At 65.0% G+C, this 57,671-nt stretch carries 39 protein-coding genes and 5 pseudogenes (1 of these 44 only partly in view); 17 read left to right on the top strand and 27 right to left on the bottom strand.

Annotated features, from left to right (window positions below; genetic code table 11):
- Positions 1 to 1,285 carry the 3' portion of a carboxylesterase/lipase family protein gene (locus WT24_RS16035; protein WP_179949358.1) on the top strand. The gene continues 425 nt to the left of window position 1, outside the view, so the window shows 1,285 of its 1,710 coding nt (coding positions 426-1,710); its start codon lies off the left edge, out of view; the stop codon is at positions 1,283 to 1,285.
- A 20-nt stretch (positions 1,286 to 1,305) separates the two neighbouring features.
- A pseudogene (locus WT24_RS35340) lies at positions 1,306 to 1,520 on the top strand (hypothetical protein); the annotation flags it as partial.
- Positions 1,521 to 1,701: 181 nt separating this feature from the next.
- Here WT24_RS35340 and WT24_RS16030 read toward each other — a convergent pair.
- The gene (locus WT24_RS16030) at positions 1,702 to 4,425 is read right to left on the bottom strand and encodes a LuxR C-terminal-related transcriptional regulator (RefSeq protein ID WP_257127497.1); all 2,724 of its coding nucleotides are present in this window, start codon (positions 4,423 to 4,425) and stop codon (positions 1,702 to 1,704) included.
- A 461-nt stretch (positions 4,426 to 4,886) separates the two neighbouring features.
- Here WT24_RS16030 and WT24_RS16025 point away from each other — a divergent pair, with 461 nt between their 5' ends.
- The 3 genes from WT24_RS16025 to WT24_RS16015 all read left to right on the top strand — a co-directional run bounded on the left by WT24_RS16025 (position 4,887) and on the right by WT24_RS16015 (position 8,301).
- Positions 4,887 to 6,533 (top strand): fatty acid--CoA ligase, encoded by a 1,647-nt coding sequence (locus WT24_RS16025; RefSeq protein WP_060034725.1) that lies wholly within the window; start codon positions 4,887 to 4,889, stop codon positions 6,531 to 6,533.
- A gap of 64 nt (positions 6,534 to 6,597) precedes the next feature.
- Positions 6,598 to 6,840: a hypothetical protein gene (locus WT24_RS35800; RefSeq protein WP_060034722.1), complete on the top strand. Its 243-nt coding sequence runs from the start codon at positions 6,598 to 6,600 to the stop codon at positions 6,838 to 6,840.
- Positions 6,841 to 7,215: 375 nt separating this feature from the next.
- The gene (locus WT24_RS16015) at positions 7,216 to 8,301 is read left to right on the top strand and encodes a porin (protein WP_060034719.1); all 1,086 of its coding nucleotides are present in this window, start codon (positions 7,216 to 7,218) and stop codon (positions 8,299 to 8,301) included.
- Between the two features lie 147 nt (positions 8,302 to 8,448).
- Here the strand turns inward: WT24_RS16015 and WT24_RS35335 are convergent.
- From WT24_RS35335 to WT24_RS32920, 5 genes and pseudogenes are all read right to left on the bottom strand, one after another.
- Positions 8,449 to 8,628: pseudogene (locus WT24_RS35335) on the bottom strand (divalent metal cation transporter); the annotation flags it as partial.
- Between the two features lie 592 nt (positions 8,629 to 9,220).
- Positions 9,221 to 9,526, bottom strand: a complete 306-nt coding sequence (locus WT24_RS16010) for an H-NS family nucleoid-associated regulatory protein (RefSeq protein ID WP_060034716.1) — start codon at positions 9,524 to 9,526, stop codon at positions 9,221 to 9,223.
- Positions 9,527 to 10,004: 478 nt separating this feature from the next.
- Positions 10,005 to 10,732, bottom strand: a pseudogene (locus WT24_RS16005) (SulP family inorganic anion transporter); the annotation flags it as partial.
- Between the two features lie 543 nt (positions 10,733 to 11,275).
- The gene (locus tag WT24_RS35795) at positions 11,276 to 11,608 is read right to left on the bottom strand and encodes a transposase (RefSeq protein WP_082742194.1); all 333 of its coding nucleotides are present in this window, start codon (positions 11,606 to 11,608) and stop codon (positions 11,276 to 11,278) included.
- Between the two features lie 60 nt (positions 11,609 to 11,668).
- Positions 11,669 to 12,448 (bottom strand): MipA/OmpV family protein, encoded by a 780-nt coding sequence (locus WT24_RS32920; protein WP_082742193.1) that lies wholly within the window; start codon positions 12,446 to 12,448, stop codon positions 11,669 to 11,671.
- A gap of 1,869 nt (positions 12,449 to 14,317) precedes the next feature.
- Here WT24_RS32920 and WT24_RS34395 point away from each other — a divergent pair.
- From WT24_RS34395 to WT24_RS35330, 3 genes and pseudogenes are all read left to right on the top strand, one after another.
- A complete protein-coding gene (locus tag WT24_RS34395) occupies positions 14,318 to 14,905 on the top strand; it encodes a hypothetical protein (protein WP_156441813.1) in 588 nt (195 codons plus the stop codon).
- 332 nt (positions 14,906 to 15,237) lie between these two features.
- Positions 15,238 to 15,801 (top strand): cysteine hydrolase family protein, encoded by a 564-nt coding sequence (locus tag WT24_RS16000; RefSeq protein ID WP_060034713.1) that lies wholly within the window; start codon positions 15,238 to 15,240, stop codon positions 15,799 to 15,801.
- Positions 15,802 to 15,821: 20 nt separating this feature from the next.
- Positions 15,822 to 16,132 (top strand): annotated as a pseudogene (locus tag WT24_RS35330) (transposase); the annotation flags it as partial.
- Between the two features lie 1,692 nt (positions 16,133 to 17,824).
- Here WT24_RS35330 and WT24_RS15995 read toward each other — a convergent pair.
- Positions 17,825 to 17,989 (bottom strand): annotated as a pseudogene (locus tag WT24_RS15995) (peptidylprolyl isomerase); the annotation flags it as partial.
- 235 nt (positions 17,990 to 18,224) lie between these two features.
- Here WT24_RS15995 and WT24_RS15990 point away from each other — a divergent pair.
- The gene (locus WT24_RS15990; protein ID WP_060034709.1) at positions 18,225 to 19,778 is read left to right on the top strand and encodes a methyl-accepting chemotaxis protein; all 1,554 of its coding nucleotides are present in this window, start codon (positions 18,225 to 18,227) and stop codon (positions 19,776 to 19,778) included.
- A gap of 18 nt (positions 19,779 to 19,796) precedes the next feature.
- Here the strand turns inward: WT24_RS15990 and WT24_RS15985 are convergent, their stop codons facing one another.
- A complete protein-coding gene (locus tag WT24_RS15985; RefSeq protein WP_059502805.1) occupies positions 19,797 to 20,474 on the bottom strand; it encodes a response regulator transcription factor in 678 nt (225 codons plus the stop codon).
- Between the two features lie 376 nt (positions 20,475 to 20,850).
- Between WT24_RS15985 and WT24_RS15980 the strand changes: the two genes are divergently transcribed.
- Positions 20,851 to 21,342, top strand: coding sequence for a hypothetical protein (locus WT24_RS15980; RefSeq protein WP_027781097.1), 492 nt, complete (start codon positions 20,851 to 20,853; stop codon positions 21,340 to 21,342).
- 8 nt (positions 21,343 to 21,350) lie between these two features.
- On the opposite strand, the gene WT24_RS15975 is transcribed toward WT24_RS15980, so the two are convergent.
- The 9 genes from WT24_RS15975 to WT24_RS15940 form a co-directional block, all read right to left on the bottom strand.
- Complete coding sequence (locus WT24_RS15975; RefSeq protein WP_059502641.1) at positions 21,351 to 21,857, bottom strand: hypothetical protein; 507 nt, start codon at positions 21,855 to 21,857, stop codon at positions 21,351 to 21,353.
- A gap of 129 nt (positions 21,858 to 21,986) precedes the next feature.
- Positions 21,987 to 23,408 carry a sigma-54 dependent transcriptional regulator gene (locus tag WT24_RS15970; protein WP_060034706.1) on the bottom strand — a complete coding sequence of 474 codons (1,422 nt, stop codon included), beginning with the start codon at positions 23,406 to 23,408 and terminating at the stop codon, positions 21,987 to 21,989.
- A 106-nt stretch (positions 23,409 to 23,514) separates the two neighbouring features.
- Positions 23,515 to 24,099: a hypothetical protein gene (locus WT24_RS15965; RefSeq protein ID WP_060034703.1), complete on the bottom strand. Its 585-nt coding sequence runs from the start codon at positions 24,097 to 24,099 to the stop codon at positions 23,515 to 23,517.
- Positions 24,100 to 24,254: 155 nt separating this feature from the next.
- Positions 24,255 to 25,889 carry a hypothetical protein gene (locus tag WT24_RS15960; RefSeq protein WP_060034700.1) on the bottom strand — a complete coding sequence of 545 codons (1,635 nt, stop codon included), beginning with the start codon at positions 25,887 to 25,889 and terminating at the stop codon, positions 24,255 to 24,257.
- Between the two features lie 44 nt (positions 25,890 to 25,933).
- Positions 25,934 to 26,215 carry a hypothetical protein gene (locus tag WT24_RS15955; RefSeq protein WP_060034697.1) on the bottom strand — a complete coding sequence of 94 codons (282 nt, stop codon included), beginning with the start codon at positions 26,213 to 26,215 and terminating at the stop codon, positions 25,934 to 25,936.
- Between the two features lie 72 nt (positions 26,216 to 26,287).
- Positions 26,288 to 26,878, bottom strand: a complete 591-nt coding sequence (locus tag WT24_RS15950) for a hypothetical protein (protein ID WP_059502631.1) — start codon at positions 26,876 to 26,878, stop codon at positions 26,288 to 26,290.
- A gap of 111 nt (positions 26,879 to 26,989) precedes the next feature.
- Positions 26,990 to 27,313: a hypothetical protein gene (locus tag WT24_RS15945; RefSeq protein ID WP_059793470.1), complete on the bottom strand. Its 324-nt coding sequence runs from the start codon at positions 27,311 to 27,313 to the stop codon at positions 26,990 to 26,992.
- A gap of 1,216 nt (positions 27,314 to 28,529) precedes the next feature.
- Positions 28,530 to 28,811, bottom strand: a complete 282-nt coding sequence (locus WT24_RS32905) for a hypothetical protein (protein ID WP_156441812.1) — start codon at positions 28,809 to 28,811, stop codon at positions 28,530 to 28,532.
- Between the two features lie 350 nt (positions 28,812 to 29,161).
- Positions 29,162 to 30,085 (bottom strand): AraC family transcriptional regulator, encoded by a 924-nt coding sequence (locus WT24_RS15940; RefSeq protein WP_059502629.1) that lies wholly within the window; start codon positions 30,083 to 30,085, stop codon positions 29,162 to 29,164.
- Positions 30,086 to 30,265: 180 nt separating this feature from the next.
- On the opposite strand from WT24_RS15940, the gene WT24_RS15935 reads away from it, so the two are divergent.
- Together WT24_RS15935 and WT24_RS15930 are read left to right on the top strand one after the other, a co-directional pair.
- The gene (locus WT24_RS15935; RefSeq protein ID WP_060034693.1) at positions 30,266 to 30,727 is read left to right on the top strand and encodes a (2Fe-2S)-binding protein; all 462 of its coding nucleotides are present in this window, start codon (positions 30,266 to 30,268) and stop codon (positions 30,725 to 30,727) included.
- A 2-nt stretch (positions 30,728 to 30,729) separates the two neighbouring features.
- Positions 30,730 to 32,940, top strand: coding sequence for a xanthine dehydrogenase family protein molybdopterin-binding subunit (locus WT24_RS15930; RefSeq protein WP_060034690.1), 2,211 nt, complete (start codon positions 30,730 to 30,732; stop codon positions 32,938 to 32,940).
- A gap of 137 nt (positions 32,941 to 33,077) precedes the next feature.
- Here the strand turns inward: WT24_RS15930 and WT24_RS15925 are convergent, their stop codons facing one another.
- Positions 33,078 to 33,263, bottom strand: coding sequence for a hypothetical protein (locus WT24_RS15925; RefSeq protein ID WP_060034687.1), 186 nt, complete (start codon positions 33,261 to 33,263; stop codon positions 33,078 to 33,080).
- Between the two features lie 413 nt (positions 33,264 to 33,676).
- Between WT24_RS15925 and WT24_RS15920 the strand changes: the two genes are divergently transcribed.
- From WT24_RS15920 to WT24_RS34905, 5 genes are all read left to right on the top strand, one after another.
- A complete protein-coding gene (locus WT24_RS15920) occupies positions 33,677 to 34,075 on the top strand; it encodes a winged helix-turn-helix domain-containing protein (RefSeq protein ID WP_059502623.1) in 399 nt (132 codons plus the stop codon).
- A 403-nt stretch (positions 34,076 to 34,478) separates the two neighbouring features.
- Positions 34,479 to 35,630 carry a type III secretion system cytoplasmic ring protein SctQ gene (gene sctQ, locus WT24_RS15915; protein WP_059793354.1) on the top strand — a complete coding sequence of 384 codons (1,152 nt, stop codon included), beginning with the start codon at positions 34,479 to 34,481 and terminating at the stop codon, positions 35,628 to 35,630.
- A 3-nt stretch (positions 35,631 to 35,633) separates the two neighbouring features.
- Positions 35,634 to 36,308 (top strand): type III secretion system export apparatus subunit SctR, encoded by a 675-nt coding sequence (gene sctR, locus WT24_RS15910; RefSeq protein ID WP_059502619.1) that lies wholly within the window; start codon positions 35,634 to 35,636, stop codon positions 36,306 to 36,308.
- Entirely contained in the window at positions 36,305 to 37,093 is a 789-nt protein-coding gene (locus tag WT24_RS15905; protein ID WP_060034684.1) for a lytic transglycosylase domain-containing protein, read from the top strand. The genes sctR and WT24_RS15905 overlap by 4 nt, the downstream gene beginning before the upstream one ends.
- A 195-nt stretch (positions 37,094 to 37,288) precedes the next feature.
- A complete protein-coding gene (locus tag WT24_RS34905) occupies positions 37,289 to 48,682 on the top strand; it encodes an LWXIA domain-containing protein (protein WP_060034681.1) in 11,394 nt (3,797 codons plus the stop codon).
- Between the two features lie 45 nt (positions 48,683 to 48,727).
- Here the strand turns inward: WT24_RS34905 and asnB are convergent, their stop codons facing one another.
- From asnB to WT24_RS15855, 9 genes are all read right to left on the bottom strand, one after another.
- Positions 48,728 to 50,698, bottom strand: a complete 1,971-nt coding sequence (gene asnB / locus WT24_RS15895; RefSeq protein ID WP_060034678.1) for an asparagine synthase (glutamine-hydrolyzing) — start codon at positions 50,696 to 50,698, stop codon at positions 48,728 to 48,730.
- A 264-nt stretch (positions 50,699 to 50,962) separates the two neighbouring features.
- Entirely contained in the window at positions 50,963 to 51,994 is a 1,032-nt protein-coding gene (locus WT24_RS15890; protein WP_059502611.1) for an EscU/YscU/HrcU family type III secretion system export apparatus switch protein, read from the bottom strand.
- Positions 51,995 to 52,010: 16 nt separating this feature from the next.
- Positions 52,011 to 52,820 carry a type III secretion system export apparatus subunit SctT gene (gene sctT, locus WT24_RS15885; protein WP_060034675.1) on the bottom strand — a complete coding sequence of 270 codons (810 nt, stop codon included), beginning with the start codon at positions 52,818 to 52,820 and terminating at the stop codon, positions 52,011 to 52,013.
- On the bottom strand, positions 52,814 to 53,482 hold the full coding sequence (locus WT24_RS15880; RefSeq protein ID WP_060034672.1) for a hypothetical protein: 669 nt from the start codon (positions 53,480 to 53,482) through the stop codon (positions 52,814 to 52,816). The genes sctT and WT24_RS15880 overlap by 7 nt, the downstream gene beginning before the upstream one ends.
- Positions 53,475 to 54,857, bottom strand: coding sequence for a type III secretion system ATPase SctN (gene sctN / locus WT24_RS15875; protein ID WP_060034669.1), 1,383 nt, complete (start codon positions 54,855 to 54,857; stop codon positions 53,475 to 53,477). Before sctN ends, WT24_RS15880 begins: the two co-directional genes overlap by 8 nt.
- A complete protein-coding gene (sctL, locus tag WT24_RS15870) occupies positions 54,854 to 55,483 on the bottom strand; it encodes a type III secretion system stator protein SctL (protein WP_059502604.1) in 630 nt (209 codons plus the stop codon). The genes sctN and sctL overlap by 4 nt, the downstream gene beginning before the upstream one ends.
- On the bottom strand, positions 55,465 to 56,205 hold the full coding sequence (locus tag WT24_RS15865; RefSeq protein WP_059502601.1) for a SctK family type III secretion system sorting platform protein: 741 nt from the start codon (positions 56,203 to 56,205) through the stop codon (positions 55,465 to 55,467). The genes sctL and WT24_RS15865 overlap by 19 nt, the downstream gene beginning before the upstream one ends.
- A complete protein-coding gene (gene sctJ, locus WT24_RS15860) occupies positions 56,202 to 57,089 on the bottom strand; it encodes a type III secretion system inner membrane ring lipoprotein SctJ (protein WP_060034666.1) in 888 nt (295 codons plus the stop codon). Before sctJ ends, WT24_RS15865 begins: the two co-directional genes overlap by 4 nt.
- 50 nt (positions 57,090 to 57,139) lie before the next feature.
- On the bottom strand, positions 57,140 to 57,616 hold the full coding sequence (locus tag WT24_RS15855; protein WP_060034663.1) for a hypothetical protein: 477 nt from the start codon (positions 57,614 to 57,616) through the stop codon (positions 57,140 to 57,142).
- Positions 57,617 to 57,671: the final 55 nt, after the last annotated feature.

Below are 57,671 nucleotides of genomic sequence, written 5' to 3'. Positions count from 1 at the left end.
CGCGCAAGGCACGCTTCCGGTGATCTTCTTCATACACGGTGGCAGCAACGTCTCGGGATATTCAGCTGATCCGATCTACGACGGACAAGCACTCGCGAAGAAGGCCAATGCAGTGGTCGTCACGATCAACTACCGCTTGGGTGTCCTAGGCTGGCTGGATTTGCCACAACTCAAGACCGGCAACGCACTCGTGGATTCCGGAAATTTCGCATTGCTCGATCAGCAGCAGGCACTGAAGTTCGTGAAGAACAATATCGCAGCGTTCGGCGGCGATCCAGGTAACATCACGGTGATGGGACAATCCGCCGGCGCGGTCAATGTATGGGCCCTCCTCGTTTCACCGTTGTCTGCCGGATTGTTCCAGAAGGCAGTACCGTTGAGCGGCGGCATCTTGAACACCTCTCGGGAGAAGGCGCAAAACTACTCCCAGGCATTGCTAACGGCGATCGTCATAGCCGACGGCAGGGCAAGCGATGGCACGTCCGCGCGGGCCTGGCTCGCATCGCAGTCAAGCGCGCAGGTAGCAGCGTACCTGCGCAGTATCCCGGCCGAAAAATTGCTCTCGGTGACGATTTCGAACCCGCAACTCGGCAATGCGCCCGCGCCAATCGCAGACGGCACCGTTCTTCCAGAAAATGCGATCGCAGCCCTAAAGGCGGGGCGATACCAGAAGGTGCCGGTGCTCGCCGGTAATACAAACGACGAGGGCACGTCGTTCGCACGCCTGTTCGGAACGCTCTCGCGTACTGGCATTTCTGGATTCAGGCCCAATGACTACGATCGTTTCAGCATGCAGTTCAATTTCGATCCGAATGCACCGGCCACGCTGCACGAGGCGGACTTGATCAGCGCGGCGTACCTGCCGGCGGCGGCGTTGCCGTTCGGATGGAATGCCATGGCCGCGCGTGTCACGAAGGCCACGTTCCTTGCCGGGGCAACGTCATCACTCGATTCGCTAGCCTCGCAGCAACCAGACAAGGTCTGGTACTACCGCTTCGACTGGAATCAAGAACCGGCACCGTTCAACACGGTATACGGTGCAACACATTCACTGGATCTGCCCTTCATCTTTGCCAACTTCGGCAAGAACCTGTTCTCGTTCGCATACAGCGACGCAAATAAAGCCGGGCGCGAAGCATTGTCGAACGCGATGATCGCAAGCCTTGCGGCCTTCGCGAGGACCGGTAATCCGAACACGCCATCGCTTGGTGCTACATGGGAAAATTATCCGCGAAAAATGGTCCTGGATGCATCGCCAACGCAACTGCATACGAGCGCGCAGTAGACATCTACGGAGATGACATCATGGCATGGTTGACGGACCCGACAATCCGGACCCGTCCGATTGCACCGATTGTTCTCGAAATCGTATTGGGCATCGACGATTATTGACCTTCATCGCGATTCTCGCAGGCAAGTTACCGCCTGGGCAGCGTGACAAGGGACACATCGTCGGTCTCTTGCTCGCGTTGCCAATACGCCTCGGGTTGCTGTTCGCCATGTCATGGATTATCCGTCTGCGACGAGCAACTCGACAAAGTCATCGGAGAGGTCGGAATAGACAAAATTCAGCGGAGTTGGCTTTCTAGTAGAAGACGAACATCAAAATGCCATCTACGAAAGAACAAATCGCCGTCCTCCGAAAAAGTCCGCAGCAGATGAGCAGACCAAGTGTGTCGTCGAAGTGGCAAGCTAAACCGCCTATCGCGATCTTTTCAGCCCTAGTCCGCTCTGCACGGCCTCAATTCTAGAACTCACGTTGAGCTTTTCGAAGATGTTCTTCAAATGCCACTTCACCGTTTCCGGCGCCACACGCAGTGCTCTACCGATCTCCTTGTTCGATAATCCGCGTGCAATATGATCGAGTATTTCGATCTCACGGGGGCTGAGTCGATCAGAGGGAGCGCTCGACACCTCTGGTACAGTTGCGCCAACACGGCTAATTCGTTCGTCGAACGCAGCAGCCAGGCGTTCGACGAACGTCACGTCGAATGAAGCCGCTTTAGAGGCGGTGCGCCGCCAGCGGTCCATCACGATACGAAGCGCCTCCCCTTCATCGGCGAAGCTGTTAATCATGCCGGTGGATTGCGCAATAGCTAGTGCTCGTTCAAGCGACACCAGTGCACGGTCCGCATCTCCGTGCTGCTCAAGCGCCAGCGCAAGCAGTATCGAAACCTGAGCGCTGAGGTACCACCTACCAGCTGCGCCCACCTCATCGCGCAATTCCTCTAGCATCGCCACAGCTTGGCCCGCGTGACCGTCGGCGATCAGAACCCGCGAACGCATCATGCAATAGTCCGCCCATGTCTCTAGAAAGGTGCCGCTTCCGGGCTTGCGCCGCTCAGGTAGAGCGACGCGCAGCGCTTCGGCAGTCCGACGAGCGTCGGCAATCCGCCTTTCTCTCAAATACAACCGCACGGCCTCGGAGTCACACCCTACCCGCAGGCGCAACCACCGCCGCGCAGCAGCCACTTGACGCGCGTCCTCGATCACGGCGAGCGCGGATCCGATGTCGCCATCACGTGCATGGAGTCTGGCTACCGAACGCGTATAGCGCAGCAACGCGCCAAGAGGACACGTTTCCATTGCAATCGCGGCGCGACCGGCCACGATTTCTCGCACACGCGCGAGATTGTCGCGTTCATAATAAATTGATGCCAGATACCCGGCAGGTAGCGTCGCGGCAGCCGAGTTTCGGTCGAGCACACTTTCGGCGTAGCCGAGCGCAGCCTCGAGAGTTCGCATCGCTTCGTGCAAGTCACCCTCCACAAGCGCCGCGAGTCCGAACATGCATTCTCGGTAGACGTCCGCATACACCGGGGTCTGAGTTGAGCCAAAGTGAGTCGTAGCGAGCCTGCGGACGCGCCTCACCTGATCAAAGTCACCCTCGTATAGCAATCCGAAAATTTGCGCCGTTTCCGCAAAGTGGTTGACCCTGGGCATCGCAGGCAACACGGATGCCGATGCGATCGCCGCACGCCCGAGCGCGAGCGCATGCTGACCGTCGTCGTCGAAGCCTGCGATGATCGCGCTTACTGCATTGATTTCAGCGGGCAGAGCTTCGTCGAAAGGCACTTTGTCGCTACCGGATCGTGCGACTTCCGCCGCGATGGATTCAACCTCCTTGGCAGCCTCCGTGGTCTGTAGTGACAGTGCCAGCGCCCATGCCTTCGCGAGGCGCAAGCGCAATCGCCCATGGACAAGATCTGGCGGGAGTTTCGCAATCCAGCCGAGTAACGTGCGCACATCGCTGCGATCGACCATCGCCATCGCACAGTTTTCTACCCATTGTCCCGCTTGCGATGTGTCGCCGGCCGAGAGCGCGTGCTTCACGGCCTCGGGCCACAGACTCTGGCTCGCAAACCATTGACTCGCGCGACGATGCAAGGCCTTCAACTCCCCCCTGCATTGTCTGGCGAGACGCTGCCGCAACGCGTCCGAAAGCAACGCGTGGTAGCGGAACCATTGCCGTTCGGCGTCGAGCGGCTGGATGAAAATGTTATGTCGCTCGAGCCAGTCGAGCTTTTCCCAACTGCGCGCCCCATCGCCCATCAGGGCGTCGCATACGTCAACGCTCAGCCGGTCGAGAATGGACGTGCGCAGCAGAAATTTCAGCATCGGTGCCGGCAGGTTGGCGAGCACAGTATCGTCAAGATAGCTGTCGATGCCTAAGCGCGCTCCCGAAAGACCTCGTGCCACCTCGCTGGCGTCTCCCGCTTCCTGAAGTGCAATCGACGCGAGTTGCAAACCGGCAACCCATCCCTCGGTTGCCTCGTTCAGCAGTGCAACACTGGAAGCGTCCAGCGGTACCCCGCGCACCTGTCGAAAGAATTCGTGTGCATCGTCATTCGAAAAACGGAGATCTGCAGCAGCGATCCGCAACAGCCTTCCGTCGGCACGGAATTGCCCCAACGCAAGGGCCGGTTCGCTACGCCCGCCGAGCAACACGTGGAAATTGTCCGGCGCGTATCGCAGCAAGCGCGAGACCAACGCACGAATGGCCGTGGACGTCAGGCGATCGAAGTCATCAAGTACAAGAAAAACCTGACGGTCGCAAGTGGCAATCTCGTTGAGCAGCACAGAGACGATGGTGCGCACGGGCGTCAGCAGATCGTCACGTAGAAGCTGCTGCGCTTGCTGCGCCAATTCGCCCGATGCCTGGGACAACGCAGCCACTAGATAGGCACCGAACTGCTGCGGATCGTCATCCTGCTCATCGAGGCTCAACCACGCAACCAAGTGCTTCCTCGCCCGCAACACGCTGCTCCATTCGGCAAGCAGGGTCGTCTTGCCGAAACCTGCGGGCGCGGTCACAACAGTCAAGCAGCGATCGCCTTTCGATCCGAGGCGTTCCAACAGCGCGTTCCGGCGCACAATGCCCGCCGGTAAGCGGGGTGGTGCCAACTTGGTCTGGATCAGCGACACGTCCCATGTGCGATCCGAGGTGTCTTTCGGTAATCCCACGCTTGCCCTGATTTCTTGAAAAATTAGCTATGCCATGCTACCACCACATCGCCGGTGGCTGCGGATTGCGCTCCGCCCAAGCACACTTAACCGCACTTTTTTCATCCCCCCCTCCGATGCACCCAGCCCCTCCCCGGTTGAGGGGCTGTTCCGCCTTACTCCCGAGCTTAGTCTTACCACTTGAACCTTATCCGGATAGGGAGCGCCTTTGCGCGAGCGTCGGCGCTGCCCGTCCGACAACCATCATGTCACCGCAATCGGACAGCCACCCGTGGGTCATGACGGACGAGCTCTTTCCCGAATGAAATGCCGAGGGCTTTGCAAGATAAGCCTGCCCACGTTGGCGCCCGTTTCAACGGCTTCAGCACACGCACCGGAACGTATCAACGATATTCGCAAACGGGACACGTTACTACCAGCCTATGCCCCACTTCCAACCGCTTCGTGCGACCCATTCCGCGTACGCCTATCCTCTGCTGATCAAGCAGCTATTGCATACGCCATTAGCGACGTGTCCCGAACAGGAAATCGTCTATCGGGACCAGACTCGCCTTAACTACTGGACAATGCGCGACCGTATCGGCCGTCTTGCCGGCAGCTTAAGATCGATCGGCATCGAGCCAGGCGACACGGTCGCGGTGATGGACTGGGACAGTCATCGCTACCTCGAAAGCTATTTCGCCATCCCGATGATGGGCGCGACGCTGATGACCGTGAATGTGCGCCTGAGCCCCGAGCAGATCGCATACACCCTGAATCACTCACAGGCGAGAGCACTGCTGGTCCATTCCGACTTTCTGCCGCTGCTGTCACAAATTCGCGCGCTGTTACCGAACCTTGATCGACTCGTACTTCTCGACGACGGGGGCACTGCTGTCGTGCCAGACGACTTCGTCGACGAATACGAAACTCTGCTGGCCGTTGGATCGCCTGATTTCGTGTTTCCCGACTTCGATGAAAACACCATCGCCACGACGTTCTACACGACCGGCACCACAGGCACTCCCAAGGGCGTCTACTTCAGCCACCGGCAACTCGTGCTCCATACGCTCGCGGCAACTGCTGCACTCTCGAGCGCGTGCGAACAGGGTCGAATCCATCGCGAAGACGTCTACATGCCGATGACCCCGATGTTCCATGTCCACGCGTGGGGTATTCCCTACGTGGCTACGATGCTCGGTCTGAAGCAGGTTTATCCAGGCCGGTACGCACCTGAGACATTGATCGAATTGATCGTGCGTGAAAAGGTGACCTTCTCGCACGGCGTGCCGACGCTGCTGCACATGGTTCTGTCGAGCCCGGCATGTGCCGATGTGAATCTGCAGGGTTGGAAGGTGGTCATCGGCGGCTCGGCATTACCTCGCGGTCTTGCACACGCCGCGATCGCGCGAGGCATCGATGTGTTCGCCGGTTATGGGATGTCGGAGACTTGCCCGATTCTGACACTTGCGCAGGTCAGAACATCTGAGACCACGGATCTATCGCATGAGCTCGACATGCGCTCGCGAACCGGGTTACCGATCCCGCTCGTCGAGTTGCGGATCGTCGACGACGAGATGCGCGACGTCGCACGCGACGGCAGGACCACCGGCGAAGTTGTCGTGAGAGCCCCGTGGCTGACCCAGGGCTATCTCGACAACCCCGCAGAGTCGGAAGCCTTGTGGGCTGGTGGCTATCTGCACACCAACGATATTGGAGCGATCGATAGCCAGGGTTATCTGCAGATAAGCGACCGTCTCAAGGATGTGATCAAAACCGGCGGCGAATGGGTGTCATCACTGGAGCTTGAGGATTTGATCTCCCGTCACCCGGCGGTCGACGAAGTTGCCGTGATCTGCGTGAAAGACGTCAGATGGGGCGAGCGTCCATTACCGCTCGTCGTGCTGAAACACGGCAAATCGGCCGACCAGGAAGGGATACGCAAGCATCTCAAGGAGTACGCCATCCGAGGCGTCATTTCGAAGTATGCGATACCTGATCGCGTGGTGTTCGTTGACGCAATCGAAAAAACAAGTGTAGGAAAAATCAATAAGAAAGTGTTGCGTATGAAGTATCAAGGCTCCGAATAGCACATGTGCAAAAAATCAGATTGTGCATCACGTGATTAATGAAAAGCTCCACAGAGGTTTTTGGATGACGAACGCATCATCCGTCGCACGCGTACAGCAGCACACAACCGAAGCCGAGAGCATGAATGTCCCGCGAATGGCAATACTCGCCATTAGCCACGTCGCAATCGCGCTGAGCCTGCTGTTCAAGGAGCGAAATTTGGTGTTCCACGTTTCACTCGCCTACAACGTGGCGGTCTCCGCTAACTTCCCGCCCCGGGCTCTCTCGATGTATTGGAAGGGATTTGCCAACCGGGGTCCAGTCTAGGGTGGCCATGCGAAGCTCCTCTCTTCGGTCGGCCTCGTCCTTATGTCGCCCACGGACTGGAAAGCCGTCCTGGGTAACCGACGCCCATCGTCGTCCCCTATGCATCCCGACACCGCCTTCCATGCCGCCCGCATTGTTGTGTCAAAACTGGGCCGCAGTCTACAAGCGGAAACCAAACGGAAGACGTTCGACGATCAGCTGGTGCTCGCGCATCCGGGTTTGGGAACCACCCAAGCGAGCCATCACTGACGCGATCCCAAGCAGTCAGGTTCATGACCGCCAGCAAACAAGTTCTGGGAAAGACCACGCTTGGCGCCGGACCGCCTCGCCCATTCCCGTCACATTACTCAAACGAAATACATAGGAGACATTTTCATGACGTCGACGAATTGCCACCGCTGCATCGTCATCCTTGCAGGAGCGCTTCTTTGGAACATCGGAAATGCTGCATATGCACAAGGCAGCGTGACGTTGTATGGTGTCATGGACACCGGACTTCTGTATACGAGCAAGACTCGCAATTCCACCACGAGTCAATCCAGTGGCCAGCAAGGCTCGGTTATCACTGGTGGCCGAGGCTCCTCGTTGTTCGGTCTGAAAGGAGTCGAAGATCTCGGTGGCGGCGTTAACGCCATCTTCGCACTCGAAAGCGGGATCAGCAGTTCCAACGGCGGAATAGCTAATTCGAACGGCAATGTTTTCGGCCGCGAGGCTTGGGTTGGTTTAACGGGAAACTTCGGTACCTTCAAGGCTGGCGTGCAGTACTCGCCATTCGCGATATCACTCATCGCCACGGACTCGCGCAATGTTTCCTATTTCGGCAGCATGGTGCCAATCTATATCGGCAGCGTGTTAGTCACGGGCATATTCAACTCTAATTCTGTTTCGTACACGAGTCCAGCGATCGCCGGCTTTCGAGGTAGCGCCCTGCTCGCACTGGGCGGCGAGGCCGGAAACTTTCAAGCCGGCCGGCAATATTCGTTCGGGCTGAACTACAGCCATGGCCCGTTCATGCTCAGTGCAGCAATGTACAGCGGCAATTCGGGCGGCACTCCCTTGTCAGCGCCGACATCGAGTACCGTTCCATTCAACGGCCGTACTGTTGGCGCGAGCTATCGTTTCGACGATTTGACAGTGAAAGCCGTGTTGGCCAATTTCAAGGTCGCCGGATCGTTCAACAATCGCGTATACGGAGGCGGCTTGAGCTATTCCATTACGCGCACCGCGACTGTCGATACTGGCGTCTGGTACACCATAGACGGGAACGACTCACGTAACCACTCAATCATGGCGGCGACAGGTTTGAACTACGGCATGTCCAAACTTACCTCCCTGTATGGGCAGGTCGGGTTCGTCCACAATCAAGGAAAAATGAACACGGGGCTGTCCACCAACGGGGCACTCCATGGCGCACAGGGAACGACTATCGGTATCGACATCGGTATCCGACACATGTTCTGATCGATAGCATCCGGGAGGCACGCGGCCTTCGACAAACTTGGCCGAGCTTTTTGTATGTAAAAGTGCGGCCTCGATCACGCAACACTGCTACGCGTCTTGGCCGCCGTTAGTAATAGAAACAGGACGATGAATTCGCCCGCGCAACTACAAGAAGATCACAGCTAGGCTCGTGAACGCGACGACCCACATCGGCGAATAACCGACCTGCGAGTCGGTCTGGATGTCGGTCGCCCTGCTACCAGGATCCATGTAGCCGATCGCAATCAGCGGGCCCGGGCCGAAGAAGCGCTTGAGCTTCGGCTAATGCGACGCGTCGGCGTCGATCATGATTGTGCCTTTTGGCTCCGATGGGTGGAATCGCCCGTGGCGTATGCGAACATATTGATGCGGGGTTGATCGATGGAAAACCAGGCGTACTTGGCAAAGTGGTCCACAACCGTGGCTGGAGATCGAACAGGTGCTTGAATATCTTCATGGGGACCAGATCCGGATCGTATAAAGTGTCACATCGCAGCGCCTAGCACGCTCGTCTGCCGCTTTGCTCATTACAACGCCCCCCTTGGTGGCGACTTTCTTTGTCTTGCCAACGGCATCGAATTTTCGAACTAGTACCGGTCAGAAACTAGCCTCCCGATAACAAACACTTCTTCCAGAGCGATTCACGAAATTGAAGATTTATTTAACCCTTTCATTTCGAACATCCTCAATGCCGGACATCAAACACCAAAATCCAACTATATACTGATCGATATACACCGCTCACGATGCAAAATTTGTTCCACGGGGGCTTTGACGTACACCAGCACGACTTGCCTTTACCAAATTCAAGACATTTACTGCAGCACATCGAATAGAGAAAATAAGCACATTCAGCCAGTTTCACACTAACGAAATACACGCACATGGTGACCACAACGCTCTACTGACCATGGTGGCCGTTATCGAACGGATTGATCGATTGCTTGAGTTCGAATATTCGCCTGTCCTTACCGCGCATCCACAATGGTTCGCGCCCAACTCCGCTCCACGTCCGACCCGTTTCGGGGTCGTAGTATTTGGGGGATCGTTTCTGCCGTATCGAAAACACGTCTTCCGGCTTGAAATTGAACTCCGCAACACATTCACGCACCTGCTGAAGAACACTGCTGGCTATCCTGAGGCGCTCCTGTTCAATTGCCTTCTCGACGGATTCAACATACTTTTTGTATTCCTGATAAGCCTTCATCGCATGAGTTCCAATGTGAATTCCATTTTGTATGTTTCAATAGCCCCATTGACATCATCCCAACTTAAAATCCGGAAAGGGTGAAATATCAGAGCTGGAATTCTTATGATGATATAGCATACAGCGCGAATAACTTGACGCTACATTGTATGAAAGAAGCATTGCGATAACATTGCATTATCACATATGCCAGCCGCCTTTCAGTATACAAACGTAAAATGTGTATAAATTAACCTTGCCTGAAAAAGCAATTACTCAATTACCCCGATCCAAATCGGCGCTAACACACACCCGGAAAGGCGCTTCTCGCCAGTCAATTAGGGACACACAGAGAAGTGGATACGCACGTTGCTGACGTAAGAAAGCGTCAATCATCAATTGCCGGCTGCACCGCAGAAACTTGCAAGATCAACCGCTACTTTTTCGTGGTCGTCACTCTGCCTCCCTTAAGCGACGCGCAGTTGGTCGGAACAGCGGGCTCGGCCGCGATCCCGCGGCGCGGCGCGTCGGCGACGAACGCATCGAGAAGCGCGAGCACATCATGATCGATGTAGTTGGCGCGCGTCGCGTCGATGATCACGACCGCACGATCCGGAATGTGTCGCAGGTGATGCTTGACCTGCATTTTGCCGAGGAACGACACGTCCTTGCAGAACACTGCAGGGAATGATCGTCGTGCTGCGCGAGCGTGACGAGGCTTTTCAGGTTCGCGACTGCAACCCCCAGCACGCCGGCGATCGTCGCGGCGAACGGCACGAATACGGCCAGCCCCTGCTTCATCACCGAGCGGAACAGCGTCGAGTTTGACACCCACGTGGACCAGGATCGCAGTGAGGCTCGCAAGCGGGATCAGGTTGATCAGCCCGGTGAGCGCGAACACGCTGGCGAGCAGCAGCATCCCGTGTGCGCCCGCCTGGACGTTGACCGAACTGCGCACGATCACCGGCGTAATCGGCTGGCCGTCCATCGTGCCGGCGACGGGATTGCCGACGCCCTGCGCCTTGAGCTCGCGGTCCGGTTGCATCGGCTGGCGTTTCGGATCGATCTGTTCGACGGCCTCGAGGCTCAGCAGCGTTCGAGGCTGGCCACGACCGCGAGCGTGATCGCGACGCGCCACACGTCCGGATTGACCAGTTGCACGACCTTCGGACCGAGTTCCGCATGCTTGAGCGCGCCCGCAGATACAGCCGAACGATTCAAGTTTGGGTCGCGTCGGGCTTGACCGCCGGCGCGGGTCAACAATGGATCTGATGCTCTCGCCCCCACATGCAGCGATTGGTGGCAATTCGCCACGCCTAGGAAAGCGTGGCATGTTCTTTATATAAAAGAAATCTACGTACGTGATAGGTTGTGCAGATGTAGACTTGCTTACGATTCGGTACAGTCACAAGCGGCATCGACGGAGCGCACTTGACGCGTCCGCGACTCGACCATGATCAAGCGTCTCCAGTCAGGCGACAAGCGATCCGATCGATACAACACACAAAAAAACGACCGGTGAACCGGTCGCAAAAGAAGGCCCTGGTGCACACGGGGAGGCGCTCCAGAACCCAGGCCAACGAGCCATTCAGCCCTCTTGGAAAATATGATCTGATGTGGGCGACTCCAGATACACTTGGATAGATAGAATTCTAAATCCCTGATTGACCAAAAACCGTCTCAACCCAAAACACGTCGATATCAGAGGTATCTGGACAACAGGACCTGCTCCGAGAAGTTATCATCGGCCTACCAAATAATGCTTGGTTGTCAGCTAGTCGCCCGAGCGCTGACGCGGTGGTATGACCGCACAATGAACGAGTCGGTCAATAAACGCTTTAACTCCGTATCATTCGACACTATGCGAGCCACCCGGTCCCACACGCCGCTATGACGCCACCGCCAGTAACGCAAGTACACCGTTTGCCATCTACCGAACTCCTCAGGCAAATCGCTCCACGGTCTACGTGTTCGGGCAACCCAGAGAACAGCTTCGACAAAGCAGCGGTTGTCGGCTCCCGTACGCCCCGGATCACACGGCCGACCCGGAATCACCGACTCGATTTGCGACCAAATCTCGTCATCCAATAACGCTTTAATCATCTTATCTTGTCCACGCAAAAGACAAGGTCCAAATTCATTTCATCGATTGAAAATAGACCTCTAGAAATTGTAGGCAGCAATGGTCGCGAGATTCAACGCAACGCGCCGGAAGACAATCGGGCTGTTTCCGGCATCACCGACTATGCGTGTTACCTGAGCCGACGTGGAAATCGACCTATTTCGATCGAACATATGCGTCCACGTCAAACCAAAATTCACCGCATTAATTCCGCCGCCTATGTTGTACTGTCGAAATCCAGATGTCGCACTTTGTGACGCGGTTACTCCCCACATCGTCCGGTTATATGTCGCCGAGCCAACATGCATGCCTGAATCCGTGGTCAGCACGTCCGTTGACGTAATCATCAATGGCACCTTGAGCTCAACGCGCCAAGAATCACCGACGCTGCGTTGGCTGACGGGTACATCCGCCGCAACGCTCACCGATCCCGCACCCATGAATCGGTAGCCGGCAGCCATGGTCACGACAGCCGCATTGGGTACGTTACCCATCCCACGCAGGGCATCCGAACCGCCTGCGTAGCCTACATTGTGGTCCTTTCGACCGAAGGCAAAGTTGATAGCCCCATCGATGTAAAAGTTTCGCGGCAGGTCGAGCTTGTACCCTGCTCCGCGCATCGTGTCGAGGTAAAAACCCGATGAGGAGGTCACGCTCAGATACGGGATCGGTGCGAAGCGATACTGATCGCTGCCAAGGTACCGAGGCGCCACACCACCACCGGCACCAATCGTAACGTCATATCCGCTTGCAAACACTGCGGACGACATGACAGTGCCCGCCAGCTTCGCAAATATATTGAAAATACTTCGTGACTTCATTTAGGTATCCGATATAAATCACCGACTCCGGCACGATGACCTGAAAGATGTGTACTGCTGCTACGTGTGGGCGCCGATACGCGCAACGCCTGAATTAGCAGTTGATTCTATTTTCAGATCCTATCGAGCGAACATTGTGTGAACATTGCCGCATCGTCATACCGGTTAGAGCTACCGCGCACACGCCACTCGACGCCCCATTGTCCAGGGTCATTTGGTCTGGCACACTGGCCATAGCGATTCCAGCGATTTCTTGACCGGCCCGATCGACAGTGACTGGTTCTGCACGGCTCGACGTCGTACGCCTTCATCCGATAATTCCACCGATAGCCAGCACGTCGCTTTCCCCGACGCATCAACCTAAAATTCCATGTTGACTTCCATTTCATCAAATTCGACAGACATACATAGTCAATACACCGAATTGATTACGATATGAGATTGACCGAAGAGCGTAATCGCATCGAGACAAGCCAGATCGATCCGGGGCATCCGCACCTGGGTTTTGTCCGAATCATCCTCTTCGCAGAGGCTTCTCTCCTAATCTCAGAATCTGCAACGGACGCGTCGTTCGCACAAAATCTTTTTCCGCAATTTACCGCGCATAGCGATCCCGCATGCAAAAATCGTCAAAAATAAGCCGGTCCACTGTAGGAAAGACGCAATTGAGCGCGTCGCGCCCGGGGTCTCCACCTGAGGACGGGCTGCGACTTCGGCGCGCACGCGGTCAACGCATGTCATTCACGTATAGTCCATGCGCTCGACGTCGGCTCGAACACGCCATGGTCGCATGCCGCTTTACTCGCGAGCATGGCCTTCGTCCGCCTTGCATCGGTCAATCAACCATACCGGCGTCATCGCCACGGCTTCGCGCATTGCACGCGTCCGTCACGGCCTGACTCTTGATCATACCGTCATCGATTGTGCGTCAAAATATGGAAGCCATTCTCGTCAAATTTCGAGGTCCGCACCGACGCGCGATCACGCAACGGGCGGACCCGAAGGGCGCCACCTGCTACGTTGATAGACTGCGAGCCAGCGCGCGAGCGCCTCGCGCTCATCGCAGGTCATCGCAGGTCATCACATCAAGTAGCGTTGCGGGAACCGGTCCATCGGCACGAAACGTTCCAATGACCTGTTCGCGCGGACGCGTTTTGGTGGATGAGTGCCCCGGAGAAGCGACGCGTAGCACTTTGATGAGGCTCCCTTGTTCTCGAATAAGCGTCGCTCGCCTCCGAATTCACATAATCATGCGGGCATCTCTATCCGGCGTGTTAAGGGCCACGTAACAAAGCCAGCGGCAACGCCCGTCCGCGAACGTGTGTCGTAAGCCGCATCGCTCTGTGGCGCTCATTGTCGAGCGAGCGAGGAAGACCCATCGTTCCTGACACACGAGTCGTCAAATGCATCAGCATAGCTTTGCAAATCTCTCCGGACACGGGAACCTGCAATTAATGCAGAATTCTACAAAAAATACATTGCATGGACATTGCAGACGCCGCACACTAAAAGCAGACGATTATACTGTCATTGACATCTGATTGAAATTTGCCTGATCATGACTCGCTTGTTCGATTCGTCCACAATATCGATATGTTTGAACTATCAACTTTCTCCTTTGACAATGCCCCGTGCGCTGATGTAAACAGACCAACGGCGTCGATCCATATCGTTTCTTCACTCGGCTACTCCGTCGAATTCGGCTAGTAAAGGCCATCGATGACTGCGTCGCGCCGCGACTCACAGACGATGTCGCTACGAGCTTAGCACTTCGATTGCATCTATTTTTTACGAACATTTCAAGCGGACTCGCCCGATACATCCGTCTAATGAAAATCCCCTTCACCTTAGATAGAGAAAGAATATTTAATGAGAATTATCAATAGAATCTTGTTGATCGGAATGGTTATTTCTGGATTACTTCTATCCGGAACCACATTCGCGACGTCGTTTGACCCTCGCAATACTACTTACCCACTCGGCGATTGCGCACATTTGGGACTACCGCCTGTTATCCAAGTGAAGAACGGCATGTTCAGCATGCCGGGCGACGATCCTAATTCAGTGAAAGTGATAGACGTAATGCGGGGAGCTTTCGAGGGTCATGCGAACGAGGAGTACTTCGTTGTCGTGTTATCGTGCCAGCTGTGGGGGGCAAACTACACCTACACCGAATATTTTGTCCTAGATAAAGACGGAACATTGATCGATCGACTCGATGAAACCCGGATTGACGACGACTACGTGCGCGCCATCGGAAACGACGGTGGACTCTGGGACAACGACCAATTCGAATTCGAGAATGGCAAGCTAACAATTACCAAACCGGCAGGCGGCTCCCATGCGGAGCCTCGATGGAAAGCAACGATAACTTATCAGCTTGACAAACTAAATCGCCTTCGATTACTAGGCATTCCAACACGCAGACTTATTAAATACAGGAGCACAACCACTTAATCGTTTAATCCAGAAACATCGTCTCATTTTAGAAATCGCCGTTTTTCCTGCACATTGGATCTTGAAGCTCTTAACAGTGTCATGCGATCCAAATGTGTATCGACGATAACCTACGGAGCCCGTTGCGCGTCATTCACAGTGCCATCAGGTACACTGGTCCGTCGCCGAAGGCGAAGTCGATACGACGAGCTGCCCCTTAACCCGCAAGCCGTACGGTCATACAATTGCTGGACACCAGACTCTTCCCCGCCCCCCTTCCGGACAGGACGGCCACTGGTAGTTGCTGAAACTCTTAAGCATTACAAAACATACTTCTTCGAAATAGAGGCATTATGGCTATTACCAAAATTGATCCGAAGAGCGCCTTGATCGCTGTTGATATGCAGAAAGGCATTCTTGCCATGGCGGCCCCGGCTGATGTGGCGCGTATAGTCGCCAAGACCACCGAGTTGGCCAACACGTTCCACGAACTAGGGCTCCCGGTCGTGTGGGTACATGCATTAGACCTACCGAAAGGCCGGGTTGAGTTCAGTCCCGCCGTAGGGGAACCGCAATCTGACTTTGCGGAGCTACACAAAGATCTCCCCTTCAAGAAGGGTGACCTAGAAATTTGGAAGACGACCACTAATGCGTTCGTGTCCCAGGAGCTTAACGCGCTACTTGAGGAATACGGCATCACCAACGTGATTGTGGCCGGAATTGCCTTGGGTGGCGGCGTCGAATCCACGGTACGCGCGGGTTTCGATGCTGGCTATTCGATGATCGTGGCGTGCGACGCCACTGCGGACCCCATGGAGGGTCGCGCCGAGGCCGTGATGAAATTCACCCTACCGATGTTCAGCGAATTGGACAACACCGAGAATATTCTGAGGGGTCTGCGTAGTGCTCATGCGTAACAGCCGGAGCGGTCCCTCGTATCGAAGGACACGAGGACTCTCCTAGAGTAACGGATAGTCTTGCGCCTATCAGTAAGCCTAGTCATTACGTGGAAAATATCGGAATACGAGCCGCTCCGGAGCGCTGTCGTCGGCGCACAGCGCAAAAAAACCGCAATCGAGTGCTCGAGTGCGAAAGACTGGAGCCGGGAGCAACCGTGTCGGCCGTGGCACGCCGGCACGGCGTAAACGCCAACAGGTGTTCGGCTAGCACAGGAAATACCGGCAAAGCAGTCTGGGGACGGCTAAGGCAGGTGAATCTGTTGCGCCTACATCTGAGTTGGCCGCCGCGGCGTTACATGCTCGGCGAACAGGGGTGATTACCTAGTGAAATGTCCCCGCCCCGAAAACGGACGGTCCATGTTACGACATGAACTACGAAACCCACCAAGTCGTCCAAAATTTCCACGCTGGCGATCAGTATGCCAAGCCACGCCGTTGCAACCGTATTAGTTGGCCGCCTCACAATATCGACTGTTATGACCCTACCCAACACAATCATATCCACACATACGATCCAGTATAGTTGAGCGGCCCGCGTCGGCCGTGTCCCATCGCGTCGGGACGCATGAAACAACGCGCAAGTAAGACTAAACACGCAAATTGAGACAGGAAGGTCGACCGATAAAGCCACGACTTCGATCCCGGATCATCGCCCAATTTAAGCCAGCAGACCAAATCAACGTGACGAAATAATATTCTGTGCATGCACAATCTTGATGCAATGTTATCTCTGTAAAATCACATTGTTGCCCGTCTCAAATGACGTACTCGTGCGACAAGGAGATTACCTTTATATTCATGATTTTGAGGCTGCCATCGATCACGTCGTTACATGTTGTATCGATATAGTAGCATTCTTGAAAAAAGAGGTTTTCATCGATAAGCCGTTTAAATAAATCATGGGTTTGACCACTTGCGTATGAACGTGGACACCCGATTGCCACTGTGTTCTCGACCGACAACGTAACTCAGACGATTGGTGATGTACTGACCGCTCCCTCGTGTTGAGACGCTTTGTTTTGTGCTCTGGAGTAATACGCGCCTTTTTCGTGGACGTATCTGGCTGTCTTGTGCCGGATACTTTTGCGCGGTGGTGTGAGCCACCGTGCATTTTTTAAAAGCTCAAGCTCGCTCGAGTTTATCGGCAGGGGCATTTCGCTGCAGTGCCGGCCGATTTAGAGAGGAACTGCGATGCAGATCTCAGTCGACCGCCGCCGGATTGCGGAAGCACTCACTTACCGAATATCGATACCGTTTTATGCGACACTGACTTCCGCCAATCCGCTGATAACCGATAATGATTGCAGCCACCGATGACAAATCTCTACATATTGCATCCTCGTGACTCTCTGTTTCGATTCCTTCGCAACATCAATGCAGCAAGATGCTCGACATTTTGCCTTTGAACATGAAAAAGTACACGGCTACCACTCAACTCGACGCTGAAAAAGTCCTCTCCGTCATGAAACTTGGGAGTCGATATACAGCAACCGCTCTAAGTAACGCCACCAACATCCCCATCTCGCGCCTGCCTCAAGCGCTCAATCATTTAATCGACGCACGGCGCGTCGTTTGCCACGTCACCGGTCGGCGCCATCAGTATTCTCTCCTTAAAGACGACAATACAGGGACGACACCGCAACTCGCCGGCGGATTGAGGACCCACTTGACCGGATATGACCAACAGATGCGCCAGTTCGCAGCCTTGTGCATGCTCACGCGCCCTCCCGTCACTACAACCCAATCTCCCGACGCAATGGGTGACAAGTCGGCTCTGCCCATCCGAGACCCGAAGCAGCTAACATCGTAGTCTCGAGTTACCTACGCGACAACGCCCAAGGAGGGTACCGTTTCCCTACATCGCCGGCACCGAGTGGTTTTCGCGCGAGACGGAACGGACATGGGTCGCCGGCAAGGGCAATAGTTCAGCCACTACGTGACTGTCGATTCGAGCCCTTTTGCGACATTCCGTTGGCTACGCTTATTGTTGAATATCCGCGCTCTTCATCAGTCCGCCGATGAAATTCGCTGTCGCCTTCTCGACCGCCAATGCCTGCAACTCCTGTTGAATAGTCGCCTTCGCTGCATCAAACGACGGTATTTGCGTCGGTCGCTTCGCATCGATCTTCATGATCGCACGTGAGCCAGTCGGAGAGAGGTTTAAAAAGCGTTGCAGTCAGGTCGATTTAACTGGCTCGTTTACTCCCCACTGAGCGGCAATCATCGTCCGTGACGCTACCCAGGTCGCAAGAATGCCGTCAGTCATCGAACGACCGCTTCTAAGGGATTTCCCGCCTACAGCGCCGCGCATCGCGCGCCGTCAAGACACTTACCCCGTCACGCCGTCCCGGCGAGCTTCCTCGACTGACCGACCTCATACCATGCGCAATCTTTCCCTGAATCAGAAACTCGCCTCGATGATCGTCATCCTGTGGCTCGGCTTGCTCGTGATCGCCGGGCTGGGCGCATGGCAGACCCGCGCGTCGATGATCGCCGACCGCCGCGACCAGCTTGCATCGCTGGTCGCACAGGCCGCGAGCGTGACCGACCATTACTACAAACTGTCGCAGCAGAACGCGATGCCGGAAACCGATGCGAAGCAGAAGGCGCTCGAGGCGATTGCCGCGATGCGCTACGGCGCCGACGGCTATATCTCGGTCAACGATTCGAAGCCGGTGATCGTGATGCATCCGATCAAGGCCGAGCTCAACGGCAAGGACGTGTCGAATTTCACCGATCCGAACGGCAAGCACCTGTTCGTCGAAATCGTGAAGGCCGGCAACGCGGAAGGCGGCAAGGGCTTCGTCGAATATCTGTGGCCGAAACCGGGTGCGGACAAGCCGCAGGAGAAGACCAGCGCCGTGCAGCGCTTCGCGCCGTGGGACTGGTATCTGGTGACCGGCATGTACATGAACGACGTGCGCTCGGCGGTGCTCGCGAGCATCGGCCGCTGGCTCGCGATGACGGCCGTGCTCGGCGCGATCGCGACGGCCGTGATGGTGCTGGTGCTGAAAAGCGTGCGCGCGAGCCTCGGCGGCGAGCTGGAAGCGGCGCTCGACGCCGCTCGGCGCATCGCGCAGGGCGACCTGACTGCCCGCGTGAGCGTGAAGCACGACGATCGCGGCAGCCTGCTGCATGCGTTGCACACGATGCAGGGCGGGCTGATCGACATGGTGTCGCGCGTCCGGGCGGGCACCGAGAACATCAACGTCGGCGCGAGCGAGATCGCATCCGGCAACACGGACCTGTCGCAGCGCACCGAGCAACAGGCGGCCGCGCTCGTGCAGACCGCGTCGAGCATGGACGAGATGACCGCGAACGTGAAGCAGAACGCGGACAGCGCCGAGCAGGCCGCGTCGCTCGCCGGCCAGGCCGCGCAGGTCGCGACGCGCGGCAGTGCGGTGGTCGACGACGTCGTGCGCACGATGAACGAGATCACCGACCGCTCGCACAAGATCGGCGACATCATCGGCGTGATCGACGGGATCGCGTTCCAGACCAACATCCTCGCGCTGAACGCGGCAGTGGAAGCGGCGCGCGCAGGCGAACAGGGCCGCGGCTTCGCGGTGGTCGCGGCCGAAGTGCGCTCGCTCGCGCAACGCTCGGCGACGGCGGCCAAGGAGATCAAGTCGCTGATCGTGTCGTCGAACGAGACGGTCCAGCACGGCGCGACGCTCGTCACGCATGCGGGCGAGACGATGGCCGAGATCGTGCAGTCGGTACGGCGCGTGAACGAGATCCTCGACGAAATCAGCCACGCATCGCGCGAGCAGAGCGCCGGGATCGAGCAGGTCAACCGCGCGGTGGGCGAGATGGATCAGGTCACGCAGCAGAACGCGGCACTCGTCGAACAGGCCGCGGCAGCCGCGCATTCGCTGCGCGATCAGGCCGAGGCGCTGCGCGACGCGGTGACGCGGTTCGCGCTGCCGGCTTGACGGCGCGCCGCCCCACCCTCACGCCGCGCTGCCCGCCCGCAGCGCGGCCTCGCCGCTACCGAGCCCCAGCCCCGCCGCGCGCTGGATCAGCTCGACGTCGTTGCTCGCGCCGAGCTTCTTCATCGCGCTGATCTTCTGCGCGCTGACCGTCTGCTTGCCCTTGCTCAGGCGCTGCGCGATCGTCTTGATCGGCACGCCCGACAGATACAGGCGAATCACCTCGATTTCGCGCGCCGACAGCTTCACGGGCGTGTCGCCGCGCGTGCCGAGCGCATCGACCGCGCGACGCACCGACGGCGACAGGTAGGTCGCGCCGCTGTAGCTCGAATGAATCGCCGTGACGATATGGCCGACCTCGTCGAGCTTGCTGACGACGCTCACGCCGCCGATCGCGAAGATCGACCGGAAGATCAGCGGGTTCTCGTTCGCGACCAGCACGACGATCCCGACGTTCGGCCGCGTGCGGCGCAGCCAGTCGAACAGCGCGAGGCCATCCATCTGCTCGTCGCCGCGAATCGCATAGTCGACCAGCACGACGTCGCAATCGATGCCGCCGAGCGATGCGACCAGTTCTGCCGCGCTCCGGTAGACCGCGGCGAGCTCGATCGCGCAGGCGCCGCCTGCGATCTGCTCGATACCGGCCAGCGTCAATGGCCAGTCGTACGCGAAGACGATGCGAACATTGAATTTCCTCATGCGGAGTTCCTGGTGGTTCACCGGCCGCGCCACGCGGAACGCGCGCGCCCGGTTGGGCGTTGAAAGGACATTCAGGCGATTTTTAGCCTGGACGTCGATTCTATGAACGTATGCACGCGCGCGATATCGGACGGCGTACGAATTGGCTGCCGAAGACGTAATACGGGTTTGATATTTGCGCCGGTTCAACGCCCGGCGGCCGGCGGACGACCGTCGCGGCATCGGCCCGATGGCCGGCGTGGCGCGCCGCGCGGCCGGCCAGCGGGTAAAATTGCGCGTTTGCATGCCACCCCGGCCCGCCGGTGGCGAGCGACGCGCCGATGCCGGCCGCGCGCCGCCGGCCCTTCGCCGGCTTGCCCGATCTCCCGCTTTCCTCATGACCGATTCCGACCTGCAATCCGACGACACCTCCATCCACGAAGACGGCCTCTGGCGCGACAACGGTTGGACGGCCCGCATCATCAAGAACGAAGACGACGACGGCTGGGCCGTCGAGATGGTCAAGGACGGCGAGTCCGAGCCCGCGCTCGTCGGGCCGTGGACCATGGGCCGTGACAAGAAGAACCCGAAGCCGATGGATGCGAACGCGTTCCGCACGCTCGTGAAGACCGCGACCGAAGTGCTGATGCGTCACGAACAGCAGCGGCGCGCGATGCTGCACAAGGAAGTGACGGTGCAGGACGAAGCCGGACAGGACGTGTCGGTGACGCTCGACATCGTGCCCGACGAGTTCGAGCCGTATGCGCAGCTCAAGGCGTTCGATCCGTATGGCGAGCTGCTGGCCGAAGCGAAGGTGTCGGCCGGGTTCAAGCTCAACAAGGCCAGCGCCGAGCGCTGGGCCGCATCGGGCTTCGACCGGCCGGCCTGAGGGCGCGATCAGGCGCCGGCGCCCCGCTCCGCGCGCGCGAGCCGGCGGGCGGCCAGCTTGCGCCGCACGAGCGCCTCGAACTGCGGCGTCGCGGCCTCGGGATCGCGCGCGGCCAGGCCCAGCAAATTGCGCGCGAGCTGGATCGGCGTCAGCACGATGCCCCACGGCAGCCCCCACCAGCCGAGCGCGGCCGACGCGAGCAGCGCGATCGCCTGCTTCCGGCGGCCGCAGCGGCGGCAGCACACGTGGCGCCGCGTGGCCCAGCGCGTGACGAATACGAGCGACACGACGCGATGCGACGCGTGGACGTCAATCGGTTGCCCTTCGCGCAGGCAGATCGGACATGGCCCGTAGCGCCAGTCGTCGACGTACTGCCGGACCTTCGCGTCGGGCACCCGTTCGGCCTCGACGACGACCGGATGCGCCTGTGCGCACACCGGGCCGCAATAGCGGCGGCCGTCGATCGACCGCCCGCCGACCAGGAACGTCCTGCCGCACTGACTGCACTCTGCCACGATGACCTCGGATAAGCGTGATGCGCCGCGTGCCGGTTGCGCGCACGTCAATGCACGCGTTCCGGCCGGGCCGTTTCATGTTTTAACGGCCGCCGCCGCGAGGTCTTGAGCGCACGCGCGCAGCGCGCGTCAGCCATGCAGCCCGTGCGCGGTCATCAGGCGGTACAGCGTCGCACGCGAGATGCCCAGCTCCGCCGCGACGTCCGCATGCTGGTGGCGGTGACGCAGCAGCGTTGCCTCGATCGCGTGCCGCTCGGCCTGCCGGCGCGCCTGCGCGAGCGTCGGCGGCCGCAGCGACGTGTACGGACGCAGCTCGAGATCGGCGGCCGAGATCAGCGGGCCGTTCGTCATCACGACCGCGAAGCGGATCCGGTTGATCAGCTCGCGCACGTTGCCGGGCCACGAATAGTTGTGGATCGCCTCGATCGCGCACGGCGTGAAGCCGCGAATCCGGTACGCGCCGTCGCCGCGATAGCGCCGCAGCACGTCATCGGCGAGCAGCATGATGTCGCGGCCGCGCATGCGCAGCGGCGGCTCGTCGATACGCAGCACGCACAGGCGGTAGTAGAGGTCGGCGCGGAATCGCCCGGCCTGCATCGCGGCTTCGAGATCGACGTGGGTCGCCGACACGATCCGCACGTCGACCGGAATCGACGCATGCCCGCCGAGCCGCTCGATCCTGCCCTCCTGCAGGAACCGCAGCAGGCTCGCCTGGCTCTCGAACGGCATGTCGCCGATTTCGTCGAGAAACAGCGTGCCGCCGTGCGCAGCCTCGATGCGGCCGATCTTGCGCTGGTGCGCGCCGGTGAATGCGCCGCGCTCGTGCCCGAACAGTTCGGCCTGCACCAGCATCGTCGGGATGGCCGCGCAGTTCACGGCAACGAACGGCGCGTCGGCACGCGACGACTGCCGGTGGATCGCCGCCGCCGTCAGCTCCTTGCCGGTGCCGGACTCGCCGGCGATGAACACGGTCGCCTCGGTGTTCGCGACCTTGCGGATCGTCGCGAACAGCCGGCGCATCGCGTCGCACGCACCGATCATCGCGCCGCCCGGCGGCGGCGCTTCCGCGGCCGGGTCGCCGTCCGCGAGCTCCAGCATCCCGTATGCATGGCCGACGAGATAGCCGATCGTCGTGTAGGCCGTCGCATGGCGCACGTAGTCGAAGCAGCAGCGGCGGATCAGGCGCGCGATCGTGATGTTGCGCAGCCGCTCGCCGTCGGCGAGCGCGACCCAGCCGACGCGCGGGTCACGCAGCAGCGCCTCGAACGACGCGACGTCCGGCGACGCGAAGCTGCCGAAATCGACGATGCCCGCATGCGGACGGTTCGCCTTGGCGAGATTCTGCGCGTCCGCCACGGTTTTGGCGCACCACACCTCCCAGCCGCGCGACGCGAGCGAATCGACGAGCGCGGCATCGTGTTGCCGCGACAGGTAGACGAGCGGCCGCGACGGCGCGACGGGACTGCGCCGGACCGCGACGAACGGCAGCGTGCTCGCCTGCCGTTCGACATCGTGCGGGCCCGGCGTGCCGAGCTGACAGCAATGGTTCACGATTGCCTCGCCGCATAAGGTTGTATATCGAAGCGGCCGTTGCCGATCGCGTGGCGGGCCCGTGGGTCCGCGGCGCGGCGCCGCTCCGTCCTCGAACTACGCCGCGCTATCGGCAGAACACGACGCGCTGCGTGTAGATCTGCGGCTCGACGACAGGCTTCGCCGCGCCGTTGAGATCGTCGCGATAGGCGCGGTAGGTCTTGCCGTTCACCGTCACGTCCGACGCGCGGGCCGTCTCGATCCTGTCGAGCCCGGTGTACCGCCATTCGTTCACCCGGTCCGCGGCCGCGACGCTCGACTCGCCCGCGATCTTCTGCGTGATCGCGCTGCCGTCGCCCCACGGTTGCGTCTGCATCGCCTCGGTGTGCTGCGTCGCGCCGACCGTCTTGCCGGCCGACTTCGGCCCGTCGTGCGCGTCGAACGGCGCACCGCGGCCGTATACCGGCGCTTGCCACGACAGCGCATGGCCCGCCTCCGGCATCATGTAGACCATCTGCGGGTCGCCGATCATCACCATCGGCGCGCATGCGGTGTTGTCGGGACGGCCGAGCGTCGACAGCGCCTGCTGGACGCTCGCGGCGTTCGCGAGGGTCTGCTCGTTCAGGATGACGAAGACCGCGGGATTCTGGAAAAGCGACTGTGCAGCGGCTTGTACGCTGGCCAGCAGCAAAGCGACCAAAAAGATCCTCATGATTGAGGCCTCCTCGCATCGTCGTCACGCAAAAAGAGGTGTTGACCTCGGGGAGGGGAACAACACCCGTCAAACCGGAAAAGACCGTCGGGCATTGGGGCGAACGCATGCCGTGCGACACGTGCTCCGGTCGCACGGCAACCCGGCCCGCGTGCCTACGACGAGGTACTCGTCGAGATGACGGTCGGCGCCGGCGCGATCGGTGCAGCCGGTGCGGCCTGCCGATCGACCGTGGCCGGCGACAACGCTTGCGCGGGATCGGTCAGCGCCGGCACGTCGGCGGGCGGCGCAGCCGCTGCGGCTGCGGCTGCGGCTGCGGATTCGACCGCGTCCGGCACTTTCGCGTCGGCTGCCCGCATGTCGGCGGGCGCCGCCGCGACGGCAGGCGGCGTGGCCTCCGGGGCCGGCGCTTCGGCGGCTGCCTGCGGCGCCGGCTCGGCGGCCTTCGCATCGGCGGCCGGCGCCACGGCGACGGTTGCCGCCGGCATCGGTTCGGCAACCGGCTCGCCTGCGGCCTGCACCGGTTCGGTCGCGGCCGGAATCGGCTCCGGTGCGTTGGCGGCGACGGGCTGTGCAGGCTCGGGCGTCTTGTCCGCGACGGCCGGCACTGGCTCGGACGCCTTGTCGGCAACTGCCGGGGCGGGTGCGGACACCTTGTCGACAACTGCCGTGGCAGGCTCGGACGCTTTGTCGGCGACCGGCCGCGCGGGCTCCGGCGCCTTCGTCTCGGCGACCGGCGCGGCAGGCGCTGGCGATGCCTTGTCCGCCGCGACCGGTGCGGCGATGACGGCCGCTGCCGGCACGGTGGCCATGACGGCAGCCGGTACGACCGACGCTGCGGGCGCGGTGGCGGCGACGGCAGGCGCGGCAGCCGCCGCGGGCGCCGGGATTGCGGCGGCAACGGCCGGCGTCGCAACTGCCGGAGCGGCGGCGACAGGCGCCATCGCCGGCACCGGGACCGGCACCGGCACCGAAACCGGCGCGGCGCGCATCGACGTCGTCTCGATCGGGCGCGTCGGCGCGGCCACTGGCGCGGCCGAGCCGAGCGGCGGCAGGCCCATCCGGTCGCGCACGATCGGATCGCGATACTTGATGTCGTCCGCGACGGTCGCTTCGACGCTGGGCGCCACGTTCGAACGCGCGAGCGGCGCGGTCGTGCCCGGGCACAGATGCCCGGTCGCCTCCACCGCGCGCCGGTTCGCGTCGCTCTGGCACAACAGCGCGAGCGCCACGTCGGTCAAACCCATCGCACGGAATTCGCGCGCATCGAGACGCCGCACGCAGGCCTGGTCGACCAGCGTCGTGCCGCCCGTCGCGCCGAACCCCGGAAACGACACGCCGACGCTCACCGAGCCCATGCAGGTATCGGACAGCGTGGTCGTGAGACCGGGCGCCTGGATCGACGGATTCGTCTTGATCGTCTGCGTGCCCGAGTAATTGACGTTTTCCGAGATCTGGGTGTTGTACGGGTTGGTGCCGGGCGCGCCGGACGACTGCAGCGAGTTCACGCTCTGCGGCGTGACGTTGCCGCCGGCCGTGCCGGACGGCAGCGTCACGTTGACGTTCACGCTCGAATTGCCGCTGCCGCGCACCCCGCTGGAGCTGGTGGCATTCCCCCCGCGGGAACTCGTCGTATTCGTGTTCATGCTCGAGCCGCCGCCCTGGCTGATCGCCGTCGACGAGGTCGACGATTGCGCGCTCGACGTCGAATCGGCGGTTTGCGCGTGGGCGCCGATCGTGGTCATCGCGAACATCGCCGCACATGCCACCTTGATCCTGTTGCTGTTCATTTCACTCTCCGGACGAGGTTTGACCTCCCACCCAGGCAACCGTACTAATTCCCCTGAATGCCTTCAGTTTTCGCTGCTTCCCCGAACTGCTTCCAGCCGCTGCCCAGCTGGGACCACGAGCCGGCCGACATGCCCTGCCATTGCCGGGTGTCCGGTCCGCCGATGGCGCTGCCCGACGAAAGCGTTTGTTGTTCTGACGGTTTGGTTGTCTGAGAAGGGTTGTTTGACGTCTGCATATTCGATTGCCCACCATCGGCAGCACGGTCAGCGCCATACGCCGTCAGAGACGCGAGCATCAGAGCGGCGGCAATCAGGTTCTGCTTCATGCCAACTCCTTACGTGACAACGATGCGGAAAAGAGACCAGCGTCGCTGGGAAACTGGTCCCCCCACACCTGACTAATGACTGCTCCCGGTCGCGCTCGAGTCGCCCTGGCTTCCGCCCGACGCGGACGGCGAACCGGCCGGCCCGGTACTCCACACGCTCGACGAGTTGTAGTGATTCGAGCCCGCGATGGCGCCCGACCCGCCACCGCCCGTCCACCCCGCGGCACCCGCGTTGGCAATGCCGTGGTCGTTCGCGCCCGTGGCCGTGTAGTGGTTCGCACCGAGTACGATCGTGGCGGTCACCCCTCCCGACAGCGCATTCGCGTTCTCGTTCGTGCTGCCGTTTCCGGCGAACGAACCCGCGGCGCCGATACCACCGCCTGCCGCGAACGCGCCTCCGTTCGTGCCCGAACCGCTGGCCGTCGAAGTCGAGTTGTGAAAAGCGGACGCCGTGCCGGCGGAGCCGGCGGGTGTCACGGTGCTGCCTGCATTCGCGCCGGCCGTCGAGGTCGAATTGCTGGTATAGCTGCCGGAGCCGACCAGCACCGAACCGGAAACACCCGCCGCAACGGACTGCGTCTGGTTGGTCGTGGACGATCCGGCCGCCAACGCAGCGGACGAAATGACGGTGAGCGCTGTCGCTAACATGACTTTGGCTTTCATAGCAATTCCTTGCTGTGAGGAAGTTCGACGGTGGCGGAGCCGGGCCTGCCCTTGCGGGACGAAACCCGGCATCCGTGCCGCCAGCCAATGACGAACGCTACGCGTCGCGGCTTAGTGGTGATACGTCCAGCCGGTCGAGCCCGCGTTCGCGCCGCTGCTGCCGCCTGCTTGTGCGCCGCCGAAGCCGAAGCCGCCGACCGTCGACGTTTGCGTGTGGTTCGTGTACGAGACCGAACCGCTGCTGCCGCCACCGGCCATTGCGCCGGCTGCGCCGAGTGCCGAGCCGGAATCGGTTGCGGTGAAGTGGCCGAACCCGGCGACCCCGGCCATCGTCTGGCCACCGCTCGACGAGTTGCTGCTCGAGATCGTGCCGCTCGCTGCAAACGCTGCACCCGAAACCGCCAGAACTGCTGCTGCAATCAGAAGCTTCTTCATGGTCGACTCCATAACGGCGTGGAGAGAATGAGCATGGAAGATCGCACGCCATCGACCTTCCCGCCTCGAGCAATCCTTAAAAATAAGGATTGCTATCGAATAGAGAAATTATTTCAGGATCGCAAAATTTTCTTTTTATTTTTGGCAGCCGAAGTCTAGTTTTATGTTTTTAAGTTATCCAAAATTTACAAGTAGGTGTTTTCAATTATTTTTATGAACATTGAGATTAACTCAAAACACCATTGATTAAATTTACATAAATGACGCGCACATCTTTCCGGATCGCGATTTTCAATACCTTGTGTAAAACAGATACCGGCACCGGCACCCATTTCCGGAATTGAGAATTAGCGAACGTATCGACTACCGAAAATTGCAGCGCCCGCTCGGCACGCGCCCTTCAGCCAGGCGACGACGGGCCTGCATTGCAACCAGACGGCATGTCCGCTCCCTGAGCTGACGGAGAAAGGCCTTCCGGATAACCCGGCCGACGCGCATTCGATCTAGTCCGGCCCGCGCCGGCACTGGCCCGGCGCGATCGAAACGGCTCTGCACGGTTGAAGAGGAATCGGCGCCACGCTGTCCGGCACGAACAGCGCACCCCATCCGGAAACACCGAATGAAGTCGAGCATCGCTGTCGCCGGGTTGTCGCGCGAAACGGCAACCGCTCCAGCACGCGACGCGCGCGGAGGGCGGGAAATCGGCAAGGCGCAACCACCGACGCTGGCACTGCGTCGCAAGCGCTACCCCCATCGATCCGACTACCCCTATGGTGCGCGAGAAACGCGCGGATCAAGCCACTGCTTATAGTGTTCATCGCCGCTTCCCCGACTGGCTCGTAACGAACTGGCCGCCCCCACATCATTGTTGCATCGTGTCGACCGCTCGCCGGTGCGTCCAATCTCGCAAGCCGCATGCCATGCGATATTCCACTGCGCATTGCGCGCGGCATGCGGCCGCCAGCCCCGCCCATTTCGCCAGGAACGGCATTTTTCGTTTCACGAATGTATCGCGATAACGGCACCCGCGCGGCGGCGATCATTGAACACCGCGACGCAATGCCTTGATTTGACGGACGAATCCGGCGCACCGAGGCTCGCCGGACGTCCCTGCGGACGGTTGTTGCAAATTTGAGAGCCCGCTCTCGATGCATGGCCCGCGTTTCGCGCGTTTCTGCTGACGAACCGTGTGTTGCGGCAGGCCAGCAACCGTCCATTACCCCCGGCGAATGGCGGGCCGGCCGCTCGATGCCCCGCGCCGGGCAGCCGGCGACACGGCCGGAACACGGGTTCCGTCCGAAATACGAAACGAATTTGATTCATCCGTGAAAATACCCACACGATCATGCGGTGAAAAACCTTTGCCATCCGGCACGCTGCGGGCGTAATAATTAAAACAAATGTAAACGCTCGATCCCGATAAAAACGGGCCATCATTTTTCATTTCCAGTCGACCAGCCATTGGCGAGCGACTCATTGAAGAAACGTTTTCGAGCATTTATCCGCAGGATTCTCATCACTGAAACAAAGGCGATGAAGACCACTATCGATAGATCGATGCTTGCGTCGTACAGGCATCAACGGGGTTGTCGGCGAAACCGGAGCGCCTGTCGCGGCGCTTCGTCGACATCGCCGGCGCGGTCGCATGAAGGTGCTCGCGACAGGGGGAACGGGCTATATCGGCAGCCATCCGTGCAAGACGCTCGCGAAAGCGGAACACGAGCCGTGTCGCATACGACGCTCTCTCGTCCGGCCATTGCGGCGCGGTCCGCAGCGCGTCGCGCCGATATCCTCGAGCGCAACGCGCCGTCATCGCGACATGCCGATCGATGACCGGCCGGCCGCCCGTCAGCCGAGCAGTTCCTTCTTGCGCAGATGCACGATGTCGCGCATCGGCGGCGCGCCGAACAGCCGGCTGTATTCGCGGCTGAACTGCGACGCGCTTTCGTAGCCGACGACGGCCGCCACCGACCCGACGTCGCCGCCCTGCCGCAACAACAGCCGTCGCGCCTCGTGCAGTCGCAACTGCTTCTGGTACTGCAGCGGGCTCAGCGTCGTCACGTGCTTGAAATGATGGTGCAGCGACGACACGCTCATGTTGACCGCCTGCGCGAGCGACTCGACGCGCATCGGCTCCGCGAAGTGATCGCGGATCCATTCGATCGCACGCGCGATCCGGTGCGTCTGGCTGCCGGCGATCGCCATGTGCCGCAGCCGCGTGCCCTGCCCGCTCGTCATCAGCCGGTACAGCACTTCCTTCTCGATCAGCGGCGCGACGACCGCGATGTCGGCCGGCGTATCGAGCAGCCGCAGCAGCCGCAACGCCGCATCGAGCAGCGGCGGCGTCAGCTCCGCGAGCGCGATCCCTTCGCCTTCCGGGCCCGCGTCGGGCTCGGGCAGCCGCATCTCGGCCGCCAGTTCGACGATGCGCTGCGGATCGAGCGTCAGCGACAGGCACAAGTACGGCTCTTCCGCCGACGCACGCGTCACGCGCGAGAGGATCGGCAAGTCGATCGACGTAATCAGGCAATTGTGCGCGTCGTATTCGTAGGCGTGGCCGGCCACGATCACGCGTTTCGCGCCCTGCGCGGCGATCACCAGCGCGGCGCGCGACACGCCGCAGCCGAGATCGACCGGCCGCGTGTGCCGATGCAGCATCAGGCCCGGCACGGCCGTCGAGTGCGAGCCGTCCGCCGGCGCGAAACGGCCGATCAGCGACGCCAGCTCGCGCCGCCCGGATTCGCGCGACGCCACGATATCGGTCATGTCCATGACGCATCCTCGAATGATTTCCCGTGTCGCGCGAGCATAGCGAAACGGCTCGCGGCGTGCAGGGGATTTGCAGGATTGTTCAATAAATTTGCAGGATTGGGTAGACGCAAAAACCGGCTGCTCGCGCACACTCGCGCTAATCCGGCCCACGCCGGGTTTTCCCCACGGAGACAATCAAAAATGCCTACCTCGTTTGTCCTGAACGGCAAGAACGTCACGCTCGACGCCGATCCGTCGATGCCCGTCCTCTGGGCGATTCGCGAACACGCGGGACTGACCGGCACGAAATTCGGCTGCGGCATGGCGCAGTGCGGCGCGTGCACCGTGCATCTCGAAGGCCAGGCCGTCCGCTCGTGCGTGCTGCCGCTCGCCGGCATCGCGGGCAAGCACGTCACGACGATCGAAGGCCTGCAGAGCAAGCCCGCGCGGGCCGTGCAGGCCGCGTGGGTCAAGCTGCAGGTGCCGCAATGCGGCTATTGCCAGTCCGGCCAGATCATGTCGGCCACCGCCTTGCTCGAACAGAATCCGAAGCCGACCGACGCGGACATCGACGCCGCGATGAACGGCAACCTCTGCCGCTGTGCGACCTACGCCCGCATCCGGGCCGCGATCCACGACGCAGCCGCGACGCTGGGAGCCTGACCATGACGATCGAACTCGACCACACCGATTCGGTGCGCCCGTCGCGCCGCACGTTCCTGAAGGCCGCGGGGGCAGCCGCCGCCGTCAGCCTGACCATCGGCTTCGACTGGGCCGGCCTCGGCCGCCGCGCGCTCGCCGCGACCGTGCCGGCCGGCGAATTCGCGCCGAACGCATTCCTGCGCATCACGCCCGACGGCGCCGTCACGGTGATCGCGAAGCACGTCGAAATGGGCCAGGGCGCGTATACGGGCATCGCGACGATCGTCGCCGAGGAGCTCGACGCCGACTGGTCGAGCGTGCGCGTCGAAAGCGCGCCGGCCGATGCGAAGCGCTACGCGAACCTCGCGTTCGGCACGATGCAGGGCACGGGCGGCAGTTCGGCCATGTCGAACTCGTGGCAGCAACTGCGCGAAGCGGGCGGCAAGGCGCGCGCGATGCTCGTGTCGGCCGCGGCAGCCCGCTGGAAGGTGCCGGCCGCCGAGCTGACCACCGCCGACGGCGTCGTCACGCACGCGAAGAGCGGCAAGACGGCCGCGTACGGCACGCTCGTCGCCGATGCGTCGAAGCTGCCCGTGCCCGACAAGGTCACGCTGAAGCAGCCGGCCGATTTCAAGCTGATCGGGCACCGGATTCCACGCGTCGACGCGTCGTCGAAATCGAACGGCACCGCGCATTTCACGCTCGACACGACGTTCCCCGGCATGCGCGTCGCGCTGCTGCAGCGGCCGCCGCGCTTCGGCGCGACGGTGAAATCGTTCGACGCGACGGCCGCGAAGGCCGTGCCGGGCGTCGTGTCGGTCGTGCAGGTGCCGGGCGGCGTCGCGGTCGTCGCGACCGGCTTCTGGGCCGCGAAACAGGGCCGCGATGCGCTGAAGGTCGAATGGGACGAAACGAAGGCGGAAAAGCGCGGCTCGGACGAGCTCATGCGCGAATACCGGCAACTCGCCGAAAAGCCGGGCACGTCGGCGCGCAAGGACGGCGATGCCGATGCGGCGATCGCCGGCGCGGCGCGCAAGATCGGCGCGACGTACGAATTCCCGTATCTCGCGCATGCGCCGATGGAGCCGCTCGACGCGGTCGTCAAGCTGACGGCGGACAGCTGCGAGATCTGGGCCGGCGACCAGTTCCAGACGGTCGACCAGGGCAACGCGGCCAGGACGGCCGGGCTGAAACCCGAACAGGTGCGGATTCACACGCTGTATGCGGGCGGCAGCTTCGGCCGGCGCGCGAATGCGTGGTCGGACTACGTGGTCGAGGCCGTGTCGATCGCGAAGGCGCTCGGCGCGGACGGCAAGCCCGTCAAGCTGCAATGGACGCGCGAGGACGACATCCAGGGCGGCTTCTACCGGCCGATGTACTTCCACAAGCTCGATGCGGGCCTGACCGCGGACGGCCGGCTGGTGGGCTGGCGCCACCGGATCGTCGGCCAGTCGATCCTCGCCGGCACGCCGTTCGAAGCGTTCATGGTCAAGAACGGCATCGACGCGACGTCGGTCGAGGGCGCGGCGAACCTGCCGTACGCGGTGCCGAACGTGTCGGTCGAACTCACCACGACCCAGGTCGGCCTGCCGGTGCTGTGGTGGCGCGTGGTCGGCAGCTCGCACACGGCCTACGCGGTCGAGGCGTTCATCGACGAAGCCGCGCACGCGGCCGGCAAGGACCCGTATGCGTTCCGCCGCGACCTGCTCGCGAAGGAGCCGCGCACGCGCGCGGTGCTGGATCTGGCCGCGCAGAAGGCAGGCTGGGATCCGGCCAAGCCGCTGCCCAAGGGGCGCGGGCGCGGGATCGCGGTGGCCGAGGCGTTCAAGAGCTATGTCGCGCAGGTGGCCGAGGTATCGGTCGACGCGGACGGCAAGGTGAAGGTCGAGCGCGTGGTGTGCGCGGTCGACTGCGGGATCGCGATCAATCCCGACATCGTCGCCGCGCAGATGGAGGGCGGCATCGGTTTCGGGCTCGGCGCGGCGATGCACAGCGCGATCACGCTGAAGGACGGCCAGGTCGAGCAGCGCAACTTCGACGGCTACCACGTGCTGCGGATGGCGGAGATGCCGAAGGTCGAAGTGCATATCGTGCCGTCGGCGGAAGCGCCGACCGGGGTCGGCGAGCCGGGCGTCGCGCCGGTCGGGCCGGCCGTGGCGAACGCGATCTTCGCGGCGACCGGCAAGCGGCATTACGTGCTGCCGTTCGATTCGGCGGATAGCGCGAAGGCCTGATATGCGGGAACGCCGGCTGCCGGGCGACGCATGCCCCGGGGCCGGCGTTTTTCAATGCATCGCGAGAACACCCCGCTTATCCGGGCCAAAGTCCGCATGACATGGGGCGGCTCGGCGTCGCTCACGCTTGGTCGACTTCAGGCCAAAGCCTCGGAAACAGAATTCATCGCACGCAATTGCGGCACGAGCGCGGTGGCCAGCGGGGTATCGCTGACGGCAAGCCACCGCCGCAAAGCATCGACCCGCTCGGCGGCGTGCCCGAGCAGCGGATCGAGTACGCTATCTTCGGGAAACAACGGTTCGAAGGTAGCGACGGCCGTCATGCTTCCTCGTACGGTTCCATGTAGGGTTCGATGTCGGCAATTGAATCGCGTATGTCACTGATTCATATTGAGTTTTCATTGACACATGCCGGGTCCGATGTAGGGTTCCAGGCAGGGTTTCCGAAGCCCGCCGCCAGCCTCGGTCGAGCGCATGTTACCGGCGCCTCCCCACGTTACGTCGGACGTAACGCCCCGTAACGTAGCGACGCGATGCTACGTAACAATCCTTCAGCGCCAGTCCGACCCTTTCATCAATCGCCCGGCGGCTTCCCGTTAAAAATTCTTGTAAATTCAAGGCTGACGCGCCGTCCGCGCCGCGATCGCCCGTTATTACCATCTGACGATCCGCCCCTGGCCCGGAAGTTGCAGCACAAGGCCCGCAAACACTCCTTTACGGACATGCGAGGGCCACCATGGATTGCAAATACCTGTACATCGACAATATAAAAATCAACTTCGTGCGCCGCACGATCGAAATCGACAACAAGGTCGTCGACGTGACGCCGCGCGAATTCGACGTCGTCGAATTCCTGCTCGACAACATGAACAAGATCGTGCCGCGGCAGGCAATCCAGGAAGCCGTGTGGGGCCGCGAGCTCGGCGTGTCGTCGCGCACGCTCGACACCCATATCTCGCGGATCCGTTCGAAGCTGCAGCTCGAACACGACAAGAATCTGCGGATCATCCCGATCTACGCGGTCGGCTATCGCCTGGTGCTGTTCGGTGCGGCGATGACGCACGTCGAGCGTCATGACGCGGCGCCGATGCAGCGCACGGCGCCGCAACCGTCGATGGCCGCCGACTACGCGTAACACGTCACCCGCGCGCCGCCCGATCGCGGCGCGCCGGCAATGCTTCCCCCACCGCGCTGCGCGGATTCGCAGCACCTCGCAACCGGCCGGCCGGACGCGGCCTGCACGCCGCCCGGCCCGCCAGCCAGCCGCACCCCAACCGCCGCCTCCGGGCGGCGGTTGCTTTTGACCGCCCGCCGTGGCAGCGCCCCGCTTCATCGCGCGCCACCGCCCTTCGCCGTCGTTCATCGCGCTTCGTAGCGCTCCGCTCCCGCCGTCTGCGCGCGATGGTCGCGACTACGGATTCCGGCGCGGCACGCGGCCAGCGCCGTCCCTACAATCGACGCAGCAGCCGCGCGCCCCTCGGCGCCGCCGGCCCCAGAACAATCCGTCGAACCAACGCCGAATCCGCCCCGACCCCGCCGTGCCTGCGCTGTTCCTGACGAATGCCGACGCCGGCGACGCCGCGAACCGGGCCATGCCCGCCGCTTCCCCGCCGCCCGCCGCCGCGCCGGCCGCGGTCGCGCTCGACGCGTCGCCCTACCTGCCGCGCCTGTCCGCCGCCGCCGCGCGCGGGCTGTCGCATGCGTACTGTGCGACCGGCGCCGTCCCGGTCACGCTCGGCGAGCATGCGTACGAGGTGCGCTGGCGCGTCGACGCCGAGCCGGCCGCCGATGCGCACGCGTACCGCTTCGTCGTCGGCCCGGCGGCCGGCACGCTGTGGATCGACCCGATCGCGGAAACCGAATGGCTCGGCGATGCAGCCGACCCGGCGGTCCCGGCCGTGATCCGCGCGGCACTGCTCGCCGACCTGTGCGCGCCGCTCGCGGCGGTGCTGCAGGCCGCGACGCGGCAGCGCGTGGAACTGCTGCCGCCGCCGGCCGGCGCGCCGGCCTCGCACGCATCGCCGGCCGCGCTGCGGTTCGAGCTGCGGCGCGCCGACGCCGCGTGGCGCTGCCACGGCGCGCTGCTGTTCGACGCGCCGGATGCGCTGGCCGTGTTCTTCGCGGCCGCCCCGGCCGCGCTCGCCGACGCGCGCGCGGCCTACGCGAGCCTGCCCGTGCCGCTCGTGTTCGAGATCGGCCGTACCGAGCTGACGACGGCCGAGCTGGCCGATGTCGTCGGCGGCGACATCATCGCGATCGAGCGCTGGCAGGCGCACGAGCAGAACCTGCTGTGCGTCGCGCGTCTGCCGGCCGCGCCGGCGTGGGAGATCACCGGACGGCCGTCGGGCAACCGGCTGACCGTCGAACGAATCAGGGAGATGCCTTTGGAACCGACCCGCACCGACTCGCCGCCGACGACGCACGACGCGCCGCCCGCCGACGCGCCGCGCTCGCTCGACGGCCTCGCCGTCGACCTGCGCTTCGAGCTGCCGCCCACGTCGATGCCGCTGGGCGAGCTGAGCGCGCTGCAGCCGGGCGCCGTGATCGAGCTGCAGCAAGGGATCAACCAGAGCGTGATCCATCTCGTCGCGAACGGGATGCTGATCGGCACCGGCCATCTGATCGCGGTCGGCCAGAAGCTCGGCGTGCGCGTCGTCACGCTGACGCAACCCGCGCCGCGCGAGCGCTGAACGATGGGCAATCTGCCGAATCCGGTCGCGCTGATCGCGGTGATCGCCGCGCTCGGCATCGCGCCGTTCGCGGCGTTGATGGTGACGAGCTACACGAAGCTGGTGGTCGTGCTCGGCCTGCTGCGCTCCGCGCTCGGGATCCAGCAGGTGCCGCCGAACCTCGTGCTGAACGGCATCGCGCTGATCCTGTCGCTGTTCATCATGGCGCCCGTCGGGATGTCGATCCGCGACGCGCTGCAGGCGCGCCACTTCGATGCGTCGGGGCAATTGTCGACCTCGGACATCGGCGTGCTCGCCGATGCGGCGCTACCGCCGATCAAGGATTTCCTGGTATCGCATACGCGGCAGCGCGACCGCGAATTCTTCGTGCGGACCGCGACGTCGGTCTGGCCGAAAAACCGCGCGGACGGCATCAAGGACGACGATCTGCTCGTGCTGGTGCCGAGCTTCACGCTCGCCGAGCTGACGAAGGCGTTCCAGATCGGCTTCGTGATCTACATCGTGTTCATCGTCGTCGATCTGCTGGTCGCGAACATCCTGCTGGCACTCGGGATGCAGATGATCTCGCCGACGACGATCTCGGTGCCGTTCAAGCTGCTGCTGTTCGTCGCGCTCGACGGCTGGTCACTGCTCGTGCACGGGCTCGTGCTGTCGTATCGCGTGGCGGGTGCGGGATGAACGCGCGCCGCCTGCGAACCGTCGCCGCCTGCCTGTGCGCGCTGGCCATGCTCGCGCTCGCGTGCCTGCCGTCGCGCGTCGTGCAGGCGGCCGGCGGCGGCGCCGGTTTCGCGCAACTGGCGCGCGCCTGCGCGCCGAACGTCGATCCCGCGACGCTCGCCGCACTCGTGCGCACCGAGTCGGGTTTCAATCCGTATGCGATCGGCGTGGTCGGCGGGCACCTGACGCGCCAGCCCACGTCGCTCGACGAGGCGCGCGCGACCGCGCGCGAACTGTCGTCGCGCGGCTTCAGCTACAGCGTGGGCCTCGCGCAGGTGAACGAACGCAATTTCGCGAAATACGGGCTCGACGAAGCGACGATGTTCGAGCCGTGCCGCAACCTGCAGGCCGGCGGCGCGATCCTGACCGAATGCTTCGCGCGCTCGTCGGGCACCGGCCGCGCCACGCAGGCCGCGTTGCGCGCGGCGCTGTCGTGCTACTACAGCGGCAACTTCACGACCGGTTTTTCGAGCGGCTACGTGAGCCGCGTCGTCGCGAGCGCGCAGCGCAATGCGCGCGAAGGCGGCGTCGAACCGATTCCCGTCGTGACCGACACGCCGCCGCCGGCGCGCCAGCGGCGCATGGCCGCGGCCGCCGCGACGCCGCCCGAACGCGCGCGCCGCCTGCCGTCGGCCGCCGCGTCCGCCGATGCGCCGTCGTGCCATGCGCGCCCGGTGCTGATGATGTGCCGCGGGCTGCCGGCGAACCAGGCGAAGCGGCTCTGCGTGCGGTGTCTCGATCAGTAAGTCGGCCCGCCCCCACCGCGCCCGCTCCACTTCGCCGCCGTTCGTAGCGACGCCCCGGCGGCGCGCGCGCATCGGCGTCGCGCTACGAAACGCGCTGCGTCATCGCGGTGCATGCCTTTCTACACTCCAAGCTTGACCGTAATGGCATCGTAATGCGCGGCCCGTCGAGAGCGCGGCGCGACCGGGAGAAGTTTGATGCTGGATATCGACGGCGTCGGCATGGGCGCCAACTGGATGGCGTTTCTCGAGCGCACGCTCGAAGCCGAACGCGCGCAAGCGGCGGCCGAAGCCGCGCGGCAATCGGGCGATCCGTCGAAACAGCAGACCGCCACGCCCCCGCCGCCGCCGATCACGGTGCAGGTCACGCCCGATACGGACCCGTCGAAGCCGACCAATGCCGAAATCGCGTCCGCGACCTCGCTGATCCGGAGCCTCGCCGAACAATACCGGCCCAAGCCGCCCGACATCACGGTCGACGATCCGCTGACCAAAGCCGCGCAGACCGCGATCCAGGGCGCGCAGACGCAATACGACAACGCGCAGCAGGACGAGCAGGACAAGCAGACCGCGCTGACGAACGCGAAGAACGATCCGTCCACGACGAAGGACGCGCTGGCCCGCGCGCAAACCGCCTACGACAACGCGCACAAGGCCACCGCGAAGGCGGAAAAGGAGCTCGACGTCACGACCGACGCCGGCTACATGATCGCGTATGCGCAGCAGGCCGATCACGACAACGAAGCGCTCGATCCGACACGCGCCGGCTCCGCGCAATCCGACGCGAATGCGGCGCTCGACCGGCTGAAAGCGGCGGCTCCCGGCATCGGCGACGATCCGACCCAGGCGTCGCAGGACAACTGGACGCCGCAGCAGAAGCAGGCCTACGACGCGTGGCAGCGGGCGGACGCGAAGCTGTCCGAAGCGAAGGCGCTGCACAACGCCGACATCGCGAACTCGAATCTCGCGCTCGCCCAGTTGCAGTCGTATGCGTCGAACGGCGATTACGCGGATGCGATGGACGCCGGCATTGCGCGTATCAACAAGCAGCTCGCGCCGCTCGAGCGCGTGATCGACGTGCCGCCGGCGCTGAAGCCCGACGAGGCGCGGACGCAACTGACGCAGAGCGCCGACGACGCGAACTATGCGAACGCGTGCCTGAATGCGGCCACCGACGCGGCGAAGGTCGCCGACATCCAGGGCACGTACAACGCGGTGTCCGGCAAGTACGGGCCGACCGTGATGAGCACGACGGTCGCCGCGCAGAAAGACCTGCTGAATCACGCGCAGGCGAGCGCGCGCGTGAGCGGCGGCTATTTGCAGATGCTGTATGCGAATCGCCAGGTCGACGAACAGCAGAAGCACTACGACGCCACGCAAAAGAGCGCGACGCAATGGCGCCGCGACCATCCCGGCGTCAAGCTGATGGATCCGCGCGCCGATCTCGGCGTCGAAGACGCCGCCACGCAACTGTCGAAGGCGAAGGATGCCGCGAGCCTCGCGCACGACGGCTATGTTGCCGCTTACGGCAACGCGCTCGCGATCCACTACGACGATCTCGCCGCCGGCGTGCAGGATCGGTACGACCACCGGACGATGTGCATCGCGAACGATCCGACGCCGCTCGAGATCAAGGGCCTGAAAACGATCGCGTCCGCGCTGCATCAGGCCGACGACCGGATGACCGTGTCCGTCAACGAGCGGGCGACGAAGCAGACGCTCGCCGATGCGCAGGCGAAGCAGCAGGAGCTGAAGATCAAGGTCGACGGGTTGCAGGCCCAGTACGACCAGTGGAACCGCGATCACGGCATCGGCCCGACGCCGAGCGTGTTCTCCATCGTGAAGCCGCAGGGCACCCCGAAGAACATTCCGTTGACGGCGCCGGTGCCGTTCGTCGTCAATCAATACGCGAAGCCGCTTGCCGATGCGCTCGCAGAACTCGATCGGGCGAACCAGGATGTCCAGCGCGCGCAACTGCTCGGCGAAACGCTGCATCAGCAGGTGCTGTTCAACGAATTCGACGCGCATCTGGACGAGCGGTTGCGCAATCCGAAGACCGAATCCGATCAGAAGGATTACGCGAAGGCGCTGTCCGACTTCTTCGGCGCGCACCGCAGCGAGCTGTCGCAGTCGCTGCTCGACAAGGCCGGCGAAGCCACCCGGCACGGCGCGACGATCGACTTCGGCAAGCTCGACGACACGCAGCAGCGCAATCTCGTCGGCGTCGCGCTCGGGCTGTCGCCGGACCACGCGACCGACGACCCGCACGCCGCGCAATTCAGCGACGGCAAGAAGCTCGAATCGATCGACAAGGTGCGCGACGAACTGCTGAAGGTGGGCGGCGGCGCCGGCACGCGCGTCAACGTGATGCCGATCGTCTATGCGTCGAAGGACGCCGGCCTCGTCACGAGCGCGATCTTCAAGGTCACGAACGAGAACGGCGACACGCATTACGTCGACGATCAGGGCGCGAAATATTCGAGCATCGACAACTTCATCGACGACAACTCGCTGTCGTCGGACGGCACGCTCGACATCGCGACCGGCTACGACGCGAACGGCGCCGCACGGATCGACCGGCACGACACCGCGCACGACGACAGCTGGTGGGAAAGCGTGATGCACACGTTCGGCGCCGGCGACGTGAACCTCGGGATGCTGCTCGGCGGGATCGCGCTCGAAGTCGGCGGCGGCCTGCTCGATGCGACCGTGTTCGGCGCGCCGCTCGGCGTCGCGCTCAATGCGGCCGGCACCGGGCTGATCTACACGTCGGCGGCGGCGGCCGTCGCGAACTCCGGCTACGACCTCGCCAATCGCATCCAGCACGATCGCACCATCAGCCCGCTCGACGCGCAAGCGCGCGCCGATTACCTGAACCTCGTGCCGGCCGGCGTCGGCGGCGTCGGCAAGATCGCCACGCTGCTGAACGACTCGAAGGGGCTCGCCACGTTCGTGCGGCGCGCGACGACGGTCACCGGTCTCGGCGGCGCGGCGGAAGCCGGCGTGCAGTTCGTGCACGATGCGCTGACGGGCCATACGGACCGGCTCGCCGGCGATGCGTCGTCGTTCATCCTGAATCTCGGCCTCGCGCAAGGCCACCAGAAGCTCAAGGCCGTGACGACCGGCATCGTGCGGCGCACCGGCGGCTTCGGCGGCCGCGACCTGAACAATCAGGCCGTGCAGATCGGCGACCAGACCGTGCGCATCGGCCAGAGCCGCTACACGGCGACCAACACGCTGCGGCTCGGCCGCACGCGCGCGACCATCGACGGCCGCAGCGTGACGGTGGCCAGCGACGGCACGCTGATGGTCGGCAAGCGCGTGCTGACCTACGAAGGCGTGCCGATCCGCGTCTTGAGCCGCGCGAATGCGGTGAATACCGGCGCACGCGGCAAGACCGGCACCACCGCGTTCGTCGACCACGAAGGCCGCATCACGATCGCGGAGCGCGTCGACGGCTCGTGGCGCACCCTCGAGCGCACGCGCTTCAACCGCTACGACACCGATGGCCGCATCACGGCCGGCCGGGACGGCAGCCTGACGCTGTCCGACGGCATCGAGCTGCGCGCACCGAGCCAGGTCGGCGCCCCGCGCGGCGCGACCCCGGCGCCCGCCGCGCCAGCGCCGGCCGCGCCGCCGCACGACGACGGCGCGCGCACGAATGCGGCCCGCGCGACCCCGTCCGCACTGCGCGCGGCAACGGACCCGACGGCGGCGGTCGCCGAGCCGGCCGCCGCGACGTCGCGCGCGACCGCGCAGGCGGGCCGCGCGTCCGCGCAGGTACGCGAACGCGCCGCCGAGAACGACCAGGATGCGCGCACCGCATCGCGCGCGGATCGCCGCAGCGGCGATGCACGGACGATCCAGTACCGGCGGATCGCCGATCCGGCCGAAGCCGGCGCGGGCGGCCCGCTCGAACCGCTGACGTTTCGCCAGCGTGTCGCCTGGACCGTCCTCCATGCGATCGAATCGTCCCCGCTCGCGCCGGGCTTCGCCGCCCGCGATGCGGACGTCGCGGTCGCGACCGTCGGCCCGCGCGTCGAGCAGCACAGCTACGGCGGGCGCACGTTGTTCGTCGTGCGCAACGGCCGCGCGGATGCGCCCCTGACGCGCCCGGACGGCACGCCGTTGTCCGGCCACGAACTCGCGCTCGACACGCGCCACGGCCTGCCGGCGCCGTCCCGGCTCGACGAGCCGATCGTGCTCGTCGCGGAAGGTGCGGAGGCCGGGCTCGCGCCCGAACTCGCGAACGTCTGGAACCGCCCGGTTTTCGTCGCACCGCGCGGCGCGCTCGCGGCGGACGGCACGATCCGCGCGACCAGCGGCTTCCTGCGCTTCGATCCCGCGCCGCATCCGGACGTCGCGCTCGGGCCACTGCGGGCGGACGGCCTGCAGGTATTCCACGCGGACAGCGGCAAGCCCGTGGACCTGAACGAGCATCTCGGCGCGCTGCTCGGCTTCGGTGCGCACAAGGGCGGCTTCGCGCTCGGCCGGGACGCGGTCGTCGCCCTCTACGAGGATTTCAGCACGCGCGCCGAACAGCGGGCCAGTGCCGACGCCGAGCGCGCGGCGCTCGCGTTGCTGCGGCGTCGCTACGATCTCCCGACCGTCGCGATGGACGGCCCGTTTTCGCACGCCGGTCGCGTCGCGGTGCTGTACCAGCCGCGCGGCGGGCTGCATACCGGCGATGCCGGGCGCGGGCTGCTGCCGACGACGCTCGACCCCGAATCGCTGCAGACCTTGCGCACACTGCGCGACGCGATTCAGCAGGACCGGCTCTATTTCGATCCGCAAGGCGTGTATCGCGACGGCCGGCTGCTGCTCGCGGATCCCGGCCCGATCGAGACCAACAGCGACGCGTATCGTCAGACCCTGGCGGACGTCGACGATCAGATCACGCTGCTCGAACGCAGGATCGAGCGCGGCGACGTGAAGCTCGAGCGCCCGGACGTGCAGATGCGTGCCGGCGGCACGCCGCTGCCGAACCAGGTCAGCGCGCTCGCCGAACAGTCGGGCACGCTCGCCCAGCAGATGCGCCTGCTCGGCGGCGACCGTTCGCGCGCGAACGCCGCCGGCAAGCGTCCCGGCGGCCGCTATACGCGCAAGGCGCTCGAAGCCGAGGCGAGCCGGCAGCTCAATTCGTTCGAGGCCCGCTACGATGTCGACCTCGGCAATCGCGGCGATGCGCCGCCGCGCGATGCGGGCGATCCGCCGCACGACCGCGGGGGCCGCGACAAGCCGCGCGACGATGCGCCGCGCTCGATGCGCGAGATCCAGGCCCAGCGCGTCGCGTGGTTGCGTGCGCATGTCGAGCGCAACGCGTCGCCGTTCGGCGCCGCGACGCCGGCGCTCGATGCGCTGGGGCTCAGGCGGCGCGGCCTCGTGTCGATGGATGAAGCCGACCGTCTCGCGATCGTCCACGCCGACACGCAGCCCGACGGCACGCTGCTCGGCCCCGACGGCCGGCCGATCGATCCGCACGGCTTCTCGCTGCTGTCGGACGCGCCGTACGCGGGCCAGCGCGTGGTGATCCTGGCCGCACGGCACGCGAACGAAGGCGCGGCCGCGCAACTGGCGAACCTGTGGCAACGCCCCGTCTACGCGGTGCATCCGGACGCCGTCGGTGCAGGCGGCAGCCTGACCGATCTGTCGGGCATGAATCGCTACGTGCCGGCCGCTTACACGCAACCGGCACTCGGCGAGCTGTCGGTCACCGGCGGCCGGCTGCACGTCGCCGGCGACCCGGCGCGCCCGGTCGACCCCGCCGACCATCTCGGCCCGCTCGTCGGCTCCGGGCTCTACAAGACGGTATTCGACGGCGGCACGGGCCAGGCCATCGGCTTCTTCCGCGACACGTCGCCGGACGGCGTGGAAGTCGCGCATGAGGAGATCGGCGCCGAACAGGGCGGCCTGCGCGAACTGAAACGGCTCGGCCTGCCCGTCAGCACGGTCGACGGCCCGTTCTCGCACCTGGGCCGGGTCGGTGTCGTGTACAAGCCGGCCGCCCTTCTGAGCAGCGCCGCGATGGAGAAAGGGCTCGGCCTGCCCGGCGTGGTCCGGCGCAGCGGTCTCGGCGATCTGGTGAACATTCGCAACGTCACGCAACAGCACGGGTTGCTGTACGACTTCCAGGTGCTGTTCGGCCGTCATGGCGAAGTGCTGCTGCACGATCCCGGCCAGGTCATGCACAAGGCGGACCCGGAAGGCGACGTCGTCGAGCGGATCGACGGGGTCATCGACACGGTCCAGCGTGGCATCGCGACGGGCCGCATTCGCCTCGCCCATCCCGCGTATGCCGAAAGCGGTGCGTACGCACAACGCCCGGGCATGCTCGGGCGCGTCGTGCAGCGGTTCCGCGGCCGCGTGCTGCTGATGCGCGCGCATGCGATCGCGCGGCAGTCGCCGACCTTCCGCGCGCAGATGCGGCTGGCCCGCAGCGACGGCTGGACGATCCGCGTCGGCACGCCGGGCGGCGGTCATTACGCGGATGCGCAGACACGCACGATCGTGCTCGACGGCAATACGCGCCGCGCCGGCACGCTCGTGTTCGTGTGGGGCCACGAACTGCAGCACAGCGTCGATCTCGCGACCGGCGCGCTGGCCGCCGAACACACTAGCCCCGAAGCCGCGGTGGCCGCGCTGCTGAAGTCGGATGCGCGCGCGGAGGTCAACGCGTACACCATACGCAACGAAATCCTCGCCGCCGGCGGGCCCGACATCGCGGCCCACGCGAAGCTACCCGACGCGCTCGCCCGGGCGACCGAGCATGCGCTGACGAGCCGCGACCCGGCCGCGCTCGACGCCCTCGCGGATACGTTCGGCGACATGCGCACGTCGACGCCCGGCAATCCGACCTATCGCGACTACTACGGCGCACAGGTTCGCTCGGCCGCCGGCCGCCCCGTCGCGGCACGGCTCGCCGCGCCGGCGCGCGGCCGCCATGCGGTCGACGGCGACGCGATGAAGCACGCGCGCGCGTGGCTCGACGAGCGCGACATGCGCACGCTGACGCGCGCCGAAGGCCAGCACGCGCCCACGCTCGGGCACCTGGTGCAGCAGACCGGCACCGACACGGCCCTGCTGATCTCGCGCGCCGGCAAGCCGACGCCCGACGCGCCACCGACGTTCGTCGCGACCGCGCACGTCGATGCGAACGGCGCGATCCTCCGCCTGCGCTTTCTCGGCAACGCGCTGAGCGCCGAGGAACGGCAGGCGCTGAAGCAGGCGCTGTCGAGCGCGATGGAACGCAGCGATCCGACCGGCACCGCCGCCGCGCGCCGCGCGTTCGATTTCCATGCGTCGCCCGTCACGCACCGCGAACTGGCCGCGCTCGGCGGCCCGGCGAAGATCAAGCCCGCGCGCGAAGGCGAGACGGTCGAATTCACGCGCAACGGCCGCGTGCGCGATGCGTACGTCGATGCGATCGACGCGCTGTCGAAGGCGCGGCATTTCGCACGCGCGAAGCAGGCCGTCGCGACGGCCGGCCACGCCGATACGATCTACGTCGTCGACAAGGCGACCGGCAAGATCGCCGGTCATGCGCGCTACGACTCGGCCACCGGTGTCTGGCAATACCAGGAAAACGCACCGCACACGCAGACCCATGTGAAGGAGCGTCCGCTCGCCGCCGCATACCCGCAGCGCGGACGCATCCGGTTGCGGCCGAACGGCAAGCTGCACAGCGTGCCGCTCACGCGCGCACGCACGCGTGGGATGACGTTCTTCGTCAGCAGCGTCGAGCCGGCCATGCTGGCGCGGGTCGGCGACCGCTTCGACGCGCCGCGGCCACCGAAGAAGGACAAGACCGAAGTCCTGCCGCGCCGCGGCCTTCAATACGGCGGCCATGTCGCGATCAGCGGCGTGCACGGCCTGCGGCGCCGCTTCGCGTCGCTGACCGGGGCGGGCGCCGCGATCGCGCTGCGCCGCGCCCGCGCGATCGCGACGCTCGGCCGCGCGTCGCCCGCGACGCGCCCGCTGCCGGCCGGCGGCACGCGCCCGACCACCGCGCTGGCGCCGGCGCCCCGCACGTTCGAAGCCGGCCTGCTGCCCTCGGCGTCCGGTCATGCGCTGGATTTCAGCGGCCACAACATCGTGCACCTGCTCGGTCTCGCGAAAGCGCGCGGCCTCGTGCCCGGCAAGCATTTCATCTACGTGTATGGCGGCGGCGACCGCATCGCGTACCGGCTCGGCAAGCCGCGCGCGGTGATCACGGCCAACGCGGAAGGCGAACTGACGTGGCACGACAACTGGCGCAAACCGGACAGCCCGGGCGTACCGCTCGAAGCGTCGCCGATCGGCGGCGGCCCGTACGGCGGCGACACCCATCTGCTGCTGACCGAACTCGCGCCGGATGCGCTGGCGGAACACGCGCGCGGCACGCGGCTCAAGACGCTCGAGACCCGCCTCGCGGACGTCGACGCACTCGCCAAGGACCCGTCGCCGGAAACGTCCGACGCGCGGCGCAACTGGGGCGCGGCCGAGGCGCGGCGGCTGCGGTCGCAACGCAACGCGGCGCTGCAGGCGATCCGCCGCGCGAACGCCGCGGCCGCGCGCAACGGACAGGCGGCATCGGCCCATCCGGTGCTCGACGTACGGACCTATCAACCGTCGCTCGTCAGCACGACGCAGGTCGAATCGCTGCAGCGCTATGGCGACGGCAACGCGTCGGCCCTGCTCGCGCACTACGACCGGATCGATGCGCTCGTGCAGCACGCGCGCGATCCGCGCGCCGCGCCGCTCGAAGTGGACGATGCGGTCGACGGCGTACCGCCGGCGATCATGGCCGACGCACAGGCGTTGCGCGACACCGGCATGCCGCTGTACGTCGCGCGAGACTGGTCGGGCGGCGGCTCGCGCTATGCGCCGATTCCGCTCAGAAAAAAGGTGCTGAGCCGTTTCAGCACCGCGCTCGCGACCGATCGCGCGCTGCGCCGCCGGCTCCTCGCCGCCGATCCCGCGTACCAGCAGCGCGTCGTGCCGATGAGCCGCGCGTTCCGGCTTTCCGACGATCCCGCGACGTTCGTCGCGCAGATCGAACGGCACGGCGGCGTGATGGCGGCCGTGACGGTCGTGATCGATCCGCACACGCTCGCGGCCACGCGCGGCGCGAAGCACGACCCCGCCGTCGTGCACGACGCGAAGTCGATCGGCGACCACCGGGACGCGACGATCGACTACTGGACCGGCACGATCACCGGCGCGAACGGCAAGTCGATGCGTATCGACGATCTGGCCGAGAAATACGTGCACGACTGGCTCGACGCGTCGTCGAAGGCCGGTTTCCTGCTGCGCTTCGAAATGGCGCCGGCGCGGGCGCTGGTGTCGTCCGTCGACCACCGGCACCAGCCCGGCCCCAACACCGGCTATCACGACCACGCGCGGCTCGGCGCGCTGCTCGAATCGTGGAACCGGAAGCACCTCGGCCAGCCGGCGCCGCACGTGATGGTGACGTTCCACGGCTGGGACACCGTGCCGGAGCCCGCATCCGGCGCGAGCCATCTGGAGCTCGCGAAATCGCTGCTCGACCATCCGGCGCTGCCGTGGGTTCATGTCGGGCTGTCGTACGCGACGCATGGCTCGGACTTCGTCGCGAACCAGGAACTGACGACCGCGCTCGCGACGCTGCTCGTCGAGCGCGCCCGTGCGAACGACCCGACGCTCGCACGGCTGCACGGTGCCGACGCGCTGACACGCGTGTACGACCGCGTCGACCGCACGACGCTGATGAACCAGCACAGCCTGCTGCTCGCGGAAGTCGACCGCATCGGCCGGGCGCGTGGCATGTCGCCTGCGCGGATCGCGGCGTTGCGCCAGCAACTGTACGAAGGCAACACCTCGCAACTGCTGCATCGCGCCCGCTATGCGACGTCGCGCTTCGCGGTCGACCAATGGGCCGCCGACCCGCGCCGTGCGCCCGCGGCCAGCGATGCCGCCCGGATGTTCACCGAACGGTGGCTCGCCGACGTCGGCGCGCGGCTCGCGGCGCCCGAACAGCTCGTCACGACGGACGGCGGCGGCACCGGCGTCGAGCCGCTGCAGGCCTGGCGCGAAGCCGTCCTCGCGCCGGCCCTCGTCGCCGCCGATACGCAACCGATCAGCGAAAGCCGGCTCGTCAGCGCGCAGACGAACGAACCGATGCGTCCCGACGATCCGCTCGCCGCGGCCGCGGAACTGCATGCGCTGCGCCTGCATCAGCCGGACAGCTGGATCGCCGCGCTGCTGAACGGCAAGAACCTGATGTCGATCGCCATCGGCGCGGCGGCCGGCTTCGCGGTCCATCACTTCGGCCTGACGCCGGACAAATTCAAGCAGGCCGCGAACGCGGCGTTCGTCGGCGTGCGGACCGGCCGGCTCGTGCAGGCCGTGCACCAGGACACCGTGCGCGCGCTGCAAAGCGGCGACCCGCGGCTGTTCGACCGCGTGATCGACCGCTTCGTCGACGGCCTGAACAATCAGCTCGATGCGCACCAGATGCATGCCGAGCAGCGCAACGCGTCGCTGATCCTGCTCGCGGAAAGCGCGCGCGCGAAGATCCATCTCCAGCTGGCATTGCACAAGGCCGCATCGCTGCCCGCGGACAAGACGCTCGAGTACACGAAGATGATCGCCAACGACATGCTCCAGCAGATGCAGGGCGTGCTCGCGGGCACCTCGATCCAGCAGCTGCATTACGGGAATCCGCGCCGCTTCATGGGCAAGGCCGGACGGGCCGCCGCGATCGCCGGCTATGCGAGCCTCGGCGAGCTGTCGCTGCATGCGTTGCTGCAGAATCCGTCGGTGGTGCCCGCGCTGGGCGCGGCCGGTGCGCTGCTCGGCATCACGTACACCGGCCTCGTGCAGGGCGGTGCTTTCGCACACCTGAGCATCGAGCGGCGCAGCCGCGTCGTGCGCGGCATCGACCTGATGTCGGATCTCGCGAGCATCGCCGGCGGCGCGATCGCGCCGTTCGTCGGCCCGCATCCCGCGATCCACTCGGATTTGCCGATCGCGATTTCGTCGCTGTCGTCCGCGACGCTGCTCGCACTCGCGCGTATCGACACGCACTTCCCGAACCTGCCGAAGCGGCTCACCGGCTCGATCCCGACTTCGCTCATGGTCGCGCCGATTCTGATCTACGTCGGCAAGTGGATCTACACCGCGTTCGAGGACGACGACGGCAAGCCGCCGCCATCCGGCACGCAGCAGCCGGGCAGCGGCTCGACCCAGCACGCCGTCGCGCCGTCGCCGTCCGCCACGCCGGGGCAGCCAGCGCCCGTCACGCATGCGCCGCAGCCGAGTGCCCCGCCATCGCCGTCGGCGAGCGCCACGCCGTCCCAACCGCAACCGTCTTCGCCGGGCACGCCGTCGAACCCGCCTTCGCCGTCGAACGCCGCGCAGCCCTATATCGTCGTCGACGGCGATTCGCTGTGGGTGATCGCGGACCAGCATCGCCAGTCGCTGCTCGATGCCGCGCACGTGTCGCGCGCCGACCAGCAGGCGATGACGCGCGGCGAGCAGGATGCGCGTGCGCTCAACGAGATCCTGCAGCTCAATCCGTCGGCCGCGCGCGATCCCGCGCACCTGCCGATCGGCACGCCGCTGGTGGTCGGATGAGGGCCGGCCCGCCGCGCGCCACGTGCGGCGGGCGCGACCCTGCCCTCACCCCGCGCGCTGCGCCTCCAGCCACGCCTGGAACATCAGCACCGTCCACAACGGGTGCTGCCAGTTCATCCGGCCCGTCTGGTGCTGGCGCCACAGCCGCTCGATCGCCGCCGCATCGAAGAAGCCTTCGTCGCGCAAGCGCGACGGCCGCAGCAGCGCCTCGGCCCAGTCGCGCAGCGCGCCGCGCAGCCAATGGTCGACGGGCGCGCAGAAGCCCTGCTTCGGCCGGTCGATCAGCGCGGACGGCACGTACCGGTCGAGCAGCCGGCGCAGCAGCGCCTTCGACCGCCCTTCCGGCAAGCGCACCGATGCCGGCACGCGCCACGCGAATTCGACGACGTGATGGTCGAGGAACGGCATGCGCGTCTCGAGGCTCACGGCCATCGCCGCGCGATCGACCTTCGCGAGAATGTCGGTCGGCAGGTACGTGAGCGTGTCGATCGCCATCGCCTGCTCGGCGAAGCTCAGGTGCGCCGGCCACGCGGACACCGTGTCGAGCGGCGTCGGCGGCTCCTGCCCCGCCAACGCGATACGCTCGGGATGATGCACCGACGACATCAGCAGCCGGTACAGCCCGATGCGGCTCTCCGCCGTCATCACATGGCCGAGCTTGTGCAGGCGATCGCCGATGCGCGACGACGATTCGCGCGCCTCCACGCCGCCGCCCCACGCGCCCTGCGCGACGGCCGCGAGCTGGTCCGCGTGATCGGGCCGCAGCGCATGCAACGCGGCGGCGATCCGCGCGCGCACGACGGCCGGCACGCGATGCAGCTTGCGCCACAGGCGCGGCGTGAGGAAGTAGCGCGTATAGCCGCCGAACAGCTCGTCGCCGCCGTCGCCGGACAGGCTCACCGTCACGTGCCGGCGCGTCAGTTCGGAGACGAGAAAGGTCGGGATCTGCGACGCATCGGAGAACGGCTCGTCGTAGATCGACGGTAGCTTCGGCACGACGCCGAGCGCATGGTCGGCCGTCACGTAAAGCTCGGTATGGCGCGTGCCGAGATGGCGCGCGACGGCCTTCGCGTAACCGGCTTCGTCATAGCCGGCCTCGTGAAAGCCGATCGTGAACGTGTCGACCGGCGTCGCCGATTGCGCCTGCATCAGCGCGACGATCGTCGACGAATCGATGCCGCCCGACAGGAACGCGCCGAGCGGCACGTCGGCTTCCATCTGCCGCGCGACGGCCTGGCGCAGGACCGTGTCGAGCTCGCCGACGGCTTCGTCGGGGCTGCCCTCGAACGGCTGCGCGCGGCCCGCCTCGATCGCCTGTTCGAGCGTCCAGTACGCCCGCACGCGCGGCGTGTCGCGCGCATGTTCGAACTGGATGTACGTGCCGGGCGGCAGCTTGCGGATGCCGCGATAGATCGTGTAAGGCGCGGGCACGCTCGACTGGCGCAGGTACAGGCACAGCGCGTCGCGGTCGACCGCGCCGTCGAAGCCCGGATAGCCGCGCAGCGCCTTCAGCTCGGACGCGAACACGAGCGCGTCGCCGACCCGGCCGTAGTAGAGCGGCTTCTCGCCGATCCGGTCGCGCGCGAGCGTCAGCACCCGCGACGCGCGATTCCACAGCGCGAACGCGAACATGCCGGTCGCGCGGCGCAACGTGGCCTCGACGCCCCACGCGACGATCGCCGCGATCAGCACCTCGCTGTCGGAGTGGCCGCGCCACGCCGGTGCGCGCCCCGCGCGCTCGAGCTCCGCGCGCAGTTCGCGATGGTTGTAGATTTCGCCGTTGAAGACGAGGACATAGCGGCCGCACGCGGAAGCCATCGGCTGCCGGCCGTGCACCGACAGATCGACGATCGCGAGCCGCCGGTGGCCGAGCGCGATGCCGGCTTCCGGGTCGACCCAGATGCCCTGTCCGTCCGGCCCGCGATGCGCGAGGCTCGCCGTCATTCGCGCGAGCGTGCCGCGCGCTGTCTCCTCATCGAAGGCGACGCTATTCAGAAAGCCGTCGATTCCGCACATTGATTTGTCTGCCCCTGTTGACCTGTTCCGTCACGCGCGGCGCAACCTCGCGGCCCGCCGTCGGGCATGACGGTCGAGCCATATTACGAAGAAATAAATCAGCAATAATTCACCAGTGAATGTTGGCGGAATTCGGAAAAAAATAGACGTCAAGCGCCGTGTGCACATGGCGGCGCGACGGGGCCATATCGAATCGGCCGGTCGCCCGGCGGATACTGGCGAATCGAAAAAAGGGCCGCATGCCGACGGGGATGCCGCCCTGCGTCAACCCGCGCCGGTCGCCCATTTCAGCAACTGAGCGACCTCGCGGAAATGCTGCGGCTGGATCGTGCCGTTCTCGGGCGTCGTCTCGTACAGCGCCTGCGCGAGCCCGACGTTCGCGAGCGTCGGGCGCAGCGCGTCGCGGGCCAGCCGCACGATCCGCTCGGCCGCGTCGCCCTCGCCGCGCGCGAGCACCCACGGCAGCGAGCCGATCCCGCCGTAGTAGAGCGCGACCGCGACACGCGGCGAATAGACGACCACCGACGCATAGCCGATCCGGTCGGGCAGCGACGCGAACTGCACTTCGCGCGCGAGCTGGCGGCGCTTCGCCTGGATGTGCGGATCGCCTTCGTCCTCCTTGTGCTCGCGCCGCACTTCGTCGATCGACATCTTCATCTTCTGGTTGAACTCGTGCCGCTGGTGCACGATGTCGATCAGCGCCATCACGATGTAGATCAGCGCCGCCCAGCCGAACAGCAGCATCAGCAGCTTCACGATCAGCGCGAGGATCGAGACCGGCCGCGTGAAGCCCGACTGCACGGACGGGTCGAGCGACTCGACGATCAGCCAGCCGAGCGTCGCGACGAGCAGCGCCGTCTTCAGCAGCATCTTCGCGAGGTTGACGAGGTTGCGCAGCGACCACAGGTTCTTCATCCCCTCGGCCGGATTGAGCCGCGACAATTGCGGCACGAGGCGGCTCCACGCCATCACGCCGCCCACCTGCACGAAGCCCGCGAGCAATCCGGCCAGCAGGCCGGCGGCGGCGATCTGCGCGGACAGCGTCGCCCAGTCGCGCGCGGCGCCATCGATCAGCACCGCGAGCCGCGCGGACGGATCGGCCGCGCCGACCGCGTCGAACACGAGCCGGAACAGCGCCTGCAATCGCGCGAACAGCGAGCCGATGCCCACCGCGAGCGCCACGCACACGCCGACGAAGAACGCGGACGAAACCGTTTCCGCGCTCTTCGGCACGTCGCCTTTCTCGCGCGCCTCGCGCAAGCGTTTCGCGGTCGGTTTCTGGTCCTTTTCGGCCATGTCGGCTCCGGCGCGCTCAGCCGCCGCCGTGCGCGGCGAACAGCGCGCGCAGCAACGCCATCAATCCGCTGTCGGGGCTCAGCAGCGAATGCAGCGACGCGTACACCACCGGCAGGAACAGGATCATCATCAGCACCGCGAGCGCGCTCTTCAGCGGCTGCGAGAACACGAAGATGTTGAGCTGCGGCACCGCGCGGCCGACCAGGCCGATGCCGAGCTCGACGAGCACCAGCACGATCGTGACCGGCGCGGCGAGCTTCACCATCCATTCGAAGATCGTGTCGGTCTGCCGCATGATGAAGGTCTGCAGCATCGACGAGAAATCGGGGCCGAGCGAGCCGATCGGCCACCATGCGTACGACTGCGCGAACAGTTGCACGAGCACCTGCAAACCGCCCGCCGTGACGAACAGCGCGATCGCGACGAAATTCAGGAATCCCGAGGTCGGGCCGCCCTCGTGCCCGCCCATCGGATCGAAGAAGGCGGCGCTGCCGCTGCCGGTCTGGAAGTCGATCAGGTAGCCGACGCCCTGGATCGCGAACAGCACCGCGCTGAACGCGCCCGCGAGCAGCATGCCGACCATCGCCTCCTTCGCGACGAGCACGCACCACATCAGGAACGGCAGCGCGGCCACCTGCGCGGCATCGATCGTCGGCGCGACGAACGCCGCGATCACGACCGCGATCCCGTTGCGCACGAGGCCCGTGACGATCTGTTCGTTGAACACCGGCACGACGAACATGATCGGCAGCAGGCGCGGCATCACGTAGAGCAGCGGCCGCAGCATGCCGGCGACGTCGTTGAAGCCCGCGGCCTGGTCTAGCATCGGCGCTCCGCGGCGGCGGGCGGGGCGGGATCGTCGGGCGCGGCGCAGGCATCGGCTTCGGCGGCGCTATCGGCGCCCGTTTCCGTTTCGGTCATTGCCGCATCGAACGCGGCGGCAGCCTCCGGCGGCGTGGACGCATGGCCCGACGCATCGCCCGCGCCGGCCACCCAGGTGCCGCCCGTCGCGAAGCGCCGCACCGCGTAGCCGTCCGCGACTTCGTCGGCGTCGCGCTCGACCCGCGCGGCGCGCGCGTGCAGCGCCTTCTCGCCGGCCTTCTCCAGCTTGTCCTCGGCGGCCTTCGCCTTGCGCGCGGCGCGCTGCAGGTCGGCGAGCGTCGCCTCGTGACCGCGATGCACGTGCGCGGCCTCGCTCACCGACGCGTTCGCGGTGCCGATATGGCGGTCGAACGTGCGCGTATCGGCCGCCGCGTTCTGCAACGCACGCGCTTCGCGCACGTCGTCGGCCAGGCGCGCCTGGATCGCCGCCTTCGCCGCGACCTGCTGCGCGAGCTGCGCCTGCGCGGCCGCCAGCGCGCGCCGGCTCTGCGCGGCAATGCCCTGCTGGCGCGCGGCCGCGACGCGCGCGATCTGGCTGCGCATCTCGCGCACGCGCTTGAGGCGGGCGAGCGTCGCGAGCACGAGGCGGTCGTCGGCTTCAGACATGATCGTTCGCCAGCTTCGTCAGCTTCGCGAGCAGCGTGTCGAAGCGCACGTCCTCGTCCGACGCCTGCGCGCAGAACGCGCCGATCGCATCGCGTGCGCGCAGCGCGAGATCGCCAAGCCGGTCGCTGCCTTCGCGATACTCGCCGATCTGCACGAGCAGTTCGATTTCCTGGTACTTCGCGATCAGCTCGCGCACGCGTGCGGCCGCATGCTGGTGCGCGCGGCTCGCGACGAGCGGCATCACGCGCGACAGGCTCGCGAGCACGTCGATCGCCGGATAGCGGTTCGCGAGCGCGATCTTGCGCGACAGCACGATATGGCCGTCGAGGATCGAGCGCACTTCCTCGGCGATCGGGTCCGACTCCTCGTCGCCTTCGACGAGCACCGTATAGAGCGCGGTGATCGACCCGTGCGCGCCCTGCCCCGCGCGCTCGAGCAGGCGCGGCAGCACCGCGAAGGTCGACGGCGGAAAGCTGCGCCGCGTCGGCGGCTCGCCGCTCGCGAGGCCGACCTCGCGCTGCGCGCGTGCGAATCGCGTCAGCGAATCGACCAGCAGCAGCACGCGCTTGCCCGCATCGCGGAAGTGCTCGGCGATCGCGGTCGCGACCAGCGCGGATTTCACGCGCTCCATCGCCGGGCGATCCGACGTCGACACGACGACGATCGATCGCGCGCGCACCTCGGGCGACAGGCTGTGCTCGATGAATTCGCGCACCTCGCGGCCGCGTTCCCCAACCAGCGCGATCACGTTCACGTCGGCCTGCGCGCCGCGCGCGATCATCCCGAGCAGCGTGCTCTTGCCCACGCCCGACGGCGCGAAGATGCCGACGCGCTGCCCGATGCCGAGCGTCATCAGGCCGTCGATCACGCGCACGCCGGTCGGAAACGGCGTGTCGATCATCTTGCGCGCGAGCGGGTTCGGCGGATCCTGCTGCGTCGACACCCACGCGGCACCCGTCACCGGCCCGCGATCGTCGAGCGGCCGGCCGAGCCCGTCGAGCACGCGGCCGAACAGCCCTTCGCCCACCGGAAATACATGCTCGCGCCCGGACGGCACGACGGTCGTCTCCGGCGACAGTCCCGCCACGTCGCCGAGCGGCGTCAGCAGCGTCGTCTGCCGCGAGAAGCCGACCACCTCCGCGAGCAGCGTCGGCTGGTTCGGCGTGCGCAGCTCGCAGATTTCGCCGAGCCGCGCTCGAATGCCCGTCGCATTCAATATCTGCCCGACCGCGTGATTGACGCGGCCCTGCACCGACACCGGCGAGAAAAACGCGAGCCCCGCGTCGAGCTCGCCGACGAGGCGGCCGCGATCGAACGGCACGCCGTCGTCGTCGCCGCTGCCGAACGGCTGCGTATCGTCGAGCGGCGCGTTCATCGCGCGGCGCCCTTCAGCGCGTCGCGGCGGATCGCCTGACGCAACGCGTCGATCTGCAGGTCGAGGCTCGCGTCGATGCGCCCGGACGGCGTCTCGACCGTGCATGCGTGGCGTTCGAGCTGCGCGTCCTCGACGATGCGGATCTTCTGCCGGTTCGACTGCCCCGCGAACGCGCCGCCGAGCGCGTCGCGCATCTCCTCCGTGCGACCGGGCGCGACGCGCACGATCAGGAACGCCTCGTCGCGCACGAGCGGCGCGATCCGCGCGAGCGCGGCCTCGTACAGCTTCTGCGTGCTCATCTCGCCGACGATCGCGCGCACGGCTTTCACGACGATATCGGCCATCGCGTCCTTCATCGTCTCCATCGTGCGCGTGGCGGCGAGCGCTTGCGTGTACGCCTGCGCGGCCTGCTCGCGCTGCGCGCGGCGCATGCCTTCGTCGTAGCCGGCTGCCTGGCGCTTGTCGAATTCGCGCTGCGCGTCGGCGACGATGCGCGCCGCCTCTTCATGCGCGGTCGCGATCACCGCCGACGCGTCGAGCAGCGCCGCGTATTCGCGCTCCTTGAGCACCTTGCGCTCCGACAGCAGTTGCAGGTTGTCGCTCGTGATCAGAAAAGCCAGTCCCATGACGCGAGCCTCTCGGGAATCAGAAACAGGAACATCAGTTCGCCGAACTGGTCGCGCTGCGCGCGGTTCAGCCAGTACGGCGCTTCGTCGTCGATCGCGCGGTTGAATTTCAGGCGTACGCGCCGCGCCACCGCGTCGCCGGCCACGCCGATGAAATCCGCGAGCAACCGGCCGCCGCGCGCGCGGATCACGGCCGGCAGCGCGGCGGGATCGGCACGCCACGGTTCGAGCGTTTCGGCGAGCGCGCCGAATTCCGGCGCGCGTTCGAGCGCGAGTTCGAGCGCATCGCCGCCGAGCCGCGCCGCGACTTCCGCGCGGATGCGCCGCCCGGCCAGCGCGTCGCGCAGCCATGCGCGGTGCAGCAGCAGCCCCGCATACGCGGCCAGTTGCTCGAGCGCCGCGCCCGGCAGCAGCGCGAGCCGCGCGCACGGATTCGCCACGGCGAAGTCGTGGCGGTCGGCCACGCCGTTGACGTCGAGCAGATGGCGCGCCAGCAGCTTGCGGCCGGCCGCGCCGAACGCGTCCGGCGAACGGTAGCGCGCGGGCCACTCGGCCGGCACGCGCGTCACGTGCAGATAGCGGTCGGGCCGCAGGTTGAAGTCGCAGACCAGCGCATGAAACGCGGCAGCGCGCGCGGCGGGCGGCGGCGCAAGCGGCTGCAGCCACGGCAGCAGCGCCGCCTCGGCCGCATCGCCTGACGCCGGCGCGTGCGGATCGCTCATGCGCCGTCGCGCGCGCCGTCCGGCGTACGCAGCCCGCCGCCTGCCTGCTGCGCGGCCGCGCCGCCGCCCCCGTTCGCGCCGCGCGGCGCGCCGAGCAGGCCCGCGAGCCGTGCACCGAACATCCCGCGCCGGGCGGCCGACAGCGCGATCACCGCGCAGGTCAGCAGGATCAGCGCGAACACGAGCCAGCCGAGCGGCGAGCGCAATCGCAGGATGTCCGACACCGCGCTGCCGATTCCGTCCACGCGCGTCGCGCGTGCGGCGGCCGGCTGCAGGAACAGCGACACGTTGTCGTACTGCAGCCCCTCGATGCTGTGCGCGACGAGATCCTTGACCATCGGCGCCATCGCGCGCAGGTCGACGCCCTGCCGGTAACGGATGTACACCGCGGCCGACGACGGCTTGATCTTGTCCGCGAGCGGATCGTTCTCCGGAATCACGACCTGCACGCGCGCGACCACCACGCCCTCGATGTCCTGCAGCGTGCGCGACAGATCCTGCGACACGCCGTACAGGTAGCGCACGCGCTCCTCGGCCGGCGTCGATACGAGGCCCTGCTTCTGGAACAGCTCGCCGAGGCTCGCATAGCTCGGCTTCGGCAGCCCGTTCGCCTGCAATACCGTGAGCGCCGCCTGCATGTCGCCGTCCGCGACGCTCACGAGCCACGCGTTGCGGTCCGACGTGTCGCGCGCGTCGTTGTCCTTCGACGCGCTGATGCCCGCGTCGCCGAGCACCGCGACCATCTGGTTCGCGTCGCGCTCCGACAGGCCCGAGTACAGCTCCTTCTGGCACCCGGCCAACAGCACGAGCAGCCCCGCGAGCAGCGCGCGCGCCGCCCGGCTGCGCCACGCATGCGTGCGCGGCGTCGAATCGATCATCGTCATCGTTTGTCCGCTTCAGGGCGCGTGAAGGCGCATGGCCGCCACGCGCGCTTTCACTCCTGCGTCTTCAGCACCGTATGCGTGAAGCCGTTCGCCGCCTGCGCAACCGACAGGCTCAACTGGTATTCCGAAATCGTGGTGGTTGCCGTCCACTGGAAATCCATCGCCTTCACCATCGTCATCAGCGGATCGCTGCGGCTGTCTGCCATCGACGTCAGCATTTCGCTGCGGTGCTTGTCGATGTTCGCGTACCGCGCGTCGAGATCGTTGCCGTACGTGCGCAACCGCTCGACGAGCGACGACTGGTTCGCCTGCGCGGGCGTCATCTGCACGGCCGGCGCCGCATCCGCTGGCGCGCGCGACATCGCGACGCCCGACGAAGACGGTGCGGTGGCCGGCGACGCGCCCGGCTGCATCAGCGCATCGAACTGGCGCACCTGCGCCGGATCGGACGTCGCACCCGTTTGCTGCGCGGCACTCGCGAGCGCGGCTGCGCCCGGCGGCGCCGCGCCTACGCCTGTTACCGACATGATCGTGTCCTCCTTGACCGGCAGAGCCGGGAACGGGCCGGCCGGCACGCACCCA

This window comes from Burkholderia sp. MSMB1078WGS (genome assembly GCF_001528895.1).
GTDB lineage: Bacteria > Pseudomonadota > Gammaproteobacteria > Burkholderiales > Burkholderiaceae > Burkholderia.
The sequence above is the reverse complement of the archived record's forward strand: the minus strand, read 5'-3'. Positions and strand labels throughout refer to the sequence as shown.

Bases quoted from the DNA above. Each gene is read 5' to 3' on its own strand.
- WT24_RS16025 (WP_060034725.1), top strand. From the start codon at position 4,887: ATGCCCCACTTCCAACCGCTTCGTGCGACCCATTCCGCGTACGCCTAT.
- WT24_RS35800 (WP_060034722.1), top strand. From the start codon at position 6,598: ATGACGAACGCATCATCCGTCGCACGCGTACAGCAGCACACAACCGAA.
- WT24_RS16015 (WP_060034719.1), top strand. From the start codon at position 7,216: ATGACGTCGACGAATTGCCACCGCTGCATCGTCATCCTTGCAGGAGCG.
- WT24_RS16010 (WP_060034716.1), bottom strand. From the start codon at position 9,526: ATGAAGGCTTATCAGGAATACAAAAAGTATGTTGAATCCGTCGAGAAG.
- WT24_RS35795 (WP_082742194.1), bottom strand. From the start codon at position 11,608: ATGATTAAAGCGTTATTGGATGACGAGATTTGGTCGCAAATCGAGTCG.
- WT24_RS32920 (WP_082742193.1), bottom strand. From the start codon at position 12,448: ATGAAGTCACGAAGTATTTTCAATATATTTGCGAAGCTGGCGGGCACT.
- WT24_RS34395 (WP_156441813.1), top strand. From the start codon at position 14,318: ATGAGAATTATCAATAGAATCTTGTTGATCGGAATGGTTATTTCTGGA.
- WT24_RS16000 (WP_060034713.1), top strand. From the start codon at position 15,238: ATGGCTATTACCAAAATTGATCCGAAGAGCGCCTTGATCGCTGTTGAT.
- WT24_RS15990 (WP_060034709.1), top strand. From the start codon at position 18,225: ATGCGCAATCTTTCCCTGAATCAGAAACTCGCCTCGATGATCGTCATC.
- WT24_RS15985 (WP_059502805.1), bottom strand. From the start codon at position 20,474: ATGAGGAAATTCAATGTTCGCATCGTCTTCGCGTACGACTGGCCATTG.
- WT24_RS15980 (WP_027781097.1), top strand. From the start codon at position 20,851: ATGACCGATTCCGACCTGCAATCCGACGACACCTCCATCCACGAAGAC.
- WT24_RS15965 (WP_060034703.1), bottom strand. From the start codon at position 24,099: ATGAGGATCTTTTTGGTCGCTTTGCTGCTGGCCAGCGTACAAGCCGCT.
- WT24_RS15960 (WP_060034700.1), bottom strand. From the start codon at position 25,889: ATGAACAGCAACAGGATCAAGGTGGCATGTGCGGCGATGTTCGCGATG.
- WT24_RS15955 (WP_060034697.1), bottom strand. From the start codon at position 26,215: ATGAAGCAGAACCTGATTGCCGCCGCTCTGATGCTCGCGTCTCTGACG.
- WT24_RS15950 (WP_059502631.1), bottom strand. From the start codon at position 26,878: ATGAAAGCCAAAGTCATGTTAGCGACAGCGCTCACCGTCATTTCGTCC.
- WT24_RS15945 (WP_059793470.1), bottom strand. From the start codon at position 27,313: ATGAAGAAGCTTCTGATTGCAGCAGCAGTTCTGGCGGTTTCGGGTGCA.
- WT24_RS32905 (WP_156441812.1), bottom strand. From the start codon at position 28,811: ATGCTCGAAAACGTTTCTTCAATGAGTCGCTCGCCAATGGCTGGTCGA.
- WT24_RS15940 (WP_059502629.1), bottom strand. From the start codon at position 30,085: ATGGACATGACCGATATCGTGGCGTCGCGCGAATCCGGGCGGCGCGAG.
- WT24_RS15935 (WP_060034693.1), top strand. From the start codon at position 30,266: ATGCCTACCTCGTTTGTCCTGAACGGCAAGAACGTCACGCTCGACGCC.
- WT24_RS15930 (WP_060034690.1), top strand. From the start codon at position 30,730: ATGACGATCGAACTCGACCACACCGATTCGGTGCGCCCGTCGCGCCGC.
- WT24_RS15925 (WP_060034687.1), bottom strand. From the start codon at position 33,263: ATGACGGCCGTCGCTACCTTCGAACCGTTGTTTCCCGAAGATAGCGTA.
- WT24_RS15920 (WP_059502623.1), top strand. From the start codon at position 33,677: ATGGATTGCAAATACCTGTACATCGACAATATAAAAATCAACTTCGTG.
- sctR (WP_059502619.1), top strand. From the start codon at position 35,634: ATGGGCAATCTGCCGAATCCGGTCGCGCTGATCGCGGTGATCGCCGCG.
- WT24_RS15905 (WP_060034684.1), top strand. From the start codon at position 36,305: ATGAACGCGCGCCGCCTGCGAACCGTCGCCGCCTGCCTGTGCGCGCTG.
- WT24_RS34905 (WP_060034681.1), top strand. From the start codon at position 37,289: ATGCTGGATATCGACGGCGTCGGCATGGGCGCCAACTGGATGGCGTTT.
- asnB (WP_060034678.1), bottom strand. From the start codon at position 50,698: ATGTGCGGAATCGACGGCTTTCTGAATAGCGTCGCCTTCGATGAGGAG.
- WT24_RS15890 (WP_059502611.1), bottom strand. From the start codon at position 51,994: ATGGCCGAAAAGGACCAGAAACCGACCGCGAAACGCTTGCGCGAGGCG.
- sctT (WP_060034675.1), bottom strand. From the start codon at position 52,820: ATGCTAGACCAGGCCGCGGGCTTCAACGACGTCGCCGGCATGCTGCGG.
- WT24_RS15880 (WP_060034672.1), bottom strand. From the start codon at position 53,482: ATGTCTGAAGCCGACGACCGCCTCGTGCTCGCGACGCTCGCCCGCCTC.
- sctN (WP_060034669.1), bottom strand. From the start codon at position 54,857: ATGAACGCGCCGCTCGACGATACGCAGCCGTTCGGCAGCGGCGACGAC.
- sctL (WP_059502604.1), bottom strand. From the start codon at position 55,483: ATGGGACTGGCTTTTCTGATCACGAGCGACAACCTGCAACTGCTGTCG.
- WT24_RS15865 (WP_059502601.1), bottom strand. From the start codon at position 56,205: ATGAGCGATCCGCACGCGCCGGCGTCAGGCGATGCGGCCGAGGCGGCG.
- sctJ (WP_060034666.1), bottom strand. From the start codon at position 57,089: ATGACGATGATCGATTCGACGCCGCGCACGCATGCGTGGCGCAGCCGG.
- WT24_RS15855 (WP_060034663.1), bottom strand. From the start codon at position 57,616: ATGTCGGTAACAGGCGTAGGCGCGGCGCCGCCGGGCGCAGCCGCGCTC.